Source organism: Burkholderia sp. HI2500 (assembly GCF_002223055.1).
Taxonomy (GTDB): Bacteria; Pseudomonadota; Gammaproteobacteria; order Burkholderiales; family Burkholderiaceae; genus Burkholderia.
Genome location: NZ_NKFL01000006.1, coordinates 2,063,167 through 2,120,837 on the forward strand (window position 1 = coordinate 2,063,167; position 57,671 = coordinate 2,120,837).

Below are 57,671 nucleotides of genomic sequence, written 5' to 3' on the forward strand. Positions count from 1 at the left end.
GACGACGCACCGGCAACTGTCGCCCGCCGAACTCGCGAAGGCCGGCGTGAAGGAAGAAACGGTGCGGCTGTCGATCGGCATCGAGCATATCGACGACCTGCTCGCCGATCTCGACCAGGCGCTCGCGCAGCTTTGACGGAAACGGGCGCGCCGGCTTGCCGGTGCGCCCTGCCTCGAATGTGTTGACCTTGAAGCGGCTTCAAGGTGTTCAATCCCCGGTTGGTGCCGGGACGATGCCCGGCGTGTACGAACCACCCGTACCCTGCAGCCGGATGGCCAGACGCTGAGCCCGCTGCGGTACGCCAACCGTCCGAGAGGCCTCATGACACCGACCGCGAAGCTTGCGCTGCTCACGTTACCGCCCCTGCTGGCGGCCTGCTTCGGCGCGCTCGCGGCCGCGTGGCGCGCACCCGGCCCGAAAACGTCGAGCGTCATCCAGCATTTCACCGGCGGCATCGTGTTCGCGGCCGCCGCGCTCGAACTGCTGCCGCAGGACCGCGCGCATGCGCTGTTTCCGGTCGTCGTCGGCTTCGTGCTCGGCATCGCGCTGATGCTCGCGATCCGCGCGCTGTCCGGTGCGATCGAGACGCGCTTCGAGGAAGCACGGCTGCCCGTGAGCCTGATCATCGTCACCGCGATCGACCTCGTCATCGACGGCCTCGTGCTCGGCATCGCGTTCTCGGCCAGCGACGAAAGCGGCATCATCCTGACCGTCGCATTGACGCTCGAGGTACTGTTCCTCGCGCTGTCGGTCAGCGCGGCGCTCGCGGCCGCCGGCATCGGCCGCCTGCTGTCGATCGTCGTTCCGGTCGGGCTCGCGGCGCTGCTGAGCATCGCGGCCGTGGCCGGCAACGCGGCATTCGCAGGACTCCCATCCAATATCTACGCAGCGCTGCTCGGGCTGGGCACCGTCGCGCTGCTGTACCTCGTCACCGAGGAACTGCTGGTCGAAGCGCACGAGGTCCCTGAAACGCCGTTCGCGACCGCCGCGTTCTTCATCGGCTTCATCGTATTCTTCCTGATCGAAGGATCGGTGAAGGCCGGATAAGCAGGCGCGGCCGCGCGCCGGCTACCACGTCGTCGCGCCCGTCGGATACGTATCGACGATGCGCGCACCGTTGACGGGCGTCACGCCTTCGTTGCGCAACGCGGCCCACAGATCGATCGCGTGTTCGCGCGACTTGCGGCTGCCGTCGTCGGTCAGCACGTTCAGCGCGATCACTTCGTCGCGTGTCGTCAGTTGCAGTTGCTCCTTCAGCTTGCGTGACTGATGCGATGCAGTGCGGACGTCGCCGAGCACGATCCGCTGCTCGGCGACAGTCGATTCGCCGCCTGCATCGCCCGGCACGAACGTCAGCCGGCCGTTGTCGACCTCGCATTGCCCGCGTGTGAACGTCGCGCTCCACTCACCGGCCGGCACGGCCGCGAACTCGCAGCGCATCCGCTCGTTCGCGCGCCGGCCGACGTCGTGCGCCGACGCGTGCGACAACGCCCGCTCCGGCCAACCGGCCGCCATCGCGGCCGTCGACATCAGGCACGCCGCGAGCACGATTCCTTTCGCCAAATGACGCATGGCACTCTCCTCTTCGTGTGGGGGTGCGGCTGACGGGCACCGCGCCGGTCGGCCGCGAATGAACGGTCAACGCACCGCAAAACGGTTGTCGTGCGCATCGACCAGCGGCGCCATCTCCCCGCGATGCACCGTCGCGCGATGGATCTCCTGGTTGCGCGCGACGGCGGCCGGGCTCGCCGGGTAGTCGTGATTCGGGCTCGGGATCACGCCGTCGTGGCGCGCACGCACCAGTTCCTGGCGGACTTCCTGCCGGGTCTTCTGCTGCGCGGCCACTGCCTGTGAAAAGGCCGCCACCGACAGTGCGGCAGCGGCGACGACGATCATCGGTCGCGGAATGTTCATGTTGTTCGCTCCTTGCTGGAAATCCGTGACGGGAGCGTTCACTTTGAGCCGGCAGCGGTGCGGAATCGTGATTGCAGCATGACGGTTTCGTCACCACCGCGATATTCCCTGTATCGCACTACGAATGAAAATGCGTGACGCGTTTCCGCACACATGACGCGGCGATGACATTTTTCTCATTTGTCCCTCACCTTCACGATCCGAACGCTTTCCAGAATCGGCAGCGCCATCGCGACATTCCGCGCCCGCCTGCACTACGCGCGGCGCGGAATCGACCGATGCACGAAACGATCATCTTGAATCTCAGGGGAACACCATGAAAACTCCAGTTCGGCTCGCCATGATGTCGGGTGCGCTGCTCGCGACCACGCACGCGGCACACGCATCGGAAGTCACGTTATACGGCCTGTTCGATACGTCGCTGACGTACGTATGGAACGCCAGCGCGGACGGCAAGAATCTCGCCGGCCTCGGCAACGGCAACCTGCTCGGCAACCGCTTCGGCGTGAAAGGTGCGGAAGACCTGGGTGGCGGGCTGAAGGCGATCTTCACGCTGGAAAATGGCTTCAATCCGAACACCGGCGCGCTCGGGCAAGGCAACCGGATGTTCGGCCGGCAGGCGTTCGTCGGCCTCGACAGCCTGCGCTGGGGCACGCTGACGCTCGGCCGCCAGTACGACGCGCTCGCGGACGTCGCATGGCCGGTCACCGGCGACTTCTACTTCGGCAGCGTCTACGCGACACCCGGCGACGTCGACAACTACGACACGTCGTCGCGCACCGACAACGCGGTGAAATACACGTCGCCCGTGATCAACGGGCTCCAGTTCGTCGGCATGTATGCGCTCGGCGGCGTGGCCGGCAAAAGCGGCGCCGGGCAAACCTGGTCGGCCGGCCTGTCGTACAGCAACGGCCCTGTCGACGCGGCGGGCGGCTATTACTACGCGGCCAATCGCTCGTCGCTCGCCAACGGCATCCGCACCGGCTGGAACGGCACGTCCGACGGCACGTTCGACGGGTCGCTGGTCAACGGCGGCTATATCTCCGCGAAATCGATCGGCATCGCGCGCGGCGCGTTGCGCTACAACTTCGCGCCGTTCGCGGTCGGCATCGACTACAGCAATGCGCTGTACAAGGCCGATGCGATGTCCGCGTTTCGCAGCACGCAGAAGTACGACACCGCGCGCGGCTTCTTCAACTATCAGGCGACACCCAGCCTGCTCGTCGGCGTCGGCTACAGCTACACGCGTGCCCGTGGCGACACGAGCGCGACCTACCATCAGGTGTCCGCCGGCGCCGACTACGTGCTGTCGAAGCGCACCGACCTCTACGCGGTCGGGGCATGGCAACGCGCGAACGGCGAACAGCGCACGCTCGACGGCGGCACGCAAACGGCGCAGGCGTCGATCGGGTCGTATGGCTATGGCGGAACGCGCACGCAAGGCATCGTCAACCTCGGCTTGCGCCACCGGTTCTGATCGCGGCCGCCATACGCGCGCCGCGTGACGAAAATTTCATGTTCCGATCAGGTTCGCGAAGCGCCGCCTCGCTACGATCGGAAACGTGACGGGCAGCGCCCGTTCCAGACCACGCAAGCGAGTCGCTGCCGCACGGCACGTCACGCGTTAGGCCCGGACACGTCGAGTGCCGGGCCTTTTTTTGATCGCGCGCCGACGATCAAGGCGTTGAATTGCGTTGCGGAAACAGGCAGTTATGCGTCTTTACATACAGGTTCGGATTGCCGCAGCGATGCCCGGCGTAATCGATCTGCTCGCCGGGCATGAGATCGGCGGGCACCGGCTTTTTCGCGGCGGCCGGTGTGGCCTGCGAAGTTGGCATGGTGCCGGAACGTGTCGATGTGCAGCCCGCGAACAACGGGACGATCAGGACTGCGATCAAGGCTAGGCGAATGGCGGGACTAGGCACTTTTCAAGTCCGGTGTGAAAGTCAAAACAAGGCCGCCCGCGTTCCATACAGCTGTCGCGAACGGCGTGAATGCCGCCAGCCACATGGGCCATCGGCAGACTTCATGTTCCGCTTCCCGCTCATCGCGCCCATGACGCGAACATGACGAATGCGTCATGCCGGTCGCGTCCGAACTGCGCGTCTCCACCTCACGCAATCTGACGCATTTTTCATCTCGCGATCACGATCACGCACGGCTGCTTTCGCATACTGGGTCCATGGTTCGCCACCCGGCGGCCCTGATCAAGGAGAGCACTCGATGAAAACCGCAAAATTCGCCGCACTGTTCGTCACCGCCACGCTGTCGCTCGGCATGGCCACGCAGGCCGCATTCGCGCAGACGCAAACGCAGGGCAAGACCCGCACGCAGGTCGTCAATGAACTGAAGCAGGCGCAGCACGACGGCGTCGTGCCGGTGAGCAAGACGCAGTACCCGCCGACCGGCGAGCTCGTCGCACGCAACAAGGAGCTGCACGGGATTTCGGTGCATGGCGGCGAGAAGAAGCCGCAGCCCGACAACCACGACAACCTGACCGCGCAGAAATGACGCTCGGTCATCCGACCGCAGGCAGCGCGCCGCGCGCGGCCGCCTCATGGCGAACGCGCGGGCATGCCCGCCGGCGGTGTCAGGTAGGGAGGGCCGCCGGCCGTTTCAGCTCGGCCGGCCGGCGCGGAAAACGCAGCCAGAAGGTCGTGCGCCGGCCCGGGTCGCTGTCAACGCCGCATTCGCCGCCGTGGTTGTCCATGATCGAACGGACGATCGCGAGCCCCAGCCCCGTACCCTGCGCCGAGTTGTGCCGAGACGGATCGACACGATAGAAGCGCTCGAAGATCTTTCCGACGTGCTGGGCCTCGATGCCGGGCCCCGTATCCGACACGGCGATCGTCGTCGCACCGCCCTGCTCCACGCAATCAATCGTCACGATGCTGCCGCGCGGCGCGTAGGCCAGCGCATTCGACAGCAGATTGCTCAGCGCACGCTGGTACAGCGTCAGATCCGCATCGACCCACGCATGGCCGTCGATCTTCACCGTCACGCCGGCATCCTCCGCCAGCGGCTCGTAGTAGCCGGCGACGCGCCCCGCCTCTTCCGACGCATCCAGGCGCCGCACGCTGATCGACGTGCCGGCCTGTTCCGAACGCGCCAGGAACAGCATGTCCTCGATCATCCGCGACAACCGCTGGTATTCGTCGATGCTCGACTCGATCACGTTCCGGTATTCATCCGCGCTGCGCGGCTGCGACAGCACGACCTGTGCGGCCGCCTGCAGGTTCGTGAGCGGCGTGCGCATGTCGTGCGCGAGATTCGACGAGAACTGGCTCAGCCGTGTGAACGATTCGTTCAATCGCTCGAGCATGCCGTTGAACGCGTGCTCGAGCTCCTTCAGCTCGCCGGCCGTATCGAGCGCCGGCAGCGGATGGGCGAGCCGGCTCGTCGACATCTGTTCGGCACGCGCCGCGAAGCGCCGCAGCGGGCTCAGCCCGAGCGCCGCGATGCCGTATGCGATCGCGGCCGCGAGCACCACGCCGAACACCTCGATCACGACGATCGTATAAGCGTGCGTGCGCAGCAGCAGCACGTCGGCGCTGCGGTCGTACTGCACCACGACGCGCACCACGGGCGCACTTGCGCCTGCACCGGCAAGCGGCACATTCGTCACCAGATACTGCTGCCGTGCGCCGGGCGGCGCGACGCCGACCGGCACGCGCCCTGCATCCAGCGACATCAGCGGCGCAACGAGGCGGAAGCCGGGCGTGCCGACCAGGCGCGCGCCCGTGGCGTCGAAGATCGCGAGATCCATGTTCGGATGACCATGCAACTGGTCGATCCAGATGTCGGTGTTGCGCGCGACGTCTGCCGTCGAGCGTGCTTCGGCCAGATGCGCGCCCAACGCGGCGGAGATGCCGGCCATCTGCTCGGCCGCCGTCGTGTCGACGCGATTGCTCAGCGCCTCGTACAACGCGACGCCGCTCGACGCGAGGATCACCGACGTCGACAGGATGATCAGCGCGGTCAGGCGTCCGCGCAGCGTGCGCGGCAACAGGCGCGCGATCATGCCGCGCTGCCGCCGCGCGCCTCGAGCACGTAGCCCATCCCGCGCACCGTATGGATCAGCTTCGGGTCGTATGCGTCGTCGATCTTCGAGCGCAGGCGCCGGATCGCCGAATCGACGACGTTCGTGTCGCTGTTGAAATTCATGTCCCACACCTGCGACGCGATCGTCGCGCGCGGCAGGATCTCGCCCTCGCGGCGCATCAGCAGCCACAGCAGCGCGAACTCCTTCGCGGTCAGCAGGATCGTGTCGCCCTGCCGGGTGGCCTTGCGGCGCGTGAGGTCGAGTTCGAGGTCGGCCACGCGCAACGTGTTCGAATCGCGCGGCTGGCCGCGCCGCAGGATCGACTTGATGCGCGCGGTCAGCTCGACGAAGTCGAACGGCTTCGCGAGATAGTCGTCGGCGCCGAGTTCGAGCCCTTTCACGCGATCGCCGACATCGTCGCGCGCGGTGAGGAACAGCACGGGCGTCGACTTGCTGCGCCGCAGGTTCTGCAGCAGCGTCCAGCCGTCCTGCCCGGGCAGCATCACGTCGAGCACGAGCAGGTCGTACTCCTCGGTCTCGGCCTGATGCTGGCCCGTGATGCCGTCCTCGACCCAGTCGACGACATAGCCGGCTTCCGTCAGCCCCTTGCGCAGGTACGCGCCCGTCTTCGGTTCATCTTCGACAATCAGAATTCGCATCACGCATTACCCTTGAAGAAACCCAGCCGGCGCAGCACGCCCGAGCCGAAGCCGCCGCGCAACGCCGCGCGCCACGACACCGCATGGCTGACACGGTACAGCACCGGCAGCACCAGCAGCGTCAGCGCCGTGGACGACAGGATACCGCCGATCACGACCGTCGCGAGCGGGCGCTGCACCTCGGCGCCGGTGCCGGTCGCGAACGCCATCGGCAGGAAGCCCAGCGACGCGACGAGCGCGGTCATCAGCACCGGCCGCAGTCGCGTGAGCGCGCCTTCGCGCACGGCGGCCTCGAGTGGCATCCCTTCGTCGCGCAGGTTGCGGATGAACGAGATCATCACGAGCCCGTTGAGCACGGCGACGCCGGACAGCGCGATGAAGCCGACCGCCGCCGTGATCGACAGCGGAATCCCGCGCAGCCACAGCGACACCACGCCGCCGCTCAGCGCGAACGGAATGCCGGTGAACACGAGCAGCCCGTCCTTCACGTTGTTGAACATCACGAACAGCAGCACGAACACCATGAACAGCGCGAGCGGCACGACCAGCTTCAGGCGCTCGCTCGCGCTTTGCAGCTGCTCGAACTGGCCGCCCCACGACACCCAGTAGCCGGCCGGCACGCGCACGTCCTGCTGCAGCTGCTCGCGCGCGTCGGCGACGAACGACCCGACGTCGCGGCCGCGCACGTTCGCGCTGACGACCACGCGCCGCTTGCCGTCCTCGCGGCTGATCTGGTTCGGGCCCGGCGCGACGTCGATCGTCGCCAGTTCCGCGAGCGGCACGTACGGCGCCGCCGCAAGCGGTGCGCTGGCGCCGGCCGCCGGTGCGGGCAGCGCGATCGGCAGCCGCTTGATCGCCTCGATGTCCGAGCGCAGCTCGTCGGGCAGCCGCACGACGATGTCGAAGCGGCGGTCGCCCTGGAACAGCGTGCCGGCCTTCTGCCCGCCGACGGCCGCGGCCACCGTATCCTGCAGGTCGGCCACGCTTACGCCGTAGCGCGCGAGCTTGTCGCGATCGAGGTTAACGGTCAGCACGGGCAGGCCGGTGGTCTGCTCGACCTTCACCTCCGACGCGCCCGGCACCTTCTGCAACGCGGCCGCGATCTGCTCGCCGGTCTGGTTCAGCACGGCCATGTCGTCGCCGAAGATCTTCACGGCGACGTCGCTGCGCACGCCCGAGATCAGTTCGTTGAAACGCAGCTGGATCGGCTGCGAGAACTCGTACGCGTTGCCCGGCAGCTCGGCGAGCGCTTCCTCGATCTCGCGCACGAGCTGGTCGCGCGGCTTCTTCGGGTCGGGCCACTGATCGGCCGGCTTCAGCATGATATAGCCGTCCGACAGGTTCGGCGGCATCGGGTCGGCCGCGATCTCGGCCGTGCCGGTGCGCGCGAACACGCGCTCGATCTCGGGGAAGCGCGTCTTCAGCGTCTTCTCGATGGCCTTCTGCATCTCGACCGACTGCGACAGGCTCGTACCGGGGATCCGCAAGGCGGCCACGGCCAGGTCGCCTTCGTTGAGGCTCGGGATGAACTCGCTGCCGAGCCGCGTGGCCAGCCCGAGCGTGGCCAGCACGATCACGCCCGCGCCGACCATCACGCGCGCCGGGCGCGTCATGAATGCGGCGAGCGCCGGCTCGTACGCGCGCCGCGCCCAGCCCATCAGCCGGTTCTCCTTCTCCTCGACACGCTCGCCGATGAACAGCGCGACGGCCGCCGGAATGAACGTGACGGTCAGCACCATCGCGGCCGCGAGCGCCATCACGACGGTAATGGCCATCGGGTGGAACATCTTGCCTTCGACGCCGGTCAGCGCAAAGATCGGCAGGTACACGACCATGATGATCAGTTGCCCGAAGATCAGCGCGCGACGCGCGTCCTGCGACGCGCCGAACACCTCCGCGAAGCGCTCGTCGCGTGTGAGCGGCCGGCCCGCGGCGGCCTGCGCGTGCGCGAGCCGCCTCACGCAGTTCTCGACGATCACCACCGCGCCGTCGACGATGATCCCGAAGTCGAGCGCGCCGAGGCTCATCAGGTTCGCGCTCACCTTCGCGTTCACCATGCCGGTGAAGGTCATCAGCATCGACAGCGGGATCACGAGCGCGGTGATCAGCGCCGCGCGCATGTTGCCGAGGAACAGGAACAGCACGGCGATCACGAGGATTGCGCCTTCGAGCAGGTTCTTCTTCACCGTCGCGACGGCCTTCTCGACCAGCACGGTGCGGTCGTACACGGGAATCGCCTTCACGCCGGACGGCAGCGTGCGGTTCACATCCTCCATCTTCGCGGCGACGGCCTTCGCGACCGTGCGGCTGTTCTCGCCCATCAGCATGAAGACCGTGCCGAGCACGACCTCCTCGCCATCCGACGTCGCCGCGCCGGTACGCAGCTCGCGGCCGATGTCGACCAGCCCGACATCCTTCATCCGCACCGGTACGCCGCCGGCGTTGGTCAGCACGATATTGGCGAGATCGTCGACGGTGCGCGCCTGGCCCGGCACGCGCACCAGATACTGCTCGCCGCGCTTCTCGATGTAGCCGGCGCCGACGTTGTCGTTGTTGCGCTCCAGCGCGCGCACGACGTCGGCAAGCGTCAGCCCGTACGACATCAGCTTCGCCGGGTTCGGCGCGACGCGGTATTCCTTCACGTAGCCGCCGATCGAGTTGACCTCGGTCACGCCGCGCACGTTGCGCAGCTGTGGCCGGACGACCCAGTCCTGCAGCTCGCGCAGGTCGGCCGCCGTATAGCGCGTACCGTCGGGCTTGCGCGCGTTGGCGTCGGCTTCGACGGTCCACAGGTAGATCTCGCCGAGGCCCGTCGACGTCGGCCCCATGGCGGGCGCGATGCCGGCCGGCAGCTTGTCTTTCGCTTCCTGGATGCGCTCGTTGACGAGCTGCCGCGCGAAATAGATGTCGGTGCCGTCCTTGAAGATCACCGTGACCTGCGACAGCCCGTAGCGCGAGATCGAGCGCGTCTGCTCGAGGCCCGGCAGGCCGGCCATCACGGTCTCGACCGGATAGGTGATGCGCTGCTCGGCCTCCAGCGGCGAATAGCCGGGCGCGGCCGTGTTGATCTGTACCTGTACGTTGGTGATGTCGGGCACCGCGTCGATCGGCAGCTTCTGGTAGCTGAACACGCCCAGCGCGGCCACGGCCGCGATCGCCAGCATCACGAGCCAGCGGTGCGCAATCGCAAAGCGGATCAGGCGCTCAAACATGGCGGGATTCCTTGAAACGGGGCACGGTCACCCTCGACGGACGGGCCGCCCGGCCGGTCACCCGGCGGGCCGGAAAGCGGGCCGCATATCGGGCCGCGAGGCGCGCAACGGCGCACACGTAGCGCTCATTCATGTTCCGCACTCCCCTTGCCGAGTTCGGCCTTCAGCACGAAGCTGTTCGACGCCGCGTATTCCTGGCCCGGCTTGAGCCCCTTCAGCACTTCGGTCGCCCGTTCGTCGCGCCGGCCCGTTTCGACGGCCTGCGCGACGAAACCCTTCGACGAGCGCACGAAGACGGACGGTGCGCCGTCGACGTCCTGCAGCGCGTCGCTCGCGACCGCGAGCGGCACGCCCTGCTTGCCCGCGTCGACCGACACGTTCACGAACATCCCGGGCCGCCACACGCCGTCCGGGTTCGGCAGCACGACGCGCGCCGGCGCGGTGCGCGTCTGTTCGCCAAGCAGCGACCCCACGTACGCGATCGGGCCGCTCGAGCGCGATTCGAACGCGGTCGCGATGACCGTCGCATCGCGGCCGACCCGCACGTCGTTCAGCCGCTGCGCCGGCACGGCCATCTCGGCCCATACCGTCGAGAGATCAGAGATCACGAACATGCTGGCGTCGGCGGCAATCGCTTCACCCGGCGTCGCGTGCTTCTCGACGATCGTGCCCGCGAACGGCGCGCGCAGTTCGTAGCGGTTCAGCGCGCCCGCGCCGACCGGCGCATTCAGCGCGGCGAGCTTCTGTCGCGCGTTCTGCACGGCGATCTCGGCTTCACGCAACTGCACCTGCGCCTGCTGGTAGTCCTGCTCGGCCGAGATGCGCTCCTTCCACAGCGTGCGCTCGCGCTCGTAGGTCGCGCGGGCGCCCGACAGCCGGCGCTCGGCCGTCAGCAGCTCGCTGCGCCGGTCGGCGAGATCGGTGCTCGCGATCACGGCCAGCACCTGCCCCTTCGCGACGTTCTGCCCGAGCGACACCGACACCTGCTCGACGATCCCGGCCACGCGCGGCACCACGTGCGCGGTGCGATCCTCGTTGAACTTGATCTCGCCCGGCAACTGGAACGGCGTCGCGATCTGCGCGGGGCCGGCCTTCGCCAGCGCGATCTTCGAGGTCGCGAGCTGCGCGTCGGTCAACGCGATCGCGCCGTCGGCGCGGGCGAACGGGAACGATGCCGATTCATTGCCCGCCTTCACGTCGATCGTCGCGTCGAACACGTGCGGCTTGCCGATCGACTGCGCGGATACGAACTTCTGGCCGGCCGCGTCGAAACGCAACGGCTCGTGCGTGCGGTCGTAGCGAACCAGCGTGCCGGACACGGTGACGCCCTTGTCCGCCGGCTTGCCGTCGACGAACGGATAGACGATGAGGCGCGCGTCGCCGGGTTTCTCCGTCATCACGATTTCGACGGACAGCTTGCCGCGCTTGAGCACGACACCGCCGCGCTCGCCGGTGGCTTCGGTGGATGAAGCGGCAACGGCCGCCGCCGATGCGGACGCGCCGTTGCCGCCGCCGTTGCGCGTGACGCCGAGTGCGCCGATGACGATCCCGGCGCTGCCCAGCACGACCGCCGCGATGATCAGGATTCTGTTGCGTGACATGGTGATCCTTCAGGTAAAAGAGGCGTCCGTTGCGCTATTGCGCGACCGGTGCCGGTGCGAACGGCGCAAGTGGCGTTCCGACCAGCCGGCCGATGTCGGCGCGAGCCGTATGGGCATCGGCGAGCGCACGCACGTATTGCGACTGGCCCTGGAACAGCGTGCGCTGCGCGTCGAGCACGTCGAGGAAGCTGAACTTCCCGAGCTCGTAGCCGCGCGACATCGCGTCGAGCGCAAGGCGCGCGGCCGGCAGGATGTCGGCCTTCAACCGCTGCGCTTCCTGCGCGGCGGCTTCGAAATTCGCGTATGCCTGCGTGAGGTCCAGCCGCAGGCGCGTGCGTTCGCGATCGAGATCGGCATTCGCGCGCGCGGCCTTGTGCGTCGCCTCGAGCAGCGCGCCCTTGTTCGTGTTGAACAGCGGAATCGGGATCGACACACCGACCACCGCCTGGTTGTCCGGCACGCCGCCCGTGGTCACGCGCTTCACGCCCGCGCTGATCGTCACGTCCGGAATGCGCCGCGCACGTTCGAGCGACACGGCCGCGTTCGAGCGCAGCATCTCGGCGCGCGCGATCCGTGCAAGCGGGGAATCATCGAGCTGCGCGGTCAGCGCGGACAACGGCTCGACCGGCGGCACGGCTTCGAGGTCGCCCTGCACGGCAAGCCGGCCGTCGCGCGCCTCGCCCATCACCGCGTTCAGCTTCTCGCGCGCGACCTCGACACGGCCGCGCGCCGTCACCACTTCGATCTGCACGCCGGCCGCCGCCACGTGCGCCTTGGTCGCCTCGACCGGCGACACCTTGCCGGCCTGCGCCCGGCGGCTCGCGAGATCCGCGGAGCGCGCGGCGATCGCGGCCGATTCCTCCGTCACCTGAAGCTGGCGCTGCGCGGCGAGCAGGCCGTAGAACGCGGCGATCACGTCGGCGCGCACGACGGCGCCCTGCTCGTCGAGCGATGCATTGGCCGCTTCCCTGCCGTACGACGCGACATCGAGCCGCGCGCTGCGCTTGCCGCCGAGTTCGATCGTCTGGTTGATCAGCGCGGTCGACGTGCGTTCGGCGCGGCGGAACCCTTCCTGCAGGAACGACACTTCGGGATTGGGACGCGCGCCGGCCTGCATCAGTGCACCGGCCGACGCATCGACGTCCGCGCGCGCGCCGCGCAGCGCCGGATTGTTCCGGGCCGCGACCGATAGCGCATCGGCAAGCGTCAATGAGTTGGACGGGAGAGCGTCGGGGGGCGGTGCGCTGATCGGCGCGACGCTGCCGGAAGCAGACAGGGCCGGCCCCGGCGACAGCGACGGCTGCGCATGAGCCGTCGCGGCCATCGCGAAGACGATGACCACGGCGAGGTTGAGCTTGAGCATGTTCGGTTCTGCGGTAACGGTTCGCGACCGATGCTACGGTTCGGCCGCAGTGCGAACATGAGGCGAAGATGATATTTCCGTCATGTTGGGGCGGCCGCGTGCGCGCGTGCGGCGCCCTGCGAGAGCCATGCCCCGCTTCGGCGATCAGGAGAATTCGATGAACGTACGGCGCGACGGCCGCACGGAAGATGGCAGTAGCACGGGGAATCGGCACACGTGCGCAGCGATTCTCCGCCGGCGAATCAGGCAGCCCCTCGCTTCGCGCGCCGCCGCTGCACGAGCCAGTCAAGCAATTGCCGCCCGTCGCGCTCGCCGAACCAGCGAGCATGACCGATCAGGTAGCCGTCGTACGCGATATCGACGATGGCCGGTGCATCGATGATGCAACCGAAATAAGCGACTTCCGACAGCGCGAACTCCGTATGCACGATCGGCAGCAGCGCGACCAGCGCCGCATAGGCTTCGTCGCCCAGCGGTTCGAGCGATTCGTACCCGTCGAGCAGCGCATCGATCTGCGCATACTCGACGCGCCGCGCATCGGCCGGCGCCATCCAGTCGACCGTATTGCGCTCGATCGCGAGCGCGAGATCCATCACCGCGCAGGTGCGATCCGACAGCCCGAAATCCAGCACGGTCCGTACTTGCGCACCGGGCCCCGCTTCGGTCCACAACAGGTTCGACGCATGCCAGTCGCCGTGCGTCCACAGCGGCGGCAGCGCAGGCAACAGCGGCACGAGGCGCGCATGATACGGGCCGATCGCATCGGCCACGTCGCCGCGCCAGTCACGCGCACCGAGCGCGCGCACGAGCAGCGGCTGCGCGTCGACCCAGCGTTCGAGCGCGCCCGCCAGATCGGCGGACGACAGCACGCGAAAGCTCGACAGCAGGGTACGCACGGGCCGCGCCGGCGCATCGTAGCCGGCCGACGCGCGATGCAGCTCGGCCAGCGCGCGGCCGGCCGCGTACGCGTGCGAAGCATGCGTGAACGGCTGCCACGACATCACGCCGCGATATGGGTCGACGCCCGGCGCCCGGACGTGCACCTCGTAGGTCCAGTCGCCGGATGCGAATGCGGTCGCGCCGTCGCGATCGGCAAGAATGTCGACCACCGGCATCCCGCGCTCGCGCAGATGCGCGATGAAACGATGCTCTTCCTCGAGCCCTGCGACATCGCGCAGGCTCACATGATGACGCTTGACGAACAGCCCACGCCCGTCCGTCATCTGCACCAGGACGGCCGCCGCGAACTGCCGCGGGCTGTGCCATGTGAGCCGCGCGGGCTCGCCGGCGCCGTCGATCCGGGCGAGCACCGCCGCCACCTCGTCGTGCGTCATCAGCGGCCAGTCGCGCTCGGCCTGCTCGCCGTCGACGCCGAATTGCGGCGGGGCGACGTCACGCGACAGGGATCCGTCCGGCTCGAGGGGGAATGACATGAACGACGTTGCTCCGTGGTTGATTCAGATCGGCACGTGGATCAGCGCGCGCCGCCGCTGGTTGCCAGCGCACCGCCGGCCGCCGCGCGCAGCGCCGCGGCCGTGCGGCTCCAGTCGCGCCAGCCGACGACGGCCAGCCCGATGAACAGCGCATAGAGTCCGGCCGTCAGATACAGTTCCTTGAACACGAACATCCCGACATACACGACGTTCACGAGGATCCACAGCCCCCACGACGCGATGTAGCGCCGCGCAGTCCAGTATTGCGCGACGAGGCTGAACGCGGTCAGCGATGCATCGACGAACGGCAGCGCCGCATCGGTCCAGCGCGCCATCATCCCGCCGAGCAGCGCGCTGCCGACGACGGCCGCGATCAGGTCGGGCAGCATCTGCAGCGGCCGCACGCCCGTGACGGGTGCGACATCGCCCGCCGGCGCCGCGCTGCCGTCGGCCTCGCTCGCACGCTGCGCGAGCCAGCGTTGCCAGCCGTACACCTGCAGCACCGCGAACGCGCCCTGCAGCAGCATGTCCGAATACAGCTTCGCGTCGAAGAAGATCCAGCCGTACAGCGCGACCGACACGAGCCCGACCGGCCAGCACAGCATGCGCCGCTTCGCGGTCAGCCAGATCGCGAGCGCGCTGACGATCACGCCGGCGATTTCGAGTGGGGACATCGTCTGTGCTCTCCAGGTTGGCTGCCGGGGCCGCGCATCACGCGGCCGGTTCCGGACGATCAGAAATCATAGGTCAACGACACGCGCGCGGTGCGCGGCGCACCCGGAAACAGGTACGCATCGCCTTGCTGCTCGCCCGCGTCGCGCCAGTAGAACTTGTTGAACAGATTGTCCACCGACACGCGCAGCACCGTGCGATGGCCGCCGATCTTCGTCGTATAGCGTGCGCCGAGATTGAACACGAACCACGACGGCACGCGCGCGGTGCCCTCCTCGTTCGCGTTGCGGGCCGCGCTGTACTCGACGCCGCCCAGCACGTTCAGCCCCGCGACGCCCGGCACCGCGTAATCCGCATACACTGTCGCGCGCAGCGCCGGCACGTTGATGATCTGGTGCCCTTCATACGCCGGCGACCCGGAATCGTACGCACGCGCACGAATCGCCGCGACGCTGGCCGTCAGCCCCAGGCGCTCGGTCACGCGCCCGGCCGCGCCGAGCTCCATCCCCTGGTGCCGCTGCGTGCCGCGCTGCACGAACGTGTAACGCGTGCCCGATGCGTCCGGGTCGGCAAACTGGAACGGCTTGCTGATCGAGAACACGGCGGCCGTGAGGCTCAGCCGGTCGAGCCAGTCGTATTTTGCACCGACCTCGAACTGGTGCGATTCCACCGGCGGCAGGAACGCATACGCGTTGGTCGCGCGCACCGGTGCCTGGTCGCCGAGCGACAGCGCCTTGCTGTACGACGCGTACAGCGACAGCACGTTCACCGGCTTGTAGACGAGCGCCACCTGCGGCAGGAACACCGAGCGGTCGGTATGCGTCGCGTCGCCGTCGAGGCTGCTCCAGCTGCGCTGGCGCAGCAGCACTTCCTTGCCGCCCGCGAGCACCTGCCAGTGTTCGCCGATGCTGATGCGGTCGAGCCCGAACACGCCGTATTGCCACGCATCGAGGCGCGGATACGACGGGCCGGGCGAATTCGGCGACGGAGAAAACGTGGTGTCGGGCCCGTAGACGTTCTCGCTGCCCACGTAGTCGTACACGGCGTCGGCCATGCTCACGACGCGGCGCTGCACGCTCACGCCGAGCGTCAGCTCGTGCCGCAGCGGGCCCGTCGCGAACTTGCCGGTCGTGACCGCACGCAGGTCGTCGTTGCGACGATATTCGCCGGGGCTGCGGAAGTCGTAGACGTCATAGTCGCCGTTCGCGCCGAAGAAGAACGGCGACGTCGCGCCGGCCGTGCAGCTCGCCGCGTACGAGCAGCCGTACGCGAACGCGCTGTTGTCGTCGATCATCGTGCGGCTGCGGCCGGCGGCGATGTAGGCCTTCCAGTCGTCGTTGAACTGGTAGTCGAAGCGCGCGTTCAGGTTCAGCGCGTCGGTCGTCAGCGGTTTCGCCCACGGTTGCGTGCCGAGCGCCTTCGACGTCGTCTTGACCGACGGCACGACGGTGCCGCCAAGCAGCTGATAGCCGGGGGCGGAACGCTGGATCCACTGCTGGAATTCGGCGTTGAGCTGCAGGCTCGCACGCGGGCTGATGTCCCAGTCGGCGGCGATCGAGCCGAACGTGCGCCGTCCGTTCGTGCCGTCGATGTACGAGTGCATGTTCTCCTTCGCGGCATTGATCCGGAAGCCGAACTGATTGTCGGGGCCGAAGCGGCGGCCGAGATCGACGGCCGCCGACGTCGAGCCGCGGCTGTCGACGCCGCCAGTCACGCTCGCGACGTTCGCCGAGCGCTTCGTCACGAAGTTGATCACGCCGCCCGGCGCGACGACGCCGCTGTCGATGCCCGCGAGCCCCTTCAGGATCTCGACGCGCTCCTTGTTCTCGAGCGGCACGTTCTGCTCGCCGGACACCGTCAGCCCGTCGATCCGGATCGCGCTCGCGAGATCGACCGGGAAGCCGCGGATCGCAAACCCTTCGAAATAGCCGACCGGCGCATAGTCGTTGACGACCGATGCGTCGTTGCGCACGACGTCGCTCAACCGCTTCGCCTGCTGGTCGTCGAGCTGCGCGCGCGTGACGACGCTCACCGACGCCGGCGTGTCGCGCAGCGGCGTGTCGTCGAGCCCCGCGACCGATGCGTTGCGTACGCGCAGCGCGTTGCCGCGCTCGCCGCTCACCGTGATCGTCGGCAGCGTCGCGCTGCCGGCCGCCTCCGTGTCCGGCGCCGGCGTGTCGCCCTGCGCCGCGGCGGCCTGGGCCGCGAAAAGCGTGATGCCGAGACCGACGCCAAGCCCGACTTTCGCGCGCCGCCGTGCGCGCGACGCTGTTGTTCTATTCACCGTCATTGTTCTGGATGGAAAACTCGCCACTCGACCCTGTCGAAACCGTTTACGAAGCTGCGAAGCGTGCCCGTGCGCGACATTCATCAGACGAATCGGACGATGCGGCACGCAAGCGGGCCGCTCGGTCAGGAAGACGCAGGATGGGACGTCGGATTCAGGTGATGCGCCGGGAACCGACGCGGCCGTCGACGGGTTCGTCGGGGGCGTGTCGGGCGGCCGGCGGCATCGCGCGGTCTTGTCATGCGGGGGGACGCTTCGAACGCCTCGGTGCGGGCGCGACGCACTTGCGCGCACCGTTCGCTGGAACGGCGGCGTGCCCGTCGCGCGCGACATCGCGGCGCGGCGCGCATTTTACCCCGGGCGGGGCTGACCGACCTGGAATCGGGCGAAACGGGAAACGGGGAAGGCGGGAATGAGGACAGCGCGATTCGCGCGGCACGACGACGGTGCCGATGGGCGCGTGACTTGCGTCGTGCGCGCCCGCGTCAACGGCCGGCGCCGTTGCGCGCCGGACATACGGCCGGAAACCGAAGCGGGCACGTTCGCCCGCTCGCGATTCGTCGGCCGTCTGCTCAGAACCCCTGCATCGTCACGGTCGGATCGACGACCAGGTGCACGACGCCGTAGATGACCGCGCCGACGAGCACTGCGAGGATGATCGCCACGAACGGCAGCATCGTGAAGTTGGCGTTCGCGAGATCGGTCGCGTGCGCCTTGCTGTTGCGTACGCCGAAGAAACTCCACAGAACCAGTTTGATCATGCCGAGCAGTTTCATGATTGCGCTCCTTTCATCTATCGGTTGACGCTATCGTCGATCCAACCGGCATTCGAAAAAAGAAGCAGTTGCGCGCGCTTTTCGCGCAGCAGGCCATCTGCGGCCGCATGTCGCATGGGTGCGTCAGCGGTCGAGCACGAGCGGTTCCGTCCCCTTCGCGGGCCGCGCGACGCACAGCAGCGCGCAACCGGGTTCGACCGTGGCATCGGGCGCCTGCTCGTAGTCGACCGCGCCGGACAGCACGCGCGTCGCGCACGTGCCGCATGAGCCGGAGCGGCATTCGGACGGCACGTCCACGCGCTGCCCTTCCGCGAATTCGAGCAAGGTGCCGTCGGCGGGCGTCCACGCGGCTTCGCGGCCGGTGCGTCGGAAGACGACCGGCACGCTCGCCGCCGCCGGCGCGGCAGTCGTACGGGTCGCGCTGCGTGCCACGCTCGACGGCCCGAATGCCTCGAAACGGATGCGTTCGTCCGGCACGTTCAGTGCGCGCAATCCGTCGTACAAGTCGCGCATGAATGCCGACGGCCCGCAGAGGTAGAAATCGTAATCGTCGAACGAAAGCATCCGCTTCAGCTGTGCGATGTCGATGCGGCCGGCATGTGCCGCCGCGCCTTCGTGAGGATGACTGTCGAACCAGTGGAGCGACAAGCGCGCGTCGGTGGCGGCAACGCGTGCCAGTTCCTCGGCGAACGGTCGATCAGCCGCTTCACGCGCACCGTGTACGAACACCACGCGGCGCGACGGTTGAGCGTCGGCCAGCGCGCGGCGCAGCATCGCGATCATCGGCGTGATGCCGATGCCGGCCGACACGAGCACGGCCGGGCGCGGGCTCGCGAGATCGAACGAGAAGCGGCCGCGCGGCATCTGCGCGTCGAGCGTCATGCCCGCGTGCGCGTGATCGTGCAGCCACGCCGAGACGCGCCCTTCGCGCTTCACGGTGATCCGGTAATGCGCGCCGCCCGGTGCATCGGAAAGCGTGTAGCTGCGAATCGCCGGCGAATCGTTGCCCGGCAGCGCGATGCGCAGCGTCAGGTGCTGCCCGGCTTCGTAGGCGGGCAACGGGCCGCCGTCCACCGGTTCGAAATGGAACGAGCGGATCGCGCGCGCTTCGTCGACGACCTTCGCGATGCGCAGCGGCCGCCATGCGGGTGCGGGTGCGGGTGCGGGTGCGGGTGCGGGTGCCGATGCCGATGCCGATGCCGCTGTTAATGTTGATTCAGGAGCGGAAGCGGACGGCACCGCCGCCCTAGTGGCTGCGCCCACGCCCGAAACCATCCCCGCCGCCATCGCCGAGAACTGCGGCGCACGCTCGACCGCCGACCACCGGAACGGCAGCACCGCGCGCATGCGCCGCACTTCCCGCACATGGAACCGCACGACCCGCTGCGCACCGTCGAACGACGCGACGAGCGGCCCGTCCCACACGATCTCGGCGCGCGCGGCCACATACAGCAGGTCGCCGCTATCGAAATCGACGAACAGCAGCCCCGCACGCGGATCGTGCTGCAGGTTCCCGAGCGTATTGAAGAAGCGGTTGCCGCTGAAATCCGGCGTCGTCAGCGTGCGCGCATCGTCGACGCGCACGAAACCCGGCATCCCGCCGCGATGCGACACGTCCGCGCCGCGCGCGGCGCCCGCGTCCGCCGACGTGTTCGCGCTCGCGATGAAGAACGTGTCGGCCTGCGCGAGCAGCGCGCGATCGGCGTCGCTCAACGCGTCCGACACGTCGGGCCGCGCGGAGGCATCGACTTCCCGTGCGACGAACGTCGGCTTGCGCCCCTGGATGTACTTCGCGCAGTTGCCGAAGCTCTGCTCGACCGCGATCGTCAGCGCATCGCCGTCGACCGCGCGCACGACGCCGTTGACGCGATTGCGCCGTCGCGTATCGAATTCGATCCCGAGCCCGCCGAGCGGCGCGCCCGGCTGCCACGCGCCGGTCAGCGGATCGCCCGGCAGCGCGCGCGCCGCGATGCGCAGCGTGCGCGCATCGGGCGACGTCACGAACCCCGGCGCGCCGGCCCGCAGCGTCGCCCACGGCTGGCCGTGCGCATCAACGCCACCGAGCACGAAGAACGGCAGTTGCGCGAAAAACGTCCGGTGCTGGTCCGGCATGAAGCGCCGGATCCCGCGCCGGCCGGCCGAACCCGCGGCCTCCGTCACGCCCGCGCGCTGCTGCACGGCGAGCTCGCCCGCATGAAACGGCGCGGTGTCGAGTTCCCAGCCCGGTACGACGGCGGTCGGAACAGTCGGGGCATTCATCGCGTTCTCCCTGAACAGGCTCGGCTTCGGTGGGTGTTACGCGGCGAGCAGGCCCACGCGCGTCGTCGGCATCGCGACGAAGCCCGGCAGCGCCTCGATGCGCGCCAGCCACGCACGCACGTGCGGATACGGTTCGAGCGACACGCCGCCCTCCGGCGCGTGCGCAATGTACGAATACGCGGCGACATCGGCGATCGTCGGCTGCGCGCCGGCGGCAAACGGCTTGCCGGCCAGCTCGCCGTCGATCACGCCGAGCACTTTGGCGGCCGTGCGCTTGGCGGCCTCCTGGTCGAGCTGCGCGCCGAACACGGTCACGAGCCGCGCGGCGGCCGGCCCCGACGCGATCGGCCCCGCCGCATACGACAGCCAGCGCTGCACGACCGCCGCGCCGGCCGGATCGTCGGGCAGCCAGTGCGCGTCGCCGTAGCGCTTCGCGAGGTAGACGAGGATCGCGTTCGAGTCGGCGATCACCGTGCCGCCGTCGTCGATCACGGGCACCTGCCCGAGCGGATTGAGCGCGAGAAACGCCGGTTCGCGCTGCGCGCCGGCGGCCAGATCGACGTCGACGGTCTCGGACGGCAGGCCGAGCAACGACAGGAACAACCGGACGCGATGAGCGTGCCCGGACAGCAGGAACGAATACACACGGATCGGGGAAGCAGGCTTGTTGGCGGCAGACATGGAAACGCTCCGGACTCTCGCGCCGCCGGGGATCGGCGACGCACAACCGCAGCGTAGCGCTCGCCGTTCGTCACCAGAAGACGGATAATCGCGGAAACATCATCCTGTTCCATAGGACAATCGACGATGGCCGATCTACGCGACGTGAACCTGAACCGGCTGGCGATCTTCGTCGCGGTGGTCGACGCCGGCTCGCTGACAGCCGCCGCCGAGCGGCTCGGCCTGGCGAAGACGGTCGTCAGCACGCACATGCAGCGCCTCGAATCCGAGGTCGGCGCGAACCTGCTCGTGCGCACCACCCGGCGGCTGAGCGTGACCGACGCGGGGCGGGCGTTCTACGACGCGTGCCGCGACATCGTGCGCGCCGCCGAAAGCGCGCTCGATGCGGTGTCGTCCGACGCGGGGCCGCTGCGCGGCACGCTGCGCGTGAGCGTGCCGATCGACTACGGCGCGCTGGTCGTCGCGCCTGCCGTCGTCGCGTTGCGCGACCGGCATCCGGGGCTCGACGTCGAACTCGTCGCGAACGACCGCGTGGTCGATCTCGTCGCGGACAACCTCGACGTCGCGATCCGCATCGGCCGCCTCGCCGATTCGAACTATCGCGCGGTGCAGCTCGGCACGTACGAGAAATGGCTGGTCGCGAGCCCCGCGTTCGTCGCGCGCCATGGGCGGCCGCAAGAGCCGGATGCGCTCGCCGCGCTGCCGTTCGTGATGCTGTCGTCGCTGCCGCACGCGCATACGGTCAAACTGGAAGACGCGAACGGCAACACCGCTTCCGTGCGCTGCGTCGCACCGGTCGTGTCGAACACCGCCACCGCGTGCCGCGCGATCGTGCTCGCGGGCGGCGGCTTCGGGCTGCTGACGGATTTCTCGACCGCCGACGACGTCGCGGCGGGCCGGCTCGTGCGGCTGCTGCCTGCGTGGCGCTCGGCGCCGGCCGGGATTCACGCGGTGTATCCGTCGACGCGGCTGCCTTCGCCGAAAGTGCGGGCGTTTGTCGACGCGATGAAGGCGAGGATCGGGGAGACGGTGGGGGGCGTAGCCGCGAAGCGACCCCGCACGCGTTAGCGTGTCAGTCGAACCGGAAGACGTTACGTTCGGGACTCATTCGTCGCAGCACTCGATATCCGCAAACACGGACTCGACAGGACGAAAATGGCCCTGTTCGATTTCGCGCTCACCTAGAGACAACAGCGTCAGCAACACCAGCGTTGCTTGAGACGCTCCCGACGATTCGATATCCACGACATACCTCTCATTGTTTGCAACCGGCCAAGATCTGGTTGGCCGCCCATATCAACGCGTGATTGATGGCGAACCGTCAAATCACGCATTACCGCTACCCCACCTCCCGCAGCGTCCCCAACAGCACCTTCCTGCAACTCGCGACCATCTGCGCCTCCGGATCGCGATAGTCGGTGAGCAGCCACGCCGCGCCGACGTTCGTCATCGCGCCGACGAGCGCGAGCCCGATCAGCCGCTGCTCGGTGCGCTCCGCCGGTGTTGCCGCTTCGCGCGGCGCGCCGATCGCCATGATGAGCTTGCCGAAGTCGATCAGCATGCGCTGGTAGGTCATGTCGGTGTCCGCGCTCACGCCCATCACCTCGAGCAGCAGCACGCGCGCCGCGCACGGGTCGCGCAGGAACGCGAAGAATGCGGCGAGCCCCGCGTCGACGCTCTCGTGCAGATCGCCGCCGCGCTCGGCCACCGCCCGCCCGACCGCCTCGTGCAGCTGCTGCGCATGATGCAGGTAGGTGCAGCGCAGCAAATCGTCGGTGCTGTCGAACGCCGCATAAAAATAACGATCGTTCAGCTTCGCTTCCTGGCAGATCGACCGCACGGTCGCCTTGCGGAACCCGACCGTGCCGAACACGCGCGTCGCCGCGCGGATCAGCGCGTCGCGCCGCTCCGCGGCCCGCACCTCGGGCGCCACGCCGCCATACGACCGGCCCCTTTTTTCCGTTTTTTCCGTTTCGAGTGCTTTCTCCATTCCGCTATTTGACATCAGGACACCCGAAAACTAAAGTGGTGACGAACAACACCACAATAGATGCGCCGCCGGCGCAGTGCAAGCGGAACGGAGGAGCAACGGATGAACGGGTTTTCCGGCAAGGTCGCCGCGATCACGGGCGCCGGTTCGGGCATGGGCCGCAGCCTCGCGGTCGAGCTCGCGCGGCGCGGGCGAGGTCGCACTCGCCGACGTCAACGACGTCGGGCTCGCCGGCACGGCGGCCGCCTGCGCACAGCACGGCGTGCGCGTGAGCACGCGGCGGCTCGACGTCGCCGATCGCGACGCGGTGTTCGCGTGGGCCGATTTCGTGCGCGCCGAGCACGGCAAGGTCAACCTGGTCTTCAACAACGCGGGCGTGTCGCTGGCCGCCAGCGCCGAGACCGCGCGCATCGCCGATCTCGAATGGATCGTCGGCATCAACTTCTGGGGCGTCGTGCACGGCACGCAGGCGTTCCTGCCGCATCTGCGCGCGTCGGGCGACGGACACGTCGTCAACACGTCGAGCCTGTTCGGCCTCGTCGCGATGCCCACCCAAAGCGCGTACAACGCGACCAAGTTCGCGGTGCGCGGCTTCACCGAGGCGCTGCGGATGGAGCTCGAACTCGACGGCGCACCGGTGAGCGCGACCTGCGTGCATCCGGGCGGCGTCGCGACGAACATCGTCGACGCAAGCCGCGTCGATACCAGCATCCATGCGCTCACGGGCCAGGACGAAGCGACCCATCGCCGCCAGGCCAACCGCCTGATCAACGCGACGACGGCCGACGACGCCGCGCGGCAGATCCTCGCGGGGGTCGAGCGCAATGCGCGCCGCGTGCTCGTCGGCGCCGACGCGCGCCGGCTCGACCGGATCGCGCGCGTGCTCGGCGCCGGCTACCAGTGGCTGATGCTGCGCCACGTGCGCCGCGCCCGCGCCCGCAACCTCGAACGCGCGCACGCCCCGGCCGCGCGCCCGACCACGCCGACCAAGGACCCTGCATGACCTCGACGACGACCGACCGGCGCGACGCGCCGCCCGCCCCCGACGCCCGCGGCGACAGTAGCGACCTCGACGTGCTGATCGTCGGCGCCGGCCTGTCCGGCATCGGCGCGGCCTATCACCTGAAGCAGCGCTGCCCGTATGCGAGCGTCGCGATCGTCGAGGCGCGCGACGCGATCGGCGGCACCTGGGACCTGTTCCGCTATCCAGGCGTCCGTTCGGATTCCGACATGTTCACGCTCGGCTACAGCTTCCGGCCGTGGCACAGCGACAAGGCGATCTCGGACGGCCAGACGATCCTCGACTACATCCGCGACACCGCGCACGCATACGGCATCGACAAGACGATCCGCTACGGCCAGAAGGTGATTGCAGCCGACTGGGACTCGAACCGCGCGCGCTGGACGGTGCGCATCGAGCGCACGCGGGACGGTGCGACCGACACGCTCGTCTACACCTGCCGCTTCCTGTTCATGTGCAGCGGCTATTACGACTACGACGCCGGCTACCTGCCCGACTGGGCCGGGATGGACACGTTCGAAGGCACGCTCGTGCATCCGCAGCACTGGCCGAAGGACCTGTCGTACGCGAACCGGCGCGTGGTCGTGATCGGCAGCGGCGCGACGGCCGTCACGCTCGTGCCGTCGATGGCGGCCGATGCGCAGCACGTGACGATGCTGCAGCGCTCGCCGACCTACATCGTGTCGCTGCCCGCGCGCGACAAGATCGCGAACGCGCTGCGCCGCGTGCTGCCGTCGCGGCTCGCGCACCGGCTCGTGCGCGTGAAGAACGTGCTGCTGACGATGTACCTGTACAACGTGTCGCGCCGCAAGCCCGACCGGACGAAGCAGTTCATCATCCGCGCGGCCAGCAAGCAGGTCGGCCCCGGCTTCGACGTCGCGAAGCACCTGACGCCGCGCTACATGCCGTGGGACCAGCGCGTGTGCCTGGTGCCGAACGGCGACCTGTTCAAGGCGATCCGCGCGGGCCGCGCGTCGATCGTCACCGACGAGATCGAGCGCTTCACGCCGACCGGCCTCAAGCTGAAGAGCGGCCAGCAGCTCGACGCGGACGTGATCGTCACCGCGACCGGACTGAAGGTGAAGATGCTCGGCGGCGCGCGCGTCACCGTCGACGGCCGCGCGGTCAACCTGCCGGACACCGTGTCGTACAAGGGGATGATGTACAGCGACGTGCCGAACCTCGCGTCGTCGTTCGGCTACACGAATGCGTCGTGGACGCTGAAGGCCGAGCTGATCGCGCGCTACGTGTGCCGGCTGCTCAACCACATGCGCGCGAACGGCTACGACACGTGCGTGCCGCGGCTCGGCGCCGGCGATCCCGGCAACGTGCCGGCCGTCAACCTGAGCTCGGGCTACATCCAGCGCGCGGCCGGCATCCTGCCGAAGCAGGGACACAGCAAGCCGTGGAAATTCCACCAGAACTACGTGCTCGATCTCGCATCGCTGAAGTTCAGCGGACTCGCCGATTCGGCGATGCAGTTCGAACGCCGCGCAAAAGCCGGCCCGGCCGCCACGGCGCCGGTGGCCGAACCCGCACTCGAAACCCGCTGAGGCCGACATGACCCCTACGCTCCATCTGATCCAGAACGTGCTGCTCGGCGTCGTCGCGGTGCTTGCCGCGCTCGCGCTGTTTACCGGTTACGTGGCCCGCCGGGTGACGCGCGCGTTTCCGCCCGAAGGCCGCTTCGTCGACATCGGCGGCGACCGCATCCATTACGTCGAATACGGCAACGGCCCGCCGATCGTGTTCGTCCACGGGCTCGCGGGGCAGCTGCGCAATTTCGCGTACCTGCCGCTCGCGCGGCTCGCGCAGCAGCATCGCGTGATCCTGATCGACCGGCCGGGCGCCGGCCGCTCGCTCCGCGGTGCGGGTTCGCAGGCGAACGTGTTCGCGCAGGCCCGCACGGTCGCCGCGTTCATCGACGCGCTGCAGCTCGACAAGCCGGTGCTGGTCGGCCACTCGCTCGGCGGCGCGATCGCGCTCGCGGTCGGGCTCAATCATGCGGACCGCGTGAGCCGCCTCGCGCTGATCGCGCCGCTGTCGCACGAGCAGAGCGAGCCGCCGGCGCCGTTCAAGCCGCTGATGCTGCCGTCGCCGCTGGTGCGCCGCTTCGTGTCGTGGACCTTCGCGATTCCGCTGACGATCCTGACCGGCCGCAAGGCCGTGCGCCAGGTGTTCGCGCCGGAAGACGTGCCGCGTGACTTCCCGGTCAAGGGTGGCGGGCTGCTCGGGATGCGCCCGCACGTGTTTTACGCGACGGCGACCGACCTGCTGTCGGCGCCGGTCGACCTGCCCGCGATGGAACGCCGCTACCCGGATCTCGCGCTGCCGGTCGACGTGCTGTACGGCCGTGCCGATCCGATCCTGAACTGGCGCGAGCACGGCGAAGCGCTCGCGAAGAAATCGGCGCGCGTGCGGTTGAAGGTCGTCGAGGGCGGGCACATGCTGCCGGTCACGATTCCGGAAGCCACCGCCGACTGGCTGCTCGAAGTCGCCGCCGCGCCGGCCGAGGTGGCCGCACCGTCGGCACGCATCGCGTAAGCCGGGACCGCGTAACAGCGCCTGATTCCGTGCCGTGCCGCCGGCACCGGCACGGCATCAGGTTTCGTCATCGGGCACCGACAGCCCGAGATCCGATATCACTTCCCGCGCGCTGCGGAATGCCTCGACCGCGGCCGGCGCGCCCGCGTACAGCGCGCTGTGCAGCAACACCTCGCGAATCTCGACGAGGCTCGCGCCGTTGTTGAGCGCGCCGCGAATGTGACCCTTCAGTTCCGTGCCGCGGCCAAGCGCCGCCAGCATCGCGCATGTGCACAGGCTGCGCGTCTTCAGGTCGATCCCGCCCCGCTGCCACGTGCTGCCCCACGCGTGCTCGTTCAGCCAGTTCTGCAGCGGCCGCGAAAAACCGTCGAGGTCGCGCATCGCACGCTCGACGAACGCCTCGCCCATCACGTCGATGCGTCGCGCCTTGCCGGATTCCCTGTCCTGTTCGCTCATGTCCGTGTCCTGTGTGGAGTCGTGGTCGTTGCGGCGTCGCCGACAGCCGGGGATGTCGCGCCATGTTCATCGGGCCGGCGCGTTTCGTCAAAGATGCGGCCCTCGGTTCGAGGCCGCCCGCGTCACGCGATGTCGAACGCTACGTAACATCGCGCCGCGCGTTACGGCGGCATGCGGGAACATCGCAACCGCCGCGCCGGCGCACCCTGCGTGCCCGTCGCGCGAAACCGCCGGAACGCCGTTTAAATCGCACGTATATTCCCGAATCCTGCAATAAAGCGCGACACCGTTTCGGGAATACTGCCGTGGCGCGGAATTTGCAGAGGAGGCTTGGACACACTTCCAATGTCGAGGCCAACATGCACAAACTCTTCAAGAAGACGACGGTAACGATGGCCGTCTCGTCGCTGCTCGCACTCTACGGTTGCGGCTCGGTCGATGGACCGACGACCCCGCCGACGATCAAGCCGAGCACGTCAGGGACGGGCGGCAGCTCGGGGACTTCGGGGACGTCGGGTGGTGGGACGTCGGGTACTTCGGGTGGCGGGACTTCGGGTAGTTCAGGTACGTCGGGGACTTCCGGTACGTCGGGCACCTCTGGTACCTCGGGCACCTCTGGTACCTCGGGCACTTCTGGTACGTCGGGTACTTCCGGTACGTCAGGCACCTCCGGCACGTCGGGCACTTCTGGTACGTCGGGTACTTCCGGTACGTCAGGCACCTCCGGCACGTCGGGCACTTCTGGTACGTCGGGTACTTCCGGTACGTCAGGCACCTCCGGCACGTCGGGCACTTCTGGTACGTCGGGCACTTCCGGCACGTCGGGCACTTCCGGTACGTCGGGCACTTCCGGCACCTCGGGCACCTCCGGTACTTCGGGCACTTCCGGTACTTCGGGCACTTCCGGTACGTCGGGTACTTCCGGTACTTCGGGCACTTCCGGCACGTCGGGCACTTCCGGTACGTCGGGCACCTCCGGCACGTCGGGCACTTCCGGTACGTCGGGTACCTCCGGCACGTCCGGCACCTCTGGTACGTCGGGCACCTCCGGCACGTCTGGCACTTCCGGTACTTCGGGCACTTCCGGTACTTCGGGCACTTCCGGTACTTCGGGCACCTCCGGCACCTCCGGTACGTCCGGCACCTCCGGCACGTCTGGCACTTCCGGTACTTCGGGCACTTCCGGTACTTCGGGCACCTCCGGTACGTCCGGCACCTCCGGTACGTCCGGCACCTCCGGCACGTCGGGCACCTCCGGTACTTCGGGCACCTCCGGCACGTCGGGCACGTCGGGCACGTCGGGCACCTCCGGTACGTCGGGCACCTCCGGCACCGGCGTCACCCCCCTCGGCAATGTCCTCCAGAAATCCGGCAACCTCGTGACGGCACTCGGCACGACGGTCGCAACCGGCGGCGCGCAGATCGGCGGCGTGCAGATCCCCGGCACGAACCCGACGACGGCCACCAGCGTCGGCAACGCGGTCACGAGCCTCGGCAACGGCGTGCAGGCGCTCGGCAACGGCGTCGCGGCCGGCCTCGGCTCGATCGGCGTGTCGGCCAACCCGCTCGGACCGACGCTGACGTCGACCACCGGCCTGCTGACCGGCACCGGCGGCGCGGTCAACAACCTCGGCAACGCGGTGAAGAGCCTCGGCTCCGGCCCGCTGTCGCCGCTGTCGCCGGTCACGACGCTCGTCGGCGATCTCGTCAACACCGTCGGCGGCGCCGTCAACTCGACCGCATCGGGCCTCAACACGGCGCTGAACAGCTCGCCGGTCCAGCAGCTCGAGACGCAGGTCGGCAAGGTGATCAACCCGATCACGAACACGCTGACCGGCGGGGTCACGACGCCGGGCGCCACGCAGACGCTCGGCGGCGTCACGCTGCTTGGCACGCCGCTCAACGGCCTGCTGAGCGCGCTCGGCAACGGCCTCGCCGGCGCCGGCACGAAGGTGGGCGGCGCAACCGACAACCCGGTGGGCGGCGCGCTCGGCGGTGTCGTGGCGCAGCTCGGCAACACGGTGACGTCCACCGGCGGCCTCGTCCACGACAACAACGCGGGCAGCTCCAGCAGCGGCACCGGCGGCAGCAACCCGCTCGCCCCGATCACGGGCCTGCTCGGCACGCTGACGGGCGGTCTGGGCGGCGGCAGCTCGAGCGGTTCGGGCGGCACCAGCGGCACCAGCGGCGGCGGCCCGCTCGGACCGGTCACGGGCCTGCTCGGCTCGCTGACGGGTGCGCTCGGCGGCCTCGGTTCGGGCGGCACGAGCGGTACCGGCGGAACGAGTGGCACGGGCGGCACCAGCGGCACCGGTGGCGCGGGGATCGGCGGCCTGCTCGCGCCGGTCACCAACCTCGTCAACTCGCTGACGCCGCTCGGCGCCAGCCTCACCGGCACGGTCACGACGCCGGGCGGCAACGTGACGGGCACGCTCGGCGGCCTGCTGTCGAGCGGCCCGGTCGGCACGGTGACGGGTGCGCTGACGACGCCGGCAGGCGCCGCGGGCGCCACCGGCACAGCCAGCCCCGGCGGTGCGGCCGGCTCGGTCACGACGCCGGCGGGTGGCGGCTCCGTGGTGGGCGGCCTGACCGGCGGCTCGACTGGGGGTGCCGCGGGCGGCGCCGGCAACCTGCTGTCGCCGGTGACGAACCTCCTGGGCGGTCTGCTGGGCGGCGGCAACAAGAAGTAACGCTTTACCTATCAGAACCACAGGCCAATGGCCGGGCGCGCATCCATACAAAGCCCGGCCGACGGCCGGCGTCACCCGCCAAGCGGGGGCGCCGGCCCTCATCCGTACGAGGATCCGATCATGAATTCCACGCTTGACGGCATCGCCGCGGTCCAGGACCGCCCACCCCGTTCCGCCACGCCGCTGCGCGCCGGCCTGCTCGGCATCGCCGCCGGCCTCTTCGCGCTGTGGATCACGCGCGACCAGCCGGCCCTCGACGCAGCCACGCGCGCGGTCATCGCCAGCCTCGCGATCATCGGCACGATCGCGCTGCACGAAATCTTCATCTCGCGCGTCTACCTGCGCCCGAGCGCGGGCCTGTCGCGGCAGGCCGTCCGGCCGCTCGGCATCGCGCGCGTCGCCACGCGGCTCGGCGCGCTGACGTCGATCTATGCAGGCATCGGCGTGATCTACTGGCTGCTGCCCGAATACCACGGCCGGTTCTACCTGCCGTTCTGGTCGCTGCTGCGCTCGCTCGCGCCGTACGTGATCGTCGCCGCGCCGTTCTACTTCGCGTGGATGGACCGCCACCAGCGCGAGACCGACGACGCGTACCTGCTGTGGGGCCGCTTCCTGTTCCGCCGCGAGCAGCCCGCGAGCTGGAAGCCGGTGCGCGAGATGCTGGCCGGCTGGGGCGTGAAGGCGTTCTTCCTGCCGCTGATGACCGTCTACCTGTCGAAGGACGCCGATCACCTGACCGCGTCGCTCGCGAACGCGATGCACGCGCCGATGACGATCGCGACCTTCGTGTTCATGTACGACCTGTCGTTCACGATGGACCTGATGTTCGGCACCGTCGGCTATCTGTGCACGTTCCGCATCCTCGACAGCCACGTGCGCACCGTCGAGCCGACGACGCTCGGCTGGGTGGCCGCGCTGATGTGCTACCAGCCGTTCTGGTCGCTGTTCTCGAACAACTACATCCGCTACGAAGGCTCGATGTTCTGGGACAACTGGCTGATGTCGGCCCCGACGCTGCGCGTGATCTGGGGCGCGGTGATCATCCTGCTGCTGTTGACCTACGCGCTGTGCACGATCTCGTTCGGGCTGCGGTTCTCGAACCTGACGAACCGCGGGATCATCACGTCGGGCCCGTACCGTTTCACGAAGCATCCGGCGTACATCACGAAGAACCTGTCGTACTGGATGGTGTCGGTGCCGTTCGTCGAGCCGCTCGGCTGGCAGGTCGGGCTCATGCACTGCGCGGGGCTCGTCGCGGTCAACCTGATCTACTACACGCGGGCAAAGACGGAAGAGCGCCACCTGATGCGTGACCCCGACTATCGTGCGTATGCCGAATGGATCGAGCAGCACGGGCTGTTCGCGCGGATCAGGCAGGCATTCGGGCAGCGCGCGCCGGCTTGACGCTGGGGCAATGGCGGGGCTCGCTGCCCCGCCACTTCATCGAAGCGCCGCGCGGCCCCACACCACAGCGCGTCGCCGCGCGCATGCTCAGTCGAACGAGACGCTGCTGTCGCACCCGTCACGCGCGCGACCGGTTGCACGCGTCAGCCCCTTGATCGCGACGAAGCTCGCAGGCCCATGACGAAGCAGCAGGCCGCGAGCGGCCACGCGGTAGCGCCGTCGAAGATTAGCGTCGCGAGCGTGCCCACGCCGCTGACGATCACGCCCTGCACCGCGTAGTAGAGCGCAACCGCCTTGCCGGCGGCAGCGCCGAAATCGCGCAGCGCGCCGTTCGCGGACACCGACGACATCAGCACGATACCGACCGCGATCAGCCACATCGGCATCACGAACGTCGCGAACGACGGCTTCGTCTGGACCGTACAGACGGCCAGCACGATCGCACCCGTCATCATCGTGAGCGCCCCTCGCGCAACGCAGCCGGCCTCGCCCCACCTCGACACGAACGTCCCTGCGAAGCGCGACACGACGACCATCACGATCGCGACGGTCGCAAAGGCCACGCTGAACGCCACGCGGGAGTAGCCCGCCCCGCCGACCAGCACGCGCGGCGCGGTGGAGAAGAACACGAAGAACGCCCCCATCGCGGCGGCAAACGCGAGTGTGTGAACCTGAAAGGGCCGGCTGCCGAGAATCGATGCGACGGACGGCCCCTGCCGGTTCGCCGGCCGCGGCCGCGTTTCGTGCCAGCGTGGCCACGCATGGCCGCACGCGAGCAGACCCAGCAGGCCGAGCGTCGCGAAGATCGCGCGCCATCCGCAGGCGGCTGCGATGGCCGCGCCGAGCAGCGGGCCCAACGCGGGCACGAACGCCAGCATCGCGCCGAACTGGCTGTAGATCGTGCGGCCTTCCGGGCGATCGGCGTAGACATCGCGCACGGTCGCGAACGTGGCGACGAGCGCGGCCGACGCGCCCAGCGCCTGCAGCACGCGCAGTGCGACGAACAGGGCGCCGCCGCCAGCGATCGCAAGCGCCAGCGAAGCCGCTGCAAAACACAGCGCGCCGCCGAGCACCACCGGCCGCCTGCCGACGCGGTCCGACAACGGGCCGAAGAGCATCTGGCCCAGGCCGAGGACGACCATGTAGACGCTCAGCGTCAACTGGACGATGGCCGGCGACGTGCCCAGCGCGGACGGCATCTCCGGGATCACCGGCAGGTAAACGTCCATCGCCAGCGAAGCGAGGAGATCGAAAGGCGCCATCAGCAGCAGCGCCGACGGCAACGAATAAGCCCAGACGGGCGTGGATTGTTCAGGCATGACAAGGCATCCGCTCAGAAAAGGGAATCTGGCGGCGATCTGCCTGGTCAGCGAGGGACAACGGGAGATCGCCGCAACGACCGGTTGACGAAGGTCGTTGCGGCTTAGCGATCCGTGGACGGGCCGGCTCCCATGGAGGAATCCTTGCGGTGTGCGTTGACTGCGCAGTGTAGTCGGTTCGACAGACGGGCACCAGACTTGCACGCACGGCCAGGTAGTTGCGATCCGGCTGGCCAGCTCGTGTAGGGTGCCAACCGGCCGCGTGCGATACGGCGCCGCGCATTCCGGTGGAACGGGACGTGATCCACGAAGTCCCGATCCGGTTCGCACGCGGCATTGCGGGCCTCGCCGCGATCGCCGCCGCGAATCGGCACATCCCCGGCGGATTCGCGACCCCGGCTCGCGTCGCCGGGTTAATGCTTCAGACGCACAACGTACAGCCCGGTGAAGTTTGCAGCCGCCGACAAACTGAAGGTCGGCGGGGTCGAAATGATCGGTCCCGGAATGGTTGGCTTGTAGGTGACGGTCCCGCCCGAGACGTCGGCCATTTCGATGACCGCCGGGCTCGGATTGGGAATGATGTTGGAGGTGAAGTTCAGGGTCAGCGTGCGGTCGAACATATTGTCGAACCCGCCGTAGGACTTGATCTCGTAGACAAGGTCCGCATTCACGCCTGCAGGCACCGGATCCGGTTTGCCCAGGCAAATCAATCCGTCGCGAACCACACCACCCGGCGGGGTCTTGAAGGTCAGCGTCGCGACGCCGTCGTCGGTGACCAGCGTCATCGTCGCATTCGCAACGGCACTCTTGGTGAGCTGGATCGACTTGTAGCCGTCCGGACACTTGAGCGTGACAGGCTGAGGATCCGGTGTGGTCGGCGAAGGGGTTCCCGTCGCGCTGTCGCTACTCGTCGCATTGCTCCCGCCGCCGTCACCGCCACCACCGCATGCCGACAACAAGACGATAGAACCCGCCAGGATCGCGAGAAAAATATTATTTTTCATCTTTCACTCTCTCTATTGATCAATATAACTAATAAAACAGATCACCCTCGTGACCGATTGCTGCCTACTGCTCGGTGCCATTCCAGGCAGCGCCGGGAAAAGCTACCGTACGATGTGTCCGGATCGATACGGATCCAGACGCACCTCATCAACTCAAAACTGCGCGGTGACCTGGAATCCGACCGTGACACGCGCCGTCGGGAAGCCCGACGGCTTGTAGACAGGCGTCCCCGCAAAGAGGTCGTACGCGTAGGCGCCAAAGCGCGTGCCGACGCTGCCCTTCACACCGACGACTGCACCGGCCAGTTGCGTACCGACGAGCAGGATCGGCTGCGGCCCCCATACGCGTCCATAGTCCAGCCCCGCGTACAGCGCCTGCCCCGTCTGGTCAATCGGCATTTGCAGTTCGTTGCGCCAGTAGAGCCCGCGCGCCGCCGCCAGCATCGTTTCGCCGTCGAAACCGCGCACGGTGTAGCGGCTGCCGATCGTCACGTCGTCAAGGTAGTTCAGCGTGTTGCCGGTGTACTGGCCGTGGAACGTTCCGACATAGCGAAACGGTTGCTTGCCGACTGCAAACGGCACCGACAGGTTTGCGTCGAGCACGGCCATCTTGAAGCGATAGGTCGGGCCGCCACCTGCAGCGAATGTGTCGTCCTGCGCGCCGAACCCGCCGACGCCCTGGCGATACGCGAGCGAGCCGTCGAACTGTGCGCCAGCGAAATAATGGCGATCGGTCAGGCCGAGTTCAATGATCGTGTTGTTGCGGCGCTGCTGCGAAATCTCGGTGTCTTCGATGAAGCTCTGCCCGAATCGGCGCGATAGCCGGAAATATCCGCCGAATACGTCGTTCTGGCCGCGTGCCAGTACACGGGCCAGCTTGAAATCGACCGTCTTCGAATTGCCGCTCGCGACGAACGTCTGGTTCACACCCGCAATCTGCTGGTAGTAGGTATTCGTGTAGGCGGACAGCGTAGCCGTCCAGTAGCCCCACGGAATCGAATAGAAGCCGTTCCAGCCGTGCGAGCCGAGACGCTTGTCGCCGAATTCCAGATCCTGGCTCACGCCGATGTTGAAGATGTCGCTCAGGCCCAGCGGATTGTCGATGCCAAGCGACAGGTTGCCCTGTAGCCGGCCGGTTGCGCGCGTGCCCGAGTTGTCGATCGACGCGATCACGGTCCAAGGCTTGCCACGCTTCACGTCGAGCACGACGTCGCTCTCGCCCGGCACGTCGGCTGGGACGATCTGCATCGACACGTCCTGGCTCGATACGCGCTTCATCTGCTCGAGACCCTGCTCGAGGTCGCGCAGGTTCAGCAGTTCGCCATCGCGGGTGGGGAAGGCGGTTTTCCAGGTGCCGTGCAGTTTCTCGTCGGCGAAACGCACGTGGCGGATCACGCCGGGGATCAGGGAAAATTTCAGGGTGCCGGTCGACAGATCCTGTTCGGGCAACAGTACGCGTGTTGTGACATACCCGCGTGCCAGGATGGCTTGCGACAGGCCCTTGACGAGCACGTCGAGCCCCTGTTTGCCGACGCACTGGCCGGAGTAGTGGTCGAGCCATTCACGCGCGAAGGCAAAGCGATCCATCGGCAAGGCCGACGCGCCTTGCGCTTTCACGGACGTGGGCAGCGCGTCGGGCACGTCGAGCGAGAAGCGATCGATGCGAAAGCACGGCGACTCCGACGGCAGTGCCGGATACCCGGCGCTCCCCGTCACGCCCGAACGCACCCCGGGCGCAGAGATTGCTCGCTCGCGCTCACGCGCCTCTTCCTGCTGTCGGATTTGCTGGTCGTTTCCCTGAGCAGCCAGGCGCGGAGCTTCCTGCGCCGACACACTTGCCGCTATCAGCAGCAGTGCCGCTGCATAGTTCCCCCGGCGAATAGTTCTCATGTATTTTTAGACACGTGATTGTGAATATTGACTACGTCGTGTGCTTATCGGAATTTCAGCAAGCAACTGCCAGTTGAACTGGTCTACATATAGCACCAGAGCCGGGGCGTCCGTTAGGCGCCCCAACGCTCGGCCTTATATAAAATGCATCATTTAAACAAAGGTCCAAATCTTTCCGGATTGTCGCCCAACATCCCTGCGGTTCGAAGCGGCTTCTGTAGATATCTGAAAAATATCGGCAATTGAATCAAGAGGACTGGAATTCCAATCCAAAACACCGAAACATCATCACTTAACTTCAGTACCAACCTACAAATCCCAACCACTACGACTGTATTGCAGCCAGCCACAAACGCGGATGCAAGCAATATAACAAACCAGATTTGAAATGTTGTATACTCTCGACGCCAATTCACTGATGTCCTCCGGTGTTTGCCGCACTTCTTTGTTCGGTGATTCTTACGTGCGAGAATTCCGCGTCAGAATTCCTGGTAGCACTCTGCAGCACCAGATAAAGTAAATTATAAACAATGGTCCGCCAAGAAAAATCAATGTCTTGTTCTCATCGAATCCAAATAAATGGCGAACCAACTCTGATACGAGAAACGCCCAGAAAACGCCCGTCCCAAAGGATATTGAGGCGACGGCCACAAAAAGACGGGCTTTAGCATAAAAATCTCTAGTCATTGGTGGCCAGCCTTGGTTTCCTTTGACACGTTATTGTAGACAGCCCCCTCTCGATCCCACACCGAACAACATCAAAGGCTGATTTACCCCCGGCAACGGCATCTTGGTTAGCGGGAGCAACCTGACATTGTTGTACTCAGAAACCGACACGCCAAACATAGACTGCGGTCGACCAAGACCATCAGCAAGTCCAACATTAAGCGTGCGAGGCGCGAAAAGACCTCCAACACTTACACCAAAATTTACGACGTCATATGCAGCCCCACCCCAATTGCGGAGAATTAAATTGGGCACCCCACTGTCACCAAGAATCATTTTTTTCGCACAAAAGCCACTGTCGCAAAAAAACAAAAAATAATACCCAGAAGAGTTCCGTTCACCAAAACGAATTTGGTGTCGTTATTATCCCACAAAAAACCACCGCCATAAAAATAGGCCACAAATATCATCACAAATGCCTTTATGGAGGCAAAACACATGAATGACAGAAAGAAAGAAGCCAAATACAAAACAATCAATCTAAGCATTTTTCACTTCCCAGACCGAGATTTGGCATCGTTTATGGCTTTCGTTCCAGCTTCAGCACCGGCGGCAGCACCAATACCAGCTCCAATTGCAGGAACATTATTCGGGTTAAACAGATTCTGCCCAGATGATCCCGCCCAAACTCCTGTCCCGGACCACCCGAAGCTACCCACTCCAGACTTCGCTAACACAGAAATCAAATTTTGCATGGCGAGTCCTGTACCATACCCGATAGCTGCCGCGCCCGCGTTCACCGCTGCGCCGGTTGCGATACTGTCGTGTTTGCCAGAGATCGCATTGTTAGTGACGGTATCAAGAGCACCTGTCACCGCATTTATTACGACATTCCCAAAGAACTTGGTGTAAGTGCCGGCTCCGCCAGCCAGCGCAGCATATCCAACATCAACAGGATTGACTGTGCCATTCTGAATGTACTGCGATGTCGCATTTACACTACCAGTCAGGACACCAATACCAATAGGCGACGCCCACGAGCTGGATCCCAAAGCTCCGGTCGAACCAAAAATTGGCGCGCCGGGGATAGCGGCTAATCCGGCAGCAATCTCTGACGCCAGTCCAGCAGTTACCAGGCCGCCGGCAATGACGAGTCCGGCCTTTGGATTAGCCACTGCGCCCGGCAACGCCCTTTGCTCCGGTGTCAGTGAGCCATCCTTGTTCCCAGACAAGAACGGACTGTTGTACTCCGCCGACGTCGCATGGAACAGCCCGCCACCGTTCTGACTGATATACGCTACCGCAGTTGCGTCCCCTCCCGGCCCCTTGCTTGCCGCCGAATCCACCAAGCGATAACCGTTCGCCAGCAGCATATTCTGCGCCTGCTCTGCAGTCAGCGATTTGCCGGTCTTTTCTTCGTAGAACTTCGCGAAGTCCGTCGCCTTGTCCTTTGCCCACTGTCTTTCGTCCGGATGCAGCTGCCGGTTGAAGCGATCAACGTTGTACCCCGAGAACGCTCCCGATTCCCCACCCACAGCCGCACCGGCCCCCGTCGCAAGCGCATTCGCCACGATATTGCCCAGCGCCTGATTCATGTTGGCGTTCCCGGTCGGATCGCTGCCCGCTATCGCACTGCTCAACTCGTTCAGCTTGCCTGACGCAATCGACGCAATCGCCGCACCAGCGGCGCCCCCTACCGCGTTGCCACCCGCCAACCCCGTCACCAACGCCGCGCCGGCACCTTGCATCAGTGCGCGGTTCGCTCCGCCTTCCTTCCAGGCGTCAACACCTGCCTGGTCGCCATTCTTCTGGGCTTGCCGTTTCATCTCGTCAGCATAGTCCCCAATCCGGCGCGACACGGCTTCGCCAGCCGCGCTGGCCGCAGCCATCATGTCCGACTGGTTGGCCAGCAGGTTCTGCATGTCGGGAAGCTTGGCAACCGTGCCGTTCGTATTCGTCGTATCGCGGTTCAGGCTCGCCACATCCTGCTTCTGGTTTGCCGAGTCCGTAATCGTCACCGTCCCCGCACTCACGCCGCTCTTCGTCGTCGCGCTATCACTGCCGCTGTCGTTCTGGCCAAGCATGGGCGCAGCGCCACCCGTATTCTTGCCCGACGTGCTGCCGTGCGTGTTGTAGTTCATCCCGCCATCGCCGGTCGTCGCGCCCGCGCTGAAGCCGCTCGAACTCGCATCGTAATGCGACTGGTTCTGGATGTCCGAGAAGGAGAGAGAACCCGTTGTCAGCGAATTCTTCGACGCATCTGCGCTGCTCGCGATCAGCCCGCCTTTCAGGTCGGTATTGCCGGTGACGTTGATATTGAAGCCGCCTTCACCCGCTTGGATCCCGGCTTGCTCATTGACGCCCGCATAACTGCCCGACGCGTTGCCCTTGCTCTGGCTGAAGCTCGCACTGGCGCCGCCCTGACTGACGCTGAAGCCGCCACCCGAACTCGACTGATGTGCCGCGCTCGTCAGCGTGTCCTGCACGCTGACGATGTTCAGATTCCCGCCCACGTCGGCGTTCACCTGATTGCCCTTCACGTTCGAGCCGATGATGTTCGTATCGCCGCCCGAAATGATCGTCACACCGTTTGCCGCGTTCACGTGACTGTTGTTCTGCGTGGCCAGATCGCTGTTGCCGTCGCCGTTGGCCTTCGACATCGCCGCCGAAATCCCAAAGCCTCCCGTGCCAAACGATACGCCCACGCTCGCGCTCTTCGACTCGTTCGTGCTGCGCGTCGAGTCGGTGTCCGTCGTATTGACGATATTGACCTGATTTTTTGCCGCCAGGATCACGTCGTTCGCGTTCACGTTCGAGCCGGCGATCGTCACATTGCCGCTACCCGGCTGCCCGCTCCCCGTTGCCGCAAATGCCACCGTTCCGCCCGCATTCACGTTCGATCCGCGATTCGTCACGCTGTCTTCGGAGAATGCGCTCTTGCTGTGACTGCTGCCGACGCTGACTTCGACCTTGAACTGAGGCGTTTCGCCTGCCCCCAGCGCCCGGACCACATCGCCTGCGGCCAGGTTCGCATCCCACGCCGCGCTGGCCGCCGCCATTCCGTGGAGCGCTGCCGCGCGGCCATCCTGGCTATTGCCCGACGCGCGCGATTGACCAACGGCATTCGACACCGCGTCGATCACCGGTGCCTTCAGTGCCAACGTCAGGCCGCTTTTCGACACTTCCTGCGTTTCGCCGCGGTGGTTCTTGTCCTGCGCCGCGTCGATCGTCACGTTTGCACCAGTCCCGCTGAGATTCTTCGCGGCGATGAGGTCGCTGCCCGTCACGTGCAGATCGTTGCCAGCCGTGATGCTGAGGTTACCCTTCAGCGAACCGACCGTGCTGGCGTTGTTCGACACCTCGGTCGTCTGACTGGTCGTCTTCAACGAACTGCTGCCGATCGACACGGACAGACCACCGCCCGACATCAGCCCCGACTCCTTCTTGTCGTAGTAGCTCGACGACTGCAAGGTATCCTGCGACGTCGTCACCGTCACATTACGCGCGGCCGTGAGTGCAACGTCGTTCGTTCCGACGATGGTACTGCCCTGAACATTGACGTCCTTCCCACTGACGATGTTCACACCGTCCGCCGATACCAGGCTGCCGCGATTGAGCGTCATCGTCTGGTCGATCCCGCTCGCAACCTTCACGCCGCTTACGACATTGCTGTGGCTGTGCGTTTCGTGCGAGTTGAGTTCATGTGTCTCGGTTGCCGCGCCGACATTCACATCGCCAGCCGCCAGCAGGTTTGCGTTGCCCTTGTCGACGCTGAGCGTGCTACCGGAGAGCGTTATATCCTTGCCCGACACGATATTGACCGTGTCGCCGCCCCTGAGCGCCGTCCCGGTCAGTGCCTGATCCGACATGTGCAGCGTCTCCGCATAACTGCCGTGACTGTCGCTGCCCGAACTGTTGCTGTTCACGGTCGACGTCGCACTCGCCGCGCCGAGCGTCACGTTGCCCTTGGCGGCCAGCGTGCCGCCCTGACCAAGGTCGATCTGTGCACCCTTCGCCGTCAGGTCGCCCCCAACAACGACATTCGATTGCCCACCGACTGTCACCGAGCTGCCGGTGACCTTGTTGATGTCGGTATTCGACACGCCATTGGCCCGCTGCACGATCTTGTGCTCGCCCGTCTGCACCGCGCCGAGATCCCAGTTACCACCGACATTCATGCCGAGATTGCCGCCGACCGACAGGTTGCCCGCGTTCTGCTGGAAGTTGCCGCCCGTCGTGATCGACGCATCGCCCGCCACGTCGAGCTTAGCGGTCGGCCCGAGCGTGGTCACCACGCTCGTCGCGCCGTCGCGACTCACCCGTGTGTTCGTCTTCGTCCCCGTATCGAGAATGAGGTCTTTCCCAGCATCGAGCTGCAAGCTGCCGGCCTTCACGTTCGCCGACGTCAGGTCGATGTTGTTCTCGGTCTTCAGCGACATCAGCCCACCGCTTTGCAGCGCACCGAATGCGTTGTCGATCTGCTTGCCCTGGATCGCCAGCGTGTTGTCCGCCTTGATCGTTCCGCTGTTCGTGAACGACTGCGCATTCTGGAAATCGATGTTCGTCGCACTGATCAACGGGCCGTCGATATTCTGCTGGCTGGCCTTCGCGAGATAGACGACCGGCACGAGCACCGACTGACCGTCGACCACACGCGTTTCCATCATGACCACGTTACTGGTCAGCTTCGACACCTGATCGGCCGACAGGCTCGCGCCGATTGGCAAATCGAGCGACTTCGACAGATCCGCACCGGCCGCCATCAACGATTGATACATGGTCTGCAGGTCTGCGTACGGCCCGAGCACGGCCTTGCCGGTCAGCGCGGTGACTTCGTTGCGCACGAGCTGCTGCTCGTAGAAACCGTCGCCGAGCCGCTTCGGGATATGCGTGAGGTCGACGCCGAGCTGACCGAAGAAGTAGTCGCTGGAAATGAAATTCTTCTGGTTCGTGAACGCCGGATTCGTTTCGATCACGTAGCTCGCATTCGGCGCGGTCGTCGGCTTGAACAAGCCGCCTTGCGGAATGGTGAGGTTGTTCAGGACGTTCAGCGCCGTCGCACTGGCGATGATCGGATCGACCGGCGTCGACGAGCCGCCGTGCACGGCTGACGCCCCCGATTTCGCGCCGCTCGCGTTGCCGCTCAGGTTGGTGGGCGTGAGACCCGGCACCGACTGCCCCGGCAGCAAGCCGAGCGACGGAATCGATGCGTTGCCCGCCGTATTGTTGACGCTGACACCCGTGCCCGAAATCGTGCCGTTCGAACTCAACGTCGAGTCATATTTCGGCAGCTTGTAATCCTTGATCGATGCCGGTGCCGCCTGCGTGTAACCGCCCGGGCGACCGGTCACGAAAGGTGCGTTGCCGAACGGCAACTGCCAGTCGTGTTCCGAGTTGTCGTAGTTGTTGTAGTGATACTGGCCCGAGTAGGAAACCGACACGCCCGGCAGTTTCTGGCCGGACGCCGCCCAGCCGTCGGCGTCGTAGTAGGCCGGCATCTTGATGTCGCCGACCGCCGCGAGGTTGCTCCAGTAGTTTTGCAGCGTGCCGACCGACGACGCATCGATCTTGCCGCCCGACACGATCTGCGCGGCCGGGCTGATGTCCGTCACGGTCGTCGCCGTCGCGCTGTCCGCGTAGTAGGTCGTGAACTGATACGTGCTGTTCCACTGACCGCCATGAGGCGGCTCGGTGTAGACGCCGCCGATGCTGTCCGGATCCTTCACGCCGATCTGGCCCGTGCGACCGCTGATCGGAATGCCGAACTGCGCGAGCGATGCCGGATCGATCTGGCTGGTGGACGTCTTCATCGCGCGACGCGTGCTCGTCACCTTGTCCGCGTGCAGTTCCATGTCGCCGCCCGACTGGATCAAGGCCGACACGTTGTTGACGAGCGCGGCGTTCGTGTAGTTGCCGCTTGCGTCCTTCCTACCCGCCAGCACGACCTTGCCCATGCCGAAGATGGCCGTCGTCGCCATCGAATCAGTTGCGGTCGTGTCGTCGCGGTTTTCGATGTCGTGCGCGAGGATTTCGAGCGTGCCGTTAGTGTCTGATCCGCCAATCAGCGCGGTCGGGCCGAGGTTCGAGATCGTATTCTTCGCGTTGAGCGACACGCTCGCGCCCACGAGCGCGCCGGTATTGGTCAGGTTGGTCGACTGCGTGCGCAGCAGGCCGCCGGCAGTCAGGGCACCCACGTTGACGATGTTGCCCGCGTCGACGCTCAGGTTGTTGACCGACTGCAGGTTCGCGTTGTTCGTGAACGTGCCGGGCAACGTGAAGGCGAGATCGTGACCGACGTTGAACTGAGTGTCGGCCGCCGCCGTGTAGTCGCCTTGCAGGTTCACGTTGGCGTCGTGCGTCGCGCTGTATGTGCCGCCACCCTGCAGCGTGGCTGCAGCGACCGATAAGTCGTGAGTCGAGCTAATCTGACCGCCCGTATTCGTGATCGCGCCGGTCGTCGTGACGTTCACGTCGCCGGTCGAATTCGTAACGTTGCCAATGGTGCCGCCGCTGTTGTCCAGGGTGTTGCCCTGGACATGAAGCGATGCGCCGCTGAGCTGACCGCCTTGCGTGTTGCTGATCGACGCCGCGCCGATCGTCACGTCGCCGTTGCCGGTGATCGCCCCCATGCCGGATACGCCGCCAGCGTGGCCGTTCGTGATCCGGGTGCCGCCCTGCACGGTCATCTTGCCCGCACCGAGGTCGACAATGGCGCCATCCGCGTTGTCGATCGAGGCCGATTGAATATCCAGCGTACTGGTGTCGCCGGCCGTCGATTGCCCCGCCTGGACATGCCCGCCGCGGTTCGACAGCGCACCACCGTTCTTCAACGACAGCGACGCGTCTGATCGCAGCAGACCCTGTGCGTTGTTCACGTCGCCCGCAATGGTCGCGTCGATGCCGCGCTGCGCCGCGAGGATACCGCCGGCGTTGTTCCAGGTAGCCGCGTTGACGATGGCTTGTCCCTTCGTCACGATCGTGCCCGACGCGTTGTTCAGCGCGCTGGCGCCATTGCCCGGTGCGATCGTCAGCGTACCCGTACCGGCGTGCGTAATGGTGCCGCCTGCGTTGTTCAGTTCGGCCGGCGTAAGCGTCAGGTCCATGCTGTTGGTCTGGATCACACCGGCGGCCGAGTTGTCGAGCGTGCCGCTTACATTGATGCCCATTGCCGACGAACCGTATTGCGTGATCGTGCCGCCGTGGTTGACGAGATTTACGGCCGTCAACGCAAGCTGATTCGCCTCGAGCTTGCCGCCACTGTTGTCGAGCGTCGAATCGGCGGTGACCGACAGGTTCGGCGCGACGATTGAGCCGCCCTGGTTCGTCATCGAGCCGGTGTGGATCGTCGCGTTCGTGCCCGCACCGATCTGACCGCCGGTATTCGCCAGCGTACCGCTGGCGACACTCAGATCCGTGTTCGACAACAGCTTGCCGTTCGCGTTGTTCAGCGTGCCGGCGACGGTCGCCGTCAATCCGGTCTGCGCGTTGATCGAGCCCGACGTGTTGTTCAGCGTGCCGGTTTGCGCGACGACGCTCCCGTTACTGGCGATCGCGCCGCCGACGTTCGACACCGAACCCGTACCACCGCCAAACGTCAGCGTGCCGTTGCCGGCATGGGTGATCGTGCCGCCGTCGTTGACGAGTGCGGCAGGGGCGAGCGTCAGGTCGGTACTGTTGGTTTGCAGCGTGCCGCCATTCGAGTTGTCGAGCGTGCCCGACACGTTCACGCTCATCGCCCCGGCCCCGGTCTGCGTGATCGTGCCGCCGTGATTCACGAGATCCGTCGCATTCAACGAGACCTGACCGGCCTGCACGGTGCCGGCGCTGTTGTCGAGCGTCGTGGCGCTGACTGTGGCCGTCTGGCCGACGATTGAGCCGCCGTTGTTCATCAGATACGAGCCGGCGTCGACCGCAACGTTCTGCGCGGCTTGCAGGGTGCCACCACCGTTGTCGACCGACTGGCCTGCAACATGCAGATTTGTGTTGGAAGTGATCGCGCCGCGGTTGACAACGTTTGCGCCGCGGACCGAAACATCGCCGTTGCCGCCGATCACACCACCGTGCGCACCGTTTGCCGTCGTACCCGCCACGTTCGTGAGCTGACCGGTTGCGTTCAGCACCAGACCATCGGCGTTGAGGGAGGTTATCCGGCCGGCCGTGTTGTCGATCGTCACCCCGCCGACCTCGGCATGCCCGGCACTCTGGATCGTGCCTTGATTGTTCGCGACGGTGCCGCCCCGCAGCGCCATCGTGCTCTGCGAAACGAACACGCCGGACTGGTTCGCAAGCTGATCGACAGCCGTTACCGACAGCGGCCCCTGTGACGACACGTTGCCGTTCCGGTTCGACACGTTGCCGCCCGTCAGGGTCGTAGCGCCGCCGCTCGTCAACTGCCCGTGATCGTTGATGACCGTGCCCGCGGCATTTGCCGTGACCGAACCTTGAGCGCTCGTCGTCGCGTTCTCGAGGTTTACGTCGCCATTCGTCGCGGTCAGTGCAAGGTTGCCGTTCGCGGCCGTCGTGCTGCCGGCGAGATTCACATCGTGGCCCGTCACCGAAAGGTCGCCACCCGCAACGTTCTTGCCATTGGCATTCAACTGGCCTGACGTCGCGAGTTGCAGGTCGCCCGCCTGCGTGACGGCACCGTCGCTATTCACGCCCGCGCCGAGTGTACCGGTCGAATTCAGCGTACCGGCGTTCACGCCCACGTTGTGCCGGGCGGCGAGCGTACCGGTGTTCACTACATCGGCACCGGTATTCAGCGATACCGACTGCTGGCCATAGGTCGTGCCGCTGTTCTCGATCCCGCCCGCAGCCGATATCGCGACGTTGCCGAGCGAGTTCATCTTGCCGGCCTGCACCAGCCGGCCGGCCGTCGTCAGCGTCAGGCCCATCGCGTCGGCTGCAATCGTGCCGGCGTTCCGAACCCCGACACCGCCCTCCGTGCCGACCAGGAAAATCCGGTTGCTGTACATGCCGCCCAATTGACCGACATCGATTGCGACGGCCGGCGCGGCGCCTTCACCCTGAATTCGGGTCGCCTGAAGCGTGTCGTGATTGACCTGGTTCGCGCCGGCCACCACATTCAGGTTGTTCGCGTAAATGGCCGCATTGGTTTGAACGGCCCGGGCAATCAGATCCACCTGATCGACCTTCTTCGCATTCAGGCCGGCGCCTTGCACCGTAATGAGGCCACGCGTCGTATTGAAACCGGCCAGCGATCCGTCCGCATTCAGATTGGGGGTTCCCGTCGTGAGAATTGCGCGCGACGTGTTGATGAAGCCGCCGCCATCGACCACCAGACCAGACGGGTTCGAAATAATCATCTCGGCCCGCTGGCCGGCGATCTCGACATACCCTCTCAACTGCGAAGGGTTGTTGCTGTTGACCTGATTGATGATGATTCTGGCTGCATCATGTGCACCAAAATTTGGGTTGCCGTTGATATAGCCGGCCTGCTGCGTGTTCGTCATCACCGGCGAGTTGTTTGCGATCACGCCGGGTTTCTGCACATCGAACTGGGAATAGGTGTTCAGGGAAACGCCGGCCCCACTAGGCTTGTTGATATTGACCTGTGGCAAGCCGTTCGCAGTCTGCACAACCGACGGTGCATTCGCCCCTGCGCCCACCACCTGTGCCTGCACCCAGCGTGGTGCCACGCCCGCCGCCAGCAGCGCCGCAAACGCCGCATGGCGCAGTGCGAACCTCACCGCTACGCGCAGCGGCTGCGCAACGCGGACGGCTTCTCCACGGCTTGTCTTCCCCGACGAGTTGGCTGTCTCTTCGACCGCGATCAACATGCCACGTACGCGGCTGAATACCAGACGATATTGGTTCTTGTTCATGGTACGGCGGGTGCGATTTTGCGCACCAGGCGAATGAGTTTGGAACGCCGCGACAACTGACGAAAAGGTTGGCAACGTCGAAATCGACGTTCCCGGATTTCCCCGCCTTTTCTTCACTCAGGTTGCAGCGAATTTGGTTGGTCTCTCGCGCCGAAATATATCGAAAGATTTGTCGGAAGAGTGTCAGGAATTGATAAAGCCGTGTCGCTCTGGAATAGCCACAATCGACTTTCCGGACAGGTACGCCTCGATTTTTCCCTCATTCAGGTCGAGTGCCACTCCAAATGGCCTGAAACTTCCGTCACCTTTTAACAATCGGAATATATTTTTAAAAATACTGCCGATATTTGAGATAAATGGATATTCGTAGCTGTCTCATGATCGGCATCACATCAATCGCTCGACGACGAATCCGATCAAATAAGCAGAATTCGGGCATATCAGCGCTCTGCCATCGTCAATCGAACCGGGGGGTTTCTTACTTCATCCGTGAGGGATGCCGTCTCCAATCTTTCAGTCGAGAATTGACGTTCAGATTCCTGATTGACAATCTGGTCAAACCTCTGGTTTGCGACCGACACGTTTCGCGGCCGAATCGATGTAGCGACCGCCGTGTCGTGCGCTTGCAACAAAAGCACGCGCGTGATGCCGCAATGCACGTCCTGTTCGCGCCGGCGCATTCGCGTCGCCCTTGCGACCAATCGTCGCGAAACATCTCGATTCCACACGATTCGTCGCTTTTCTCCCCCAGTCCGATTGCCCACCCGGATCACGTCGCGTATGGTGCTGCCCGTCCGCGTGCGATACAGCGCCCGACCCGCGCGCTGTCGCCCGGACCTTCGACCGTCGTCCCGCACGACGGCCGCGTGGGCCGTGCCCGCCGCTCACCGTCTCCGCGATGCCGCCCTCCGGCGCCGCGCATTCTTGAGGAGAGAGACGTGATCCACAAAGTCCTGATCCTGTTCGCACTCTGCATCGCGGGCCTCGCCGCGATCGCTGCCGGTTTCCAGCACATCCCCAGCTGATTCGCGGCCCCGGCTCGCTTCGCCGAGCCCGGGGGCCGCAGCCATTCCTTTCCCCTTTGCGATGAACCACTTTCTCGGACCGCCCGGGACGGGCGACCTTTGCCATGCGTATCGACGTACAGCATTCCCAGCACGACATCGACGATGAACTCGACACGCTCTACGCGCGTCTCCACCAGCCCGGCCATCGCCTGCACGGCCTGCCGGCGGTCGCGCTCGGCCGCTCCGGCCTGATCGTCCGCCACCGCGAGGCGGACGGCGAGTACTTCCTGTATGTCGAAGATCCGGCCGCGCGCCAGCTCGCCGGCTATACGGTGTTCAACCGCCTGCCCGAAATCCCGCGCCGCGCCGACCGCTACCTGCGCGCGCCGCATACGCGGCTGCGCGGGTCCGCGCAGCGCAAGGGGCTCGCGACGACGCTGTATCGCTGGGGGCTCGACGCGGGCCTGTGCCTGATCAGCGGCGCGCGCCAGTCGGTCGGCGCCGCGCAGTTGTGGACGGCGCTCGCGCAGGATTACCGGCACGGCTTCGTCGATATCGACGGCCGTGCGCTGCGTTATCTCGGCGAAACCGTCGCCGACGACGTGCACGGCGCGCTGCATACGCGGCGGCTGATGCTCGGTCATGGATGGGAGATCGGGGAGTTCGCGCGCGCGGCGGGGATGGCCGGTGCCGCCCGAACGCCGGTGCGATAATCCGTGCGACCCACGCGACGCTCGCTGCTACGCGACGCGCCAACCGACACGCACATCGATGACCACCGATTCCCGAACCGACTCCGACCGCCACGTCGACATCGTCGCGCTGTGCGGCAGCCTGCGCGCGCAGTCGTACAACGCCGCGTTGCTCGACGCGGCCGCGCGCGTCGCGCCGCACGGCATGCGCATCGTGCGCTTCGATCGTCTCGGCGAATTCCCGCTGTTCAATCCCGATACCGAATATCCGTCGCCCGCCTCGGTGCGCGACCTGATCGACCGTGTAAATGCCGCCGACGGCCTGCTGATCGCCAGCCCGGAATACGCGCACGGCGTAACGGGCGTGATGAAGAATGCGCTGGACTGGATCGTGGGATGCGAGGCCGTCGTGTACAAGCCGGTCGCGGTGCTGAATGCGTCGCCGCGTGCGACGCATGCGGACGCGGCGCTGCGGGAGACGCTGTCGGTGATGTCGGCGAACATCGTCGAGCGCGCGTCGATCACGCTGCCGATCCTCGGGAGCCAGCTCGACGCGGCGGGGATCGCCGCGCATCCGCCGTTCGCGTCGGCGCTGGCCGAGGCGTTGCACGCGCTGCGCACGGTCATCCAGGAGGCCGAGCCGGGCCGGTAGCAACCCGCGTTCGTTACCGCGCCTTCGCGCGCGTCACCTGCGTCACCTTCTTCGCCGGCTTGGTCGCCTTCGCGCGCGGCGCTTCCTTCTCGGGCTGCGCGCCGCCGCCGGCGAGATCCTCGAGCCACGCGAGCGCGTCGACATACGACAGGAACTGCTGCAGATAAGCCGGCGACAACTCGCGCATCGTCGCGAGCGACCGGTGCACGAGACTGTTCGAATTGAGCGGCCCGGCGTTGCGCGGCACCTGGTCGAGCGACTGGCGGTACTGCTGTTCCGTGCGGACCTTCGACCACATCGTGCGGAAGTAGTCGACCAGCTCGGGATCGAGCCCGCGCCGGTCGGCCTGCGCATCGCGCGCGAGCCGCTCGACGAGTTCCGCCAGCGCACCGCGTGCGGGCGTACCTGCCGCGCCGCTTGCGGTTGCCGTTTCATCGGCGCGCGCAACGACTTCCGCGAAGCCTTCGAGCAACGTCGCCAGCCGCGCATCGAGCAACGCGCGCGCATCGCCTTCGAGCGCGGCCGCGCGCCGTTCGAGCGCGTCGATCCGGTGAAAGCGCACCGGATCGAGCCGGTCGGCGCCCTGCTCGCGCCATGCGTCGAGCGTCGCGCGAACGTGCGTCGCTTCGCCGGTCACTTCGTCTTCCCTCCGTTCGATGCCGACTTGCGCGGCACCGGCGCGATCTCCACGCGGCGGTTCTTCGCGCGGCCTTCATCGTCCGCATTCGAGCTGACCGGCTGCTCGGAGCCGAACGCGGCCGCGAACACCGACGACGCCGGCACGCCGGCGTCGATCAGCGCACGCGTGACCGTCAACGCGCGCTTGGCCGACAGTTCCCAGTTGTCCGCGAACAGGCGGTTGCCGGCATGCACCTGCTGGTCGTCGGCGAAGCCGCTGATCATCAGGATCTCGTCGCGCGTCGTCAGGTAGGCGCCCAGCGGCGCGGCCAGCGTCTTCAGCAGGTCACGGCCCGCGGGCTGCAACTGGTCGGAATTCAATGCGAACAGCACGTTGCCGCTGATGCCGATACGGCCGTTCACGAGCGTCACGCGGCCGGCCGCGAGCGGCCCGGCAAGCGCCTGCTCGAGCGACTTGCGCTGCTGTGCTTCCTGCTGGCGCGCACGCACGGCTTCCTCGAGCTTCGACGTGAGCTGAAGCTGCATGCCGATCACGCCGACGAGGATCAGCACGAACGCGCCGAGCAGCACCGACATCAGGTCGGCGAACGCGGGCCACACCGGCGCGGAGGACGCGCCGCCGTCGATTTCGTCGTGCATGCGTTACGCTCCGACGCTCGCCCGCCGGCCGGCGAGCTGCTGCAGGTCTTCGACGATCTGCTTCTGCGACATCATGCTCAGGTCGATCACCTCGCGCGCCTGTGCGACGTAGTACTCGAGCTGCTCGTCGCTGCGCGCGAGCGACTTCTCGAGCGCGGCCTCGATGCGCTGCAGATGGGTCAGCAGCTTGTCGTTCGACTCGCCGAATACCTGCACGGCCATCCCGAACGCGTCGCCGAGGCTCGCGACCTCGACGGCGCCCGCCGTGACCTGTGCGGCCACCGAGTCTAGCTTGCGCGTCTCGGCATCGACGGTGTCGTTGAAGCGCGCACCGACGCGGTCGAGCAGGTCGGCCGACGTGCTGACGAGCGCGTCGATCGCGGTGCGCTGTTCGGTCGACGCGTGGTTGACCGCGCCGAGCAGCGTTTCGAGTGTCGCGAGCAGGCGGCTGCGTTCCTCGAGCATCGCGGTGTCGTGCACCAGGCTGTCGGACAGGCGCTGGCGCAGCTCGGCGACGACGTCGGCCGCGGCCTTCGGCGCCTCCGAGGCAGCCTGCACGAGACGCGCGATCTCGTTGATCGTGTCGCTCGCATGCACCTGTGCCTGCGCGGTGATGTCGTTCGCGGTGCGGGCCAGTGTGTCGCAGATGTCCTGCTGGCGCGTCGCGGCCTGTGCGCTCGTCTGCGCCCATTCGTCGCGCAGCGCGGCGGCCATCGCGACGAGCGAGTCGTTCCATGCCGCGAGGCGCTGTTCGTCGCGTGCGGCCAGTTGTGTCTGCAGGCCGGCATGCGAATCGCGGATCGTCGACAGCAGTTCGTTCGAGCGTTGTTCGAACGTCGAAGCCTGTGCCGTGAGATCGCGCGTCGTTTGTGCGAGTGCGTCGCAGATTTCCTGCTGACGGCCCGCACTGTGCACGCCTGCGCGCTGCCATTCGTCGCCGAGCTTCGCAGCCATCGCGGCCAGCGAGTCGTTCCATGCAGCGAGGCGTTCCTCGTCGCGTGCCGCGAGCTGCGTCTGCAGGCCCGTATGCGAATCGCGGATCGTCGACAGCAGCTCGTTCGAGCGTTGTTCGAACGTCGAAGCCTGTGCGGTCAGATCGCGCGTCGTTTGCGCCAGTGCGTCGCAGATTTCCTGCTGGCGGCCTGCGCTGTGCACGCCTGCGCGCTGCCATTCGTCACCCAGTTTCGCGGCCATCGCGGCCAGCGAGTTGTTCCATGCAGCGAGGCGTTCCTCGTCGCGTGCAGCCAGCTGCGTCTGCAGGCCCGTGTGCGAATCGCGGATCGTCGACAGCAACGCGTTCGAGCGTTGTTCGAACGTCGAAGCCTGCGTGGTGAGATCGCGCGTCGTTTGCGCCAGTGCGTCGCAGATTTCCTGCTGACGGCCCGCACTATGCACGCCGGCGCGCTGCCATTCGTCGCCGAGCTTCGCGGCCATCGCGGCCAGCGAATCGTTCCATGCGGACAGACGTTCTTCATCGCGTGCGGCCAGTTGCGTCTGCAGGCCTGTATGCGAATCGCGGATCGTCGACAGCAACTCGCTCGAACGTTGCTCGAACGTCGATGCCTGTGTCGCGAGATCGCGCGTCGTTTGCGCCAGTGCGTCACAGATTTCCTGCTGGCGGCCTGCGCTGTGCGCGCCGGCACGCTGCCATTCGTCGCCGAGCTTCGCGGCCATCGCGGCGAGCGAATCGTTCCACGCGGCGAGACGTTCCTCGTCGCGTGCGGCCAGTTGCGTCTGCAGCCCCGCGTGCGACTCGCGCATCGCGGCAAGCGTCGCGCCCGAATGGCGTTCGAACGTCGCGGCGGCCTCGCCCAGCGCGCGCGCATGCTGGCCGGCCAGCGTCTCGCCGACCTGCTCCTGGCGCGACAGCGCATCGCGCCATGCTTCCGACAGGCGGCTTTCAGTCGATTCGAGGCGCGTCGCCACGCCGTCGAGCAGCGCCGTCGAACGCTGCGAGAATGTATCGGTGAACTGGCCGAGCGTCGTCTGCAGCTGCTGCGCGACGGCATCGCCCGCGCGGCGCTGTTCGTCGAGCGCGCGGTTCCAGACGGCCGTCACGTTGCCGGTGGTCTTCTCGAAGCCGTCCGTCAGCCCGTCGAGCTGACGCTGCACGGCGCCCGTCACGGTATCGCGCAGCGCGGCCATCTCCTGCGCGAGCCCAGTCATCGTCGCTGCGACGACCGGCTGCAGCGCGGCACCGGCCACGCGCGCGCTTTCGGCGGCGCTTTCCTTCAGCGCGTCGCCGACATTCGACGCGAGGCCCGCATACGCGCGCTCGGTGCGGTCGAAAAACGCCTGCTGGCTTTCGATCTGGCGATCGTGCAGCGCGACGCTGCGCGCCTCGAGCGTCGTCATCATCGTCTGCAGCCGGTCGACCAGCGCCGGCATCACGTCGGCCTGGCGCTGCAGCAGCCGGAACGATTCGTCGCGCTGGTGCGCGGACGAATGCACGCGCAGCGTCGTCGCGATCTTCGCGTCGAGCTGCTGGGCCGCGTCGATCCGCTCGCGGCGCACCAGTGCGGACAGCAGCCCGAGCATCGCGGAGGTCGCGACGCCGGCGATCGACGTGCCGAATGCGAACCCGAGGCCCTTCACCGGCGCGATCAGCGACGCGCGGATCGCGTCGAGATCGGTCGCGCTTTCGAGCGCGGCGCCGGTGCCCTTCAGCGTGACGACCATCCCGAGCAGCGTGCCGAGCATGCCGAGCAGCACGAGCAGGCCGACCAAGTAAGGCGTGAGCGACGGGCCCGGCAGCGCGACGCGCGCGCCTTCGACCCGCGCGCGCACGGCGCCGCGCAGGCCCGGGTGCAGCGTGTCGAGCCACGTGTCGAGCTTCGCGGGCGGCTCGGTCAGGCCGGCGACCGCGCGCGACAGCGTGGCGGTGGCCTGCCGGTAGCGCAGCAGTTCCCATGCGCCGGCGACGTAGCACGCGGCGATCAGCAGCGTGACGGCCGACGCCAGCGGGTTCGACGCGACATAGCCGACGCCGATCCAGCCCACAGCGAGCAGACCGGCGACGAAGACAACGAGATCAAGGCGAATTCTGGACATAGCGTGTTGATTAGCTGGTGCGAAGGGCCGCGAGCAGCCCGTCTACCGTTTGAAACCGGACTTCGAGTTCGGCAAGCAGGATGCTTTGCATCTCGTCGCGAAACGTATCGAGCCATGCGCCGGGCACGATTGCCGCGACGGCCGTGGCGTCGGCTACCACCGCGGCGTCGTCGGCCGGATCAGCTGCGGCTGCGGCCGCGGCCGCGGATTCGGCGTCGGCCAGCGCCTGCCGCTCCGCGTCGCGCAGCCGCCCGAAACGGGTGCCGAGCAGCGCGGGGATGGCCGACAGCAGGCTGCGCTCGCGCGCGCCGAGCACGCGCTCCATGATCGCGTCGAGCGTCGCGAGCCGCGCCATCCCGGACGAGCGCGCGGCGACCGCGACCCGCAGGCGGCCACGCAACTGACCGATCGCCGTTTCCATGTCCTGCTGCAGGGTCAGATAACGCTGACGGAAGTCCGCGAAATCGGCCGTGTCGGCGGCCGGCGGCGGCGGATCGCCGGGCCGGCGCCGCGCACGCGGCCGGTTGGTGGCCGTGATCGCCTGCGCGAGCTCGTGGCGCACGCGCGCGCAGTCGCGCTCCGCGTCGTAGCCGCGCACGCCGGCCGCGACGCCGGGCGGGCTCGCGTTCAGTGCGGACGACAGCGTGATCGCGTCGGTCCAGCCGAGCCACTGGCTCAGCCGGTCGGACAGCGTCTGCCGGGATTCCGCGACGTCGGCATCGGCCAGGCGCGCGAGCAGCCGGACGAGCGCCGGGCCGCTCAGCGCCGGGCGCGGAGGTGCTTGCACCATGCTGCAAACCGTCAAAAAAGGCAGCAGTTTACACGTCGCCGGGCGGTCGGCCGCCAGAATCGGGGAAGCGGCGCCGATCGGCGCGGCGGGCGACACACGCGAACGCCCGCCGCGCAAGGCTCGGCGGGCGACCGGGGGCGGCTGCGGCGACGGTTCCACCGCGCCCTTGCCCTTGCCCTTGCCCTTGCCCTTGCCCTTGCCCTTGCCCTTGCCCTCGCCCTCGCCCTCGCCCGTCGCCCGTCGCCCGTCGCCCGTCGCCCGTCGCCCATCGCCCATCGCCCATCGCCCATCGCCCATCGCCCATCGCCCATCGCAAATATCGTCCGACGATACCGGCCACGTTGCACTACCATCAAAGCACCCGCCGAGCCACGCGTGCCGGCCGCGGGCGGCGCCTGTGAGAGCAGGCGCCACCGACCCACGATGACAACAGACGGGCCCGGCCCGACCGCACACGATGCTTGCCAATCTCGTCTCGCGCCTGCGCGACCGTTTCGGCAAACCGCCGACCCCGCAGGCCTTCGCCGAACGCCTGATCGCCACGCTGCGCGCATCGGGCGACACACGCACCTGGCGCCACGAGGACGAGAAGGGCTGCCTCGTCCAGTCGGATGTGCCGTCGAACATCATCAACCTGCACAACCTGTTCCACGACTACGCGGCCGCGAAGCCGTCCGAGCGGGACACCGTGCTGAAGCGTCAGGCGAACGCGATGATGCAGCACGAGATCCCGACGGATTTCGCCGCCGCGCGCGCGAAGCTGCGCCCCGTGATCCGCAGCGCGACCGAGCGCTGCGTGACGGCGCTGCAAACGGCCGGGCAGTTCGGCATCACGGAGCTGGCGTTCCGGCCGCTGTGCGAGAACATCGAAATCGGCATCGCGTACGACGGCGAGCTCGACATCGCGCGCCTGCCGACCGCGACGCTCGACCGATGGGGCGTCTCGTTCGACAAAGCCTGCGACATCGCGATCGACAACCTGCGGGCCGCATCGTCGACGCCGTGGGCCGCGCTGCCGAACGGGGTATTCCTGTCGCAATTCGACGACTCGTACGACGCGGCGCGGCTGCTGCTGACCGACCTGCTCCACCGGCAGCCGATCGCCGGTGCGCCGGTCGTGATGGCGCCGAACCGCGCGGTGCTGCTGCTCACCGGCGACCGCAACCCGGCCGGGCTCGCCGCCATGGTCGACCTCGCCGAACAGGCGCAGGCGCAGCCGCGCCCGCTGCCGCCGCTGATGCTGCGCTGGGACGGCGCCGCCTGGCGGCGCTTCGTGCCGGCAGGGCTCGAAGCGAAGCTGCATGCGCTGCGCATCGGCGAGCTCGCGGGCGACTACCAGGATCAGCGGATGCTGCTCAACGACGTGCACGAGCGCGACGGCACCGACCTCTTCGTGGCGACCTACTCGGTGTACAAACGCCAGGACGGCAGCCTGTTCAGCGTCAGCGTATGGAGCGACGGCGTGCCTTCCCTGCTGCCGGAGACGGATATCGTCGCGCTCCATCGCGGCTCGACGGGGCAATCCGCCTACGTGCCGATGGCGGAGCTGCTGCACACGTGCGGCGACCTGATGACGGCCACCGGGCATCGCCCGGTGCGGTATGAAGTGAAGGCATTTCCGGACGACACGCGGTTCGCGGCGCTGCTGGCGCGGTTCAGCGAAGCGTGATGCTGACGTCGATGCGCGTTCGCGCGGCGCGCGCCGGCAGCCGGCCACGGGAATGGCCGGCCGCCGTGCGATGCAGATCGGGAATGGAAGCGGTTAGATGCGGTCAGATGCCCGCTTTCGGCGCATTCAGGATCAGTCGCAGCCCGAGCAGCGTGATCGCGCCGGCGGCGATGCGGTCGACCCACTTCTTCGCGCGCAGGTAGAGCTCGCGCGGCCGGCGCGTGGAAAAGCACAGCGCGACGATCGTGTACCAGCCGAACTCGACGCCGAACACGAGCGGCGGCAGCGCCAGATAGCACCACAGCGGCGGATGCTGCGGGAGCAGCGCCGCGAAGATGCTGCCGTACCAGATCGCCGTCTTCGGGTTGCTGAGCTGGGTCGTGAGGCCCGTCCAGAACGACTTGCGCGCGCTGCCGCCGGCCATCGCCTGCGGATCGTCCATCGCGATCGGCCGGTCGGCGCCGCGCCAGATCTTCGACGCCATGTAGATCAGGTACGCGCCGCCCGCCACCTTGAGGCCCACGTACAGCCATTCGACGGCCTGCAGCAGCGTATAGAGCCCGGCCAGCGCGACGCCACCGAACACGATGCCGCCGATGCCCATGCCGAGCGCGGTCGCGAGCCCGTCGCGGCGCGACAGCCCGATCGAATTGCGGGCAACCAGCACGAAGCTCGGGCCCGGAATCATCGCGCCGAGAAACAGCGCGGCCAGGATGGCGAGTACGGCAGCCGATGCAGTCATCGAAGTCTCCTTGGTGAGCGACGCCGGATCGCCAGCGCCTGCGTGTCGTGTCCGAGGGTCGAGCCGCTGATTCTGGCATGCTTCGCGCATGGCCGAAAGCGGCTTTGCGCTGCTATGCTGGCCCTCTTTCCCGTGATTCGCGCCGCCCCCATGATCGAGATTCGCGCCGCCCGCTATCCCGACGACGCCCGTGCCGTCGAGGCGATCTTCCGCGAGTACATCGCGAGCCCGACCGTCAGCCTCGAATTCCAGGACTACGAGCCCGAAATCGCCGCACTGCCCGGCAAGTACGCGGCGCCGCGGGGGCAGCTGCTGCTCGCGTGGCAAGGCGAGCGCGCGGTGGGCTGCGCGGCGTTTCGCGAGATCGACGCGACGACGTGCGAGATGAAGCGCGTCTATGTACGCCCCGACGCGCGCGGGCTGAACGTCGGCCGCCGGCTCGTCGAACGGCTGCTGCACGACGCGAAGGCGGCCGGCTATGCGCGCATGTGCCGCGACGTGCTGCCCGAATTCGTCGCTGCCAGGAAACTGTACGCGTCGCTCGGCTTCACGCCCGCGCCGCCCGTCGCGTTCAACCCGGTGCCGGGCACCGAGTTTCTCGGGCGGGATTTGTAACATCCACGCCATCGGCACCTCTTTTCTCCTTTCGACCGGATACCCCGTGATGCGCGTTTCCCGCTTGCCGTTCGTGCTCCTCCCGCTGCTCGCCGCGCTTTCGTTCAATGTCCGCGCCGGCGACCTGCCGAAATCGGTCGCGGCGCAGTTGCCGCCCGGCTACCAGCCGCTGCTCGCGCATGCCGGGCCGGATCTCGACAACGGGCGGCACAGCTTGCTCGTCGTCGTGCATCGGGCGGTCGATATGCGCGAGCAGCCGTCGCCGCGTCCGCTGCTGATCTTCGAGGAACAACCGGATCACGCATTCCGGCTCGTCGCGCGCAACGACCAGGTCGTGCTGCGCGCGAACGAAGGCGGTCAGTGCGATCCGTTCGATCCCGAAGACGCCGCCGACAACGGCTTCGCGATCAAGGGCCACTATTTCACCGTGCAGAACTTCGTCGCGTGCGGGCAGCACTGGAGCGACTACGTGACGTTCCGCTACGACCCGCGCACGCACGGGTGGCTGTTCTCGAACCGGATCGTCACCGAATCGTTTCCGCTCGACGACCAGCCCGACCACGTCACCGTCACGCGCGCCGATCCGCACCGGCCGGTGTCGTTCGGTCAATGGAAACGCAAGGACTGACGCGGCCTGTCCGGCGCGGGTACGGCCGGATACCGTCACGCCCAGCCTCTCCCGCGCTCGCGAGCGCTCGCCAACAGGACTACCATGAGCGCTTGCCGTCGCGCGACCCTGCGCCGGCCTCGCACGCGGCTCGCCCGCCTACGCTCCCTCGCTGCACCCGCACTGGAGGACGACATGACGCAACACTTCGACGCGATCGTCATCGGCACCGGTCAAGCCGGGCCGCCACTCGCCGCGCGGCTGTCCGCCGCCGGGATGAAGGTCGCGATCATCGAGCGCGGCCGCTTCGGCGGCACCTGCGTGAACACCGGCTGCATCCCGACCAAGACGCTGATCGCAAGCGCCTACGCCGCGCAGCTCGCGCGCCGCGCCGGTGAATACGGCGTGTCGGTCGGCGGCCCCGTCACCGTCGACATGAAAGCCGTGAAGGCGCGCAAGGACCAGATCTCCGGCCGCTCGAACCACGGCGTCGAGCAATGGGTGCGCGGCCTCGCGAACACGACCGTGTTTCAGGGTCACGCCCGCTTCGAGCAGGCCAACACGGTGCGCGTGGGCGACGACGTGCTCGAAGCGGAACGCATCTTCATCAACGTCGGCGGGCGCGCGCAGGTGCCGGCCATGCCGGGCCTCGACACGGTGCCCTACCTGACCAATTCGACGATGATGGACGTCGACTTCCTGCCCGAGCATCTCGTGATCGTCGGCGGCAGCTACATCGGGCTCGAGTTCGGCCAGATGTATCGCCGCTTCGGCTCGAAGGTCACGATCGTCGAGCAGGGTTCGCGCCTGATCCGGCGCGAGGACGAAGACGTGTCGCA

41 protein-coding genes and 1 pseudogene (2 of these 42 only partly in view) are annotated in these 57,671 nt (G+C 66.9%); 16 read left to right on the forward strand and 26 right to left on the reverse strand.

Annotated elements, in window-relative coordinates; all coding sequences use genetic code 11:
• Together CFB45_RS26975 and CFB45_RS26980 are read left to right on the forward strand one after the other, a co-directional pair.
• Window positions 1-136: the end of an O-acetylhomoserine aminocarboxypropyltransferase/cysteine synthase family protein gene (locus CFB45_RS26975; protein WP_089428164.1), read on the forward strand. The gene continues 1,160 nt to the left of window position 1, outside the view; 136 of the gene's 1,296 nt are visible here — the last part of the coding sequence; its start codon lies off the left edge, out of view; its stop codon occupies window positions 134-136.
• 186 nt (window positions 137-322) lie between these two features.
• On the forward strand, window positions 323-1,048 hold the full coding sequence (locus CFB45_RS26980; protein ID WP_089428165.1) for a ZIP family metal transporter: 726 nt from the start codon (window positions 323-325) through the stop codon (window positions 1,046-1,048).
• Window positions 1,049-1,069: 21 nt separating this feature from the next.
• Here the strand turns inward: CFB45_RS26980 and CFB45_RS26985 are convergent, their stop codons facing one another.
• Window positions 1,070-1,573: a hypothetical protein gene (locus tag CFB45_RS26985; RefSeq protein WP_089428166.1), complete on the reverse strand. Its 504-nt coding sequence runs from the start codon at window positions 1,571-1,573 to the stop codon at window positions 1,070-1,072.
• Between the two features lie 66 nt (window positions 1,574-1,639).
• Window positions 1,640-1,915, reverse strand: coding sequence for a DUF4148 domain-containing protein (locus CFB45_RS26990; protein ID WP_089428167.1), 276 nt, complete (start codon window positions 1,913-1,915; stop codon window positions 1,640-1,642).
• A gap of 316 nt (window positions 1,916-2,231) precedes the next feature.
• Here CFB45_RS26990 and CFB45_RS26995 point away from each other — a divergent pair, with 316 nt between their 5' ends.
• On the forward strand, window positions 2,232-3,392 hold the full coding sequence (locus tag CFB45_RS26995) for a porin (protein ID WP_089428168.1): 1,161 nt from the start codon (window positions 2,232-2,234) through the stop codon (window positions 3,390-3,392).
• 199 nt (window positions 3,393-3,591) lie between these two features.
• Here the strand turns inward: CFB45_RS26995 and CFB45_RS27000 are convergent, their stop codons facing one another.
• Window positions 3,592-3,813, reverse strand: coding sequence for a hypothetical protein (locus tag CFB45_RS27000; RefSeq protein ID WP_256978369.1), 222 nt, complete (start codon window positions 3,811-3,813; stop codon window positions 3,592-3,594).
• Window positions 3,814-4,138: 325 nt separating this feature from the next.
• Here CFB45_RS27000 and CFB45_RS27005 point away from each other — a divergent pair, with 325 nt between their 5' ends.
• Complete coding sequence (locus tag CFB45_RS27005; RefSeq protein WP_089428169.1) at window positions 4,139-4,426, forward strand: DUF4148 domain-containing protein; 288 nt, start codon at window positions 4,139-4,141, stop codon at window positions 4,424-4,426.
• A gap of 79 nt (window positions 4,427-4,505) precedes the next feature.
• On the opposite strand, the gene CFB45_RS27010 is transcribed toward CFB45_RS27005, so the two are convergent.
• The 11 genes from CFB45_RS27010 to CFB45_RS27060 all read right to left on the reverse strand — a co-directional run bounded on the left by CFB45_RS27010 (window position 4,506) and on the right by CFB45_RS27060 (window position 20,900).
• The gene (locus CFB45_RS27010) at window positions 4,506-5,936 is read right to left on the reverse strand and encodes a heavy metal sensor histidine kinase (protein ID WP_089428170.1); all 1,431 of its coding nucleotides are present in this window, start codon (window positions 5,934-5,936) and stop codon (window positions 4,506-4,508) included.
• On the reverse strand, window positions 5,933-6,616 hold the full coding sequence (gene irlR, locus CFB45_RS27015; protein ID WP_039349341.1) for a heavy metal response regulator transcription factor IrlR: 684 nt from the start codon (window positions 6,614-6,616) through the stop codon (window positions 5,933-5,935). Before irlR ends, CFB45_RS27010 begins: the two co-directional genes overlap by 4 nt.
• Entirely contained in the window at window positions 6,616-9,828 is a 3,213-nt protein-coding gene (locus CFB45_RS27020) for an efflux RND transporter permease subunit (protein WP_089428171.1), read from the reverse strand. Before CFB45_RS27020 ends, irlR begins: the two co-directional genes overlap by 1 nt.
• 125 nt (window positions 9,829-9,953) lie before the next feature.
• A complete protein-coding gene (locus CFB45_RS27025; protein ID WP_089428172.1) occupies window positions 9,954-11,429 on the reverse strand; it encodes an efflux RND transporter periplasmic adaptor subunit in 1,476 nt (491 codons plus the stop codon).
• Window positions 11,430-11,463: 34 nt separating this feature from the next.
• Window positions 11,464-12,792 carry a TolC family protein gene (locus CFB45_RS27030; protein ID WP_089428173.1) on the reverse strand — a complete coding sequence of 443 codons (1,329 nt, stop codon included), beginning with the start codon at window positions 12,790-12,792 and terminating at the stop codon, window positions 11,464-11,466.
• 242 nt (window positions 12,793-13,034) lie between these two features.
• Window positions 13,035-14,225, reverse strand: coding sequence for a phosphotransferase enzyme family protein (locus CFB45_RS27035; RefSeq protein WP_089428174.1), 1,191 nt, complete (start codon window positions 14,223-14,225; stop codon window positions 13,035-13,037).
• A 41-nt stretch (window positions 14,226-14,266) separates the two neighbouring features.
• Window positions 14,267-14,899, reverse strand: coding sequence for a nicotinamide riboside transporter PnuC (pnuC, locus tag CFB45_RS27040; protein ID WP_089428175.1), 633 nt, complete (start codon window positions 14,897-14,899; stop codon window positions 14,267-14,269).
• 59 nt (window positions 14,900-14,958) lie between these two features.
• Window positions 14,959-17,187 carry a TonB-dependent siderophore receptor gene (locus tag CFB45_RS27045; protein ID WP_089428176.1) on the reverse strand — a complete coding sequence of 743 codons (2,229 nt, stop codon included), beginning with the start codon at window positions 17,185-17,187 and terminating at the stop codon, window positions 14,959-14,961.
• 569 nt (window positions 17,188-17,756) lie between these two features.
• Window positions 17,757-17,960, reverse strand: a complete 204-nt coding sequence (locus tag CFB45_RS27050; protein ID WP_043178166.1) for a DUF2970 domain-containing protein — start codon at window positions 17,958-17,960, stop codon at window positions 17,757-17,759.
• 123 nt (window positions 17,961-18,083) lie between these two features.
• Window positions 18,084-20,219: a pyridoxamine 5'-phosphate oxidase family protein gene (locus tag CFB45_RS27055; protein WP_089428177.1), complete on the reverse strand. Its 2,136-nt coding sequence runs from the start codon at window positions 20,217-20,219 to the stop codon at window positions 18,084-18,086.
• A gap of 36 nt (window positions 20,220-20,255) precedes the next feature.
• Complete coding sequence (locus CFB45_RS27060; protein WP_089428178.1) at window positions 20,256-20,900, reverse strand: glutathione S-transferase family protein; 645 nt, start codon at window positions 20,898-20,900, stop codon at window positions 20,256-20,258.
• A 126-nt stretch (window positions 20,901-21,026) separates the two neighbouring features.
• Here CFB45_RS27060 and CFB45_RS27065 point away from each other — a divergent pair, with 126 nt between their 5' ends.
• A complete protein-coding gene (locus tag CFB45_RS27065; protein ID WP_089428179.1) occupies window positions 21,027-21,968 on the forward strand; it encodes a LysR family transcriptional regulator in 942 nt (313 codons plus the stop codon).
• 36 nt (window positions 21,969-22,004) lie between these two features.
• On the opposite strand, the gene CFB45_RS39140 is transcribed toward CFB45_RS27065, so the two are convergent.
• Window positions 22,005-22,145 (reverse strand): hypothetical protein, encoded by a 141-nt coding sequence (locus CFB45_RS39140; RefSeq protein ID WP_174385943.1) that lies wholly within the window; start codon window positions 22,143-22,145, stop codon window positions 22,005-22,007.
• A gap of 94 nt (window positions 22,146-22,239) precedes the next feature.
• Window positions 22,240-22,890: a TetR/AcrR family transcriptional regulator gene (locus CFB45_RS27070; RefSeq protein WP_256976871.1), complete on the reverse strand. Its 651-nt coding sequence runs from the start codon at window positions 22,888-22,890 to the stop codon at window positions 22,240-22,242.
• A 102-nt stretch (window positions 22,891-22,992) separates the two neighbouring features.
• On the opposite strand from CFB45_RS27070, the pseudogene CFB45_RS27075 reads away from it, so the two are divergent.
• From CFB45_RS27075 to CFB45_RS27085, 3 genes and pseudogenes are all read left to right on the forward strand, one after another.
• Window positions 22,993-23,893: pseudogene (locus CFB45_RS27075) on the forward strand (SDR family NAD(P)-dependent oxidoreductase).
• Window positions 23,890-25,464 carry a flavin-containing monooxygenase gene (locus CFB45_RS27080; protein ID WP_089428181.1) on the forward strand — a complete coding sequence of 525 codons (1,575 nt, stop codon included), beginning with the start codon at window positions 23,890-23,892 and terminating at the stop codon, window positions 25,462-25,464. The pseudogene CFB45_RS27075 and the gene CFB45_RS27080 overlap by 4 nt, the downstream one beginning before the upstream one ends.
• A 7-nt stretch (window positions 25,465-25,471) precedes the next feature.
• The gene (locus tag CFB45_RS27085) at window positions 25,472-26,455 is read left to right on the forward strand and encodes an alpha/beta fold hydrolase (RefSeq protein WP_089428182.1); all 984 of its coding nucleotides are present in this window, start codon (window positions 25,472-25,474) and stop codon (window positions 26,453-26,455) included.
• 57 nt (window positions 26,456-26,512) lie between these two features.
• On the opposite strand, the gene CFB45_RS27090 is transcribed toward CFB45_RS27085, so the two are convergent.
• Window positions 26,513-26,911, reverse strand: coding sequence for a carboxymuconolactone decarboxylase family protein (locus CFB45_RS27090; protein ID WP_089428183.1), 399 nt, complete (start codon window positions 26,909-26,911; stop codon window positions 26,513-26,515).
• Between the two features lie 359 nt (window positions 26,912-27,270).
• Between CFB45_RS27090 and CFB45_RS39585 the strand changes: the two genes are divergently transcribed.
• Both CFB45_RS39585 and CFB45_RS27100 read left to right on the forward strand, forming a co-directional pair.
• On the forward strand, window positions 27,271-29,601 hold the full coding sequence (locus tag CFB45_RS39585; protein ID WP_089428184.1) for a collagen-like triple helix repeat-containing protein: 2,331 nt from the start codon (window positions 27,271-27,273) through the stop codon (window positions 29,599-29,601).
• Window positions 29,602-29,721: 120 nt separating this feature from the next.
• Window positions 29,722-31,005 carry an isoprenylcysteine carboxylmethyltransferase family protein gene (locus CFB45_RS27100; protein WP_089428185.1) on the forward strand — a complete coding sequence of 428 codons (1,284 nt, stop codon included), beginning with the start codon at window positions 29,722-29,724 and terminating at the stop codon, window positions 31,003-31,005.
• 143 nt (window positions 31,006-31,148) lie between these two features.
• On the opposite strand, the gene cml is transcribed toward CFB45_RS27100, so the two are convergent.
• From cml to CFB45_RS27120, 4 genes are all read right to left on the reverse strand, one after another.
• Entirely contained in the window at window positions 31,149-32,324 is a 1,176-nt protein-coding gene (cml, locus tag CFB45_RS27105; protein WP_089428186.1) for a CmlA/FloR family chloramphenicol efflux MFS transporter, read from the reverse strand.
• 413 nt (window positions 32,325-32,737) lie between these two features.
• Window positions 32,738-33,328, reverse strand: coding sequence for a hypothetical protein (locus CFB45_RS27110; RefSeq protein WP_089428187.1), 591 nt, complete (start codon window positions 33,326-33,328; stop codon window positions 32,738-32,740).
• A 153-nt stretch (window positions 33,329-33,481) separates the two neighbouring features.
• Entirely contained in the window at window positions 33,482-35,218 is a 1,737-nt protein-coding gene (locus CFB45_RS27115; protein ID WP_089428188.1) for a ShlB/FhaC/HecB family hemolysin secretion/activation protein, read from the reverse strand.
• 1,217 nt (window positions 35,219-36,435) lie between these two features.
• Window positions 36,436-45,729 (reverse strand): hemagglutinin repeat-containing protein, encoded by a 9,294-nt coding sequence (locus CFB45_RS27120; protein ID WP_179255106.1) that lies wholly within the window; start codon window positions 45,727-45,729, stop codon window positions 36,436-36,438.
• Between the two features lie 1,129 nt (window positions 45,730-46,858).
• Here CFB45_RS27120 and CFB45_RS27125 point away from each other — a divergent pair.
• Window positions 46,859-47,449, forward strand: a complete 591-nt coding sequence (locus CFB45_RS27125; RefSeq protein WP_089428189.1) for a histone acetyltransferase — start codon at window positions 46,859-46,861, stop codon at window positions 47,447-47,449.
• 58 nt (window positions 47,450-47,507) lie between these two features.
• A complete protein-coding gene (locus CFB45_RS27130; RefSeq protein WP_089428190.1) occupies window positions 47,508-48,080 on the forward strand; it encodes an NADPH-dependent FMN reductase in 573 nt (190 codons plus the stop codon).
• A 13-nt stretch (window positions 48,081-48,093) separates the two neighbouring features.
• On the opposite strand, the gene CFB45_RS27135 is transcribed toward CFB45_RS27130, so the two are convergent.
• Genes CFB45_RS27135 through CFB45_RS27150 form a run of 4 tightly spaced genes read right to left on the reverse strand, consistent with a single transcriptional unit; the run spans window position 48,094 to window position 53,199 of the window.
• Window positions 48,094-48,717 (reverse strand): DUF2894 domain-containing protein, encoded by a 624-nt coding sequence (locus tag CFB45_RS27135; RefSeq protein ID WP_089428191.1) that lies wholly within the window; start codon window positions 48,715-48,717, stop codon window positions 48,094-48,096.
• Window positions 48,714-49,358: an OmpA family protein gene (locus CFB45_RS27140; RefSeq protein ID WP_089428192.1), complete on the reverse strand. Its 645-nt coding sequence runs from the start codon at window positions 49,356-49,358 to the stop codon at window positions 48,714-48,716. Before CFB45_RS27140 ends, CFB45_RS27135 begins: the two co-directional genes overlap by 4 nt.
• Window positions 49,359-49,361: 3 nt before the next feature.
• A complete protein-coding gene (locus CFB45_RS27145; RefSeq protein ID WP_089428193.1) occupies window positions 49,362-52,409 on the reverse strand; it encodes a DUF802 domain-containing protein in 3,048 nt (1,015 codons plus the stop codon).
• Window positions 52,410-52,419: 10 nt separating this feature from the next.
• Window positions 52,420-53,199, reverse strand: a complete 780-nt coding sequence (locus CFB45_RS27150; RefSeq protein WP_089428194.1) for a DUF3348 domain-containing protein — start codon at window positions 53,197-53,199, stop codon at window positions 52,420-52,422.
• A 457-nt stretch (window positions 53,200-53,656) separates the two neighbouring features.
• Here CFB45_RS27150 and CFB45_RS27160 point away from each other — a divergent pair, with 457 nt between their 5' ends.
• A complete protein-coding gene (locus CFB45_RS27160; RefSeq protein WP_089428196.1) occupies window positions 53,657-54,868 on the forward strand; it encodes a hypothetical protein in 1,212 nt (403 codons plus the stop codon).
• A gap of 103 nt (window positions 54,869-54,971) precedes the next feature.
• Here the strand turns inward: CFB45_RS27160 and CFB45_RS27165 are convergent, their stop codons facing one another.
• Window positions 54,972-55,610 carry a LysE family translocator gene (locus CFB45_RS27165; protein ID WP_069252865.1) on the reverse strand — a complete coding sequence of 213 codons (639 nt, stop codon included), beginning with the start codon at window positions 55,608-55,610 and terminating at the stop codon, window positions 54,972-54,974.
• 150 nt (window positions 55,611-55,760) lie between these two features.
• Here CFB45_RS27165 and CFB45_RS27170 point away from each other — a divergent pair, with 150 nt between their 5' ends.
• The 3 genes from CFB45_RS27170 to CFB45_RS27180 all read left to right on the forward strand — a co-directional run.
• Window positions 55,761-56,225 (forward strand): GNAT family N-acetyltransferase, encoded by a 465-nt coding sequence (locus tag CFB45_RS27170; protein WP_089428197.1) that lies wholly within the window; start codon window positions 55,761-55,763, stop codon window positions 56,223-56,225.
• Window positions 56,226-56,274: 49 nt separating this feature from the next.
• Window positions 56,275-56,853: a hypothetical protein gene (locus CFB45_RS27175; RefSeq protein WP_089428198.1), complete on the forward strand. Its 579-nt coding sequence runs from the start codon at window positions 56,275-56,277 to the stop codon at window positions 56,851-56,853.
• 174 nt (window positions 56,854-57,027) lie between these two features.
• Window positions 57,028-57,671, forward strand: the beginning of a protein-coding gene (locus CFB45_RS27180; RefSeq protein ID WP_089428199.1) for an FAD-containing oxidoreductase. The gene runs 736 nt beyond the window's last position; the window shows 644 of its 1,380 coding nt (coding positions 1-644); the start codon lies at window positions 57,028-57,030; the stop codon falls past the right edge of the window.

Excerpts from the sequence above, each read along its gene's own strand:
- CFB45_RS26980 (WP_089428165.1), top strand. The coding sequence starts at position 323 with ATGACACCGACCGCGAAGCTTGCGCTGCTCACGTTACCGCCCCTGCTG.
- CFB45_RS26985 (WP_089428166.1), bottom strand. The coding sequence starts at position 1,573 with ATGCGTCATTTGGCGAAAGGAATCGTGCTCGCGGCGTGCCTGATGTCG.
- CFB45_RS26990 (WP_089428167.1), bottom strand. The coding sequence starts at position 1,915 with ATGAACATTCCGCGACCGATGATCGTCGTCGCCGCTGCCGCACTGTCG.
- CFB45_RS26995 (WP_089428168.1), top strand. The coding sequence starts at position 2,232 with ATGAAAACTCCAGTTCGGCTCGCCATGATGTCGGGTGCGCTGCTCGCG.
- CFB45_RS27005 (WP_089428169.1), top strand. The coding sequence starts at position 4,139 with ATGAAAACCGCAAAATTCGCCGCACTGTTCGTCACCGCCACGCTGTCG.
- CFB45_RS27010 (WP_089428170.1), bottom strand. The coding sequence starts at position 5,936 with ATGATCGCGCGCCTGTTGCCGCGCACGCTGCGCGGACGCCTGACCGCG.
- irlR (WP_039349341.1), bottom strand. The coding sequence starts at position 6,616 with ATGCGAATTCTGATTGTCGAAGATGAACCGAAGACGGGCGCGTACCTG.
- CFB45_RS27020 (WP_089428171.1), bottom strand. The coding sequence starts at position 9,828 with ATGTTTGAGCGCCTGATCCGCTTTGCGATTGCGCACCGCTGGCTCGTG.
- CFB45_RS27025 (WP_089428172.1), bottom strand. The coding sequence starts at position 11,429 with ATGTCACGCAACAGAATCCTGATCATCGCGGCGGTCGTGCTGGGCAGC.
- CFB45_RS27030 (WP_089428173.1), bottom strand. The coding sequence starts at position 12,792 with ATGCTCAAGCTCAACCTCGCCGTGGTCATCGTCTTCGCGATGGCCGCG.
- CFB45_RS27035 (WP_089428174.1), bottom strand. The coding sequence starts at position 14,225 with ATGTCATTCCCCCTCGAGCCGGACGGATCCCTGTCGCGTGACGTCGCC.
- pnuC (WP_089428175.1), bottom strand. The coding sequence starts at position 14,899 with ATGTCCCCACTCGAAATCGCCGGCGTGATCGTCAGCGCGCTCGCGATC.
- CFB45_RS27045 (WP_089428176.1), bottom strand. The coding sequence starts at position 17,187 with ATGACGGTGAATAGAACAACAGCGTCGCGCGCACGGCGGCGCGCGAAA.
- CFB45_RS27050 (WP_043178166.1), bottom strand. The coding sequence starts at position 17,960 with ATGAAACTGCTCGGCATGATCAAACTGGTTCTGTGGAGTTTCTTCGGC.
- CFB45_RS27055 (WP_089428177.1), bottom strand. The coding sequence starts at position 20,219 with ATGAATGCCCCGACTGTTCCGACCGCCGTCGTACCGGGCTGGGAACTC.
- CFB45_RS27060 (WP_089428178.1), bottom strand. The coding sequence starts at position 20,900 with ATGTCTGCCGCCAACAAGCCTGCTTCCCCGATCCGTGTGTATTCGTTC.
- CFB45_RS27065 (WP_089428179.1), top strand. The coding sequence starts at position 21,027 with ATGGCCGATCTACGCGACGTGAACCTGAACCGGCTGGCGATCTTCGTC.
- CFB45_RS27070 (WP_256976871.1), bottom strand. The coding sequence starts at position 22,890 with ATGGAGAAAGCACTCGAAACGGAAAAAACGGAAAAAAGGGGCCGGTCG.
- CFB45_RS27080 (WP_089428181.1), top strand. The coding sequence starts at position 23,890 with ATGACCTCGACGACGACCGACCGGCGCGACGCGCCGCCCGCCCCCGAC.
- CFB45_RS27085 (WP_089428182.1), top strand. The coding sequence starts at position 25,472 with ATGACCCCTACGCTCCATCTGATCCAGAACGTGCTGCTCGGCGTCGTC.
- CFB45_RS27090 (WP_089428183.1), bottom strand. The coding sequence starts at position 26,911 with ATGAGCGAACAGGACAGGGAATCCGGCAAGGCGCGACGCATCGACGTG.
- CFB45_RS39585 (WP_089428184.1), top strand. The coding sequence starts at position 27,271 with ATGCACAAACTCTTCAAGAAGACGACGGTAACGATGGCCGTCTCGTCG.
- CFB45_RS27100 (WP_089428185.1), top strand. The coding sequence starts at position 29,722 with ATGAATTCCACGCTTGACGGCATCGCCGCGGTCCAGGACCGCCCACCC.
- cml (WP_089428186.1), bottom strand. The coding sequence starts at position 32,324 with ATGCCTGAACAATCCACGCCCGTCTGGGCTTATTCGTTGCCGTCGGCG.
- CFB45_RS27110 (WP_089428187.1), bottom strand. The coding sequence starts at position 33,328 with ATGAAAAATAATATTTTTCTCGCGATCCTGGCGGGTTCTATCGTCTTG.
- CFB45_RS27115 (WP_089428188.1), bottom strand. The coding sequence starts at position 35,218 with ATGAGAACTATTCGCCGGGGGAACTATGCAGCGGCACTGCTGCTGATA.
- CFB45_RS27120 (WP_179255106.1), bottom strand. The coding sequence starts at position 45,729 with ATGAACAAGAACCAATATCGTCTGGTATTCAGCCGCGTACGTGGCATG.
- CFB45_RS27125 (WP_089428189.1), top strand. The coding sequence starts at position 46,859 with ATGCGTATCGACGTACAGCATTCCCAGCACGACATCGACGATGAACTC.
- CFB45_RS27130 (WP_089428190.1), top strand. The coding sequence starts at position 47,508 with ATGACCACCGATTCCCGAACCGACTCCGACCGCCACGTCGACATCGTC.
- CFB45_RS27140 (WP_089428192.1), bottom strand. The coding sequence starts at position 49,358 with ATGCACGACGAAATCGACGGCGGCGCGTCCTCCGCGCCGGTGTGGCCC.
- CFB45_RS27145 (WP_089428193.1), bottom strand. The coding sequence starts at position 52,409 with ATGTCCAGAATTCGCCTTGATCTCGTTGTCTTCGTCGCCGGTCTGCTC.
- CFB45_RS27150 (WP_089428194.1), bottom strand. The coding sequence starts at position 53,199 with ATGGTGCAAGCACCTCCGCGCCCGGCGCTGAGCGGCCCGGCGCTCGTC.
- CFB45_RS27160 (WP_089428196.1), top strand. The coding sequence starts at position 53,657 with ATGCTTGCCAATCTCGTCTCGCGCCTGCGCGACCGTTTCGGCAAACCG.
- CFB45_RS27165 (WP_069252865.1), bottom strand. The coding sequence starts at position 55,610 with ATGACTGCATCGGCTGCCGTACTCGCCATCCTGGCCGCGCTGTTTCTC.
- CFB45_RS27170 (WP_089428197.1), top strand. The coding sequence starts at position 55,761 with ATGATCGAGATTCGCGCCGCCCGCTATCCCGACGACGCCCGTGCCGTC.
- CFB45_RS27175 (WP_089428198.1), top strand. The coding sequence starts at position 56,275 with ATGCGCGTTTCCCGCTTGCCGTTCGTGCTCCTCCCGCTGCTCGCCGCG.